Source organism: Streptacidiphilus sp. BW17 (assembly GCF_041262485.1).
In the GTDB taxonomy this organism is placed as follows: domain Bacteria; phylum Actinomycetota; class Actinomycetes; order Streptomycetales; family Streptomycetaceae; genus Streptacidiphilus.
The window spans coordinates 171019-228246 of record NZ_JBGCCR010000001.1; the positions used below are offsets into that span (position 1 = coordinate 171019).

The window sequence follows — 57228 nt, forward strand, 5'->3', positions numbered from 1 at the left end:
ACATGGGGCCTGACTCTAGCCAATCCGACCCGGAACCTGGACCCCCGTCTGTCCCAGATCTGTAATAGCCGCCCGGCTGAGGGAACCGGTGGGAACGTCCGGCGGACGACGCGTGGACGAGCAGGGGACGTACTGCAGAAGTGCCGTGGACGAGCGGCCCTTACGAGTCCGCACGGTGCATCGGAGGTCTGGACCAATCCTTGGCTCCGCCGTAGGGTTCCGTGCGTGCCGATACTCGAACTCCTCCGCGAGGACCGGCTGCTGGCCGTCCTGCGCGGTTCCGATGCCGACGTGCTGGTGTCCTGCGCGTCCGTGCTCGCCGACTCCGGCGTACGAGTGGTGGAACTCACTCTCTCCAGCCCGGCCGGACTCGACGCGTTGCGTCGGTGCACCGCCGAGCTCGCGGGCGACGTGCTGCTCGGTGCGGGCACCGTCCTCGACGCCGGGCAGGCCCGCGCGGCCGTCGACGCGGGTGCACGCTACCTGGTCACCCCCGGCGTCGCGGAGGGAGTGCTGGCGGTCGGGCAGGCGCTGGGCGTACCGGTGCTGTGCGGGGCGCTGACCCCGACCGAGGTGATGACGGCGGTGCGGTTGGGCGCGGCCGCGGTCAAGGTCTTCCCGATCAGCGCCATGGGCGGGCCGCGCTACCTGCGCGATCTGCGCGCGCCGTTCCCCGGGACCGAGTTCATCGCCATCGGCGGCGTGGGACTGACCGACGTACCGCAGTACCTGGACGCGGGCGCGCTGGCGGTCGGCGTCGGTTCGCCGTTGCTCGGGACAGCGGCCGAGGACACCGGCTGGGAGGCCCAGGACGGCCTGGCCCGCCGCGCCCGCGACTACCTCACGGCCGCACGACCCCGCGCGGCGCGGCGATGAGCGGCGCGGCGATGAGCGGCGCGGCGATGAGCGACGCGGCAATGAGCGGCGCGGCAACCCCGGTCCCCGGACCGCGCCTGGTGACGGTCGGCGAGGCGATGGCCGCGCTCACCACCCCCGGTGTCGGGCCGCTGCGGCAGGCGCGTTCGCTGGACCTGTCGATCGCCGGGGCGGAGTCGAACGTCGCCATCGGCGTCCGGCGGCTGGGCCATACCGCGGCGTGGGTCGGCCGGGTGGGCGCGGACGAGTTCGGTGCGCTGGTGCTGGAGCGGCTGCGCGCGGAGGGCGTCGACGTCACCGGCGCGCGCCGCGATCCGGACGCGCCGACCGGGCTGCTGGTCAAGGAGTTCCGCACGCCCGACGTGACCCGGGTCCAGTACTACCGCACCGGGTCGGCGGGATCGCGGCTGCGTCCCGACGACATCCCGACGGCGCTGGTCGCCGGCGCCGACGTGCTCCACATCACGGGCATCACCCCGCTGCTCTCCGCCGACGCGGCCGACGCCGTCGCGCACGCGGTCGGCCTGGCGGCGGCGGCCGGGACGGCGGTGTCGCTGGACGTCAACCACCGGGTCGCGCTGGGCAGCGCTTCGCTGCTCCGGGAGCTGCTGCTCCCGTTGCTGCCTCAGGTCCGCTACCTGTTCGCGGGCGAGGAGGAGTTGGAGCTGCTGGACGGCGCCGAGAAGTCGGCCGTCGGCGCGGACATCGTGGTCAAGCGCGGCAGCCGAGGTGCCGTCGTCCACCCGGCGGGTGGGGCGGAGCCGCTGTCGCATCCGGCGCTCCCGGTCCGGGCCGTGGACGCGGTCGGCGCGGGAGACGCGTTCGTCGCCGGGTACCTCGCAGCGGTCCTGGACGGCGGCGGCCCGGAGGACCGGCTCGCCCTGGCCTGCCGCACCGGCGCGTTCGCGGTCACCGTCCCCAGCGACTGGGCCGGCCTGCCGACCCGCGACGAGCTCCCCCTGCTCGACGCCGCAGCGGGGACCACGCTGCGCTGAGCGGCCCGTTGTCCGGGAGAGCGGTCAACTCATGCCTTCTGCCTGCCGCTTGTCGCCGGCCACGTCGTCACCGGCCTGACGCTGTACGCGACCCTGAACGTCGAGTGGCTGCACGTGGGCCGGCCGTTGGCCGCCGCCACCGCGCTCGCCTGCGGCCTCGCCGCCGGGCCGGGATTCGTCGCGGACGTCACCCGGCAGTACACGGGGGTCGTCCTGGCCACGCGAGGCAGGCTGCCGTGGCGTCTCGTCGGGTTCCTGCGCTGGTCCCACGGCGTCGGTCTGCTGCGGTCGGCAGGCACGGTGTACCAGATCCGCCACGACGAGCTGCTGGACTGGCTCCGCAGCTGAGCGGGGCCGACGGCCGCACCACTCGGCCACGTAAGCGCAGCTCAACGCCGTCAAACCAAGATCGTCAAATGTCACGCGCGTGACATTTGACGATCTTGGTCCATTTCGGGAATCAGGCGTCGCCGCCATGGAGTTACACCTCTACATGACCTTCTCCCGCACCACGCTCGGCAGTTCCGACCTCTCCGTCTTCCCGCTCGCCCTCGGCGGCAACGTCTTCGGCTGGAGCGCCGACCAGGAGCAGTCCTTCGCCGTCCTCGACGCCTACACCGCCGCAGGCGGCAACTTCATCGACACCGCCGACCTCTACTCGGCCTGGGCCCCGGGCAACTCCGGTGGTGAGTCCGAGACCGTGATCGGCGCCTGGCTGGCCGCCCGCGACAACCGCGACGAGATCGTGCTGGCCACCAAGGTCGGCGCGCACCCGGAGTTCAAGGGCCTCAAGGCGGAGAACATCAAGGCCGCCACCGAGCAGTCGCTCAAGCGTCTCGGCATCGAGCGGATCGACCTGCTCTACACGCACTTCGACGACGAGACCACGCCGGTCGAGGAGATCATGACCGCCCTCGACAAGCTGGTCCGGCAGGGCAAGGTCCGCCAGATCGCGGCGTCCAACATCTCGCCCGCGCGTCTGCGCGCCTCGCTGGAGTTCGCCAAGGCCGAGGGCCTGGCCTCCTACGTCGCGCTGCAGCCGCACTACAACCTGGTCTCCCGGGACACCTACGAGGGCGAACTGGCCGCCGTGGCCACCGAGTACGGGCTCTCCGCCGTCCCCTACTTCGCACTGGCCTCCGGCTTCCTGACGGGCAAGTACCGCACCGACGGCCCGGCCGTCGACAGCGTCCGGGCCGGAGGCGCGGCCAAGCACCTGGAGACCGAGCAGGGCCGGAAGGTCCTGGCCGCGCTGGACGCGGTCGCCGCTGCGCACGGCGTCGCACAGGCCACGGTCGCGCTGGCGTGGCTGGCCGCCCAGCCGACGGTCGCCGCGCCGATCGCCTCGGCCCGCACGGTCGAGCAGCTGCCCGCCCTGGTCTCGTTCCCGGAGCTGACGCTGACCGCCGACGAGTTGGCCGCGCTGACCGCAGCGTCGGCCTGACCCGGAGGTCCCGCCCCGTGCAGATCCGCCCGCTGACACCCGAGCTGCTCGCCGAGGAGTTGGCGGAGCGGATCGACGCGCTGGGCGCCTCGGGCACCGCGTCCCGGCAGGACGGCGGCACGCCGTCCTGGCTGCGGGTGGCTGTCGACGGTGCGGACGCCGCGCGTCCCGGAGAGCTGGCGGACGCGCTGGTCGAGCCGCTGCGGCTGCGCGGTCGGCCGGTGCGGCGGATCCGGGCGCGGGACTTCCTGCGTCCGGCCTCGCTGCGCTTCGAGTTCGGCCACCGGGACCCCGACGCCTACCTGGACCGCTGGCTGGACACGGGCGCGCTCTTCCGCGAGGTCTTCGACCCGACCGAGCCGGGCGCCACCGGTGAGGTCCTGCCATCCCTGTGGGATCCGGTCGCCGACCGAGCCACCCGCGCCGCCCGGGTCGCGCTGCCGCCGGGCGGCGTGGTGCTGCTGGACGGGCCGATGCTGCTGGGCCGCTGGTTCCCGCTGGACCTGGCGGTCCATCTGCGGCTCTCCGCCGCCGCGTTGGAGCGGCGGACCGCCCCCGACGAGCACTGGACCCTGCCCGCCCTGGCCCGCTACGACGCGGAGGTCCAGCCGGAACAGGCCGCGGACATGACGGTGCGGGCCGACGATCCTCGTCGACCCGCACTCGTGGTCAGGGCGTGATGTTACTGCTTGGGCAGGCTCATCGCGGGCTGCCGCTGCTCGGCCAGTTCGACCGTGCAGAAGGAGCAACGGGTGGCAGCGGCCGGGATGGAGCTGAGGCACTCGGGGCAGTCCTTCTTCGGCGCCTCGACGTCCTCGGACTTGGGGGTGAACCGTTCCGTCAGCTTGTTCACCGGCAGCACCACGCAGAAGTAAATGACCCCTGCGACGATCACGAAGCTGATGAACGCCGAGACGAAAGCGCCGTACGGGAAGGTGACCGACCCGACCTGGAACGTCGCCTTGCTGTAGTCACCGGACTGCTTGGTGACCATGCCGATGATCGGCGACAGGAAGGCCGTGACGAAGCTCGTCACCACCGCGGTGAACGCTGCACCAATGACGATACCGACGGCCAGATCGACCACATTGCCGCGGAGGAGAAACTTCCGGAAACCCTTCATGGCGCGTCACCGTACCACTCGACCGTGACCGGACAGGGGCGCCCGGACACGGTCGAGTGATCCATACTTGCCATCAATGCGGCATTTGTTCGGTCTGTCAGACCATTTCCGATTCCGCCGCCGCAGCCTGGGCCTGGATGCCGGACACCTTGCGGAGCGGCACCTCCTTGATGATCAGCGTCAGCAGGAACGCGACCACCGCGATGATCGAGGCCAGCAGGAACACCAGGTGCATCGAGTCCGCGAAGCCCATCTTGAACGGCGCGGCCAGCGCGTCGGGCAGCTTCTGGATGAACGAGGAGTCACTCAGCACCGAGGACGAGCTGGCACCGTCCAGCGCGTGCGGGTTCTGCGCCATCGCGTGCTGGAAGGCCGGGGTGGCCTTGGCCGCCGTGAAGGCCGAGCTGATCCTGCCGCCGACCGTGCTGAACAGCACCGAGAGGAAGACCGCGGTGCCGACGGTCGAGCCGAGCTGACGGAAGAAGGTCGACGAGGCCGTCGCCACACCCATGTCCTGCGGCGGGACCGCGTTCTGCACCGCCAGCGTCAGCGTCTGCATCACGCCGCCGAGCCCGACGCCGAAGAGCGCCATGAAGACCATGGTCTCGCCGAGACTGGTGTTCCACTGCACCTCGAAGTGGAAGAGCAGCATCGCGACGATCATGACGCCGGTGCCGACCACCGGGAAGATCTTGTAGTGCCCGGTCCGGGCGATCAGTCGGCCGACGACGATCGAGGTGACCATCATGCCGAGCATCAGCGGCAGCATCAGCAGACCGGACTTGGTCGGGCTGGCGCCCTTCACGATCTGCAGGTACTGCGGGATCATCAGCATCCCGCCGAACATCGCCATGCCGGTGAGCACGGACAGCAGGCTGGTCTGACTGAAGACCTTGTTGGAGAACAGGCGCATCGGGATCAGCGCCGCTTCGCCCATCCGGCGCTCGACGAGGATCCAGGTGAGCGTGCCGACGGCGCCGATGCCGTAGCAGGCCAGCGACTTGGCGGAGAACCAACCCCAGCTCTGCCCCTGCTCGGCGACGAGCAGAAGCGGCACCACGCCGATGGCGATGGTCACCGCGCCCCACCAGTCGATGCGCTGCTCGCGGCGGTTGTGGGGAACGTTGAGCACCTTGGAGACCACGAACAGCGCGACCAGGCCGATCGGCACGTTGACCAGGAAGACCCAGCGCCAGCCGCTGATCCCGAGGATGCTGCCCTGACCGGCGAGGAAGCCGCCGACCAGCGGGCCGAGCACCGTCGAGGTGGCGAAGACCGACAGGATGTAGCCCTGGTAGCGGGCCCGCTCACGCGGGGGCACGATGTCGCCGATGATTGCCAGGGCGAGCGACATCAGACCACCGGCGCCGATGCCCTGGAAGGCGCGGAAGCCGGCCAGCTCGATCATCGAGGTCGAGAAGGTGCAGGCGATCGAACCGACCACGAAGATGCTGATCGCGGCGAGGAAGAACGGCTTGCGTCCGTAGATGTCGGAGAGCTTGCCGTAGAGCGGCGTCGCGATGGTCGAGGTGATCAGGTAGGCGGTGGTGGTCCACGCCTGCTCGCTCAGACCGTGCAGGTCGTCGGCGATGGTCCGGATCGCGGTGCTGACGATGGTCTGGTCGAGCGAGGCCAGGAACATGCCCATCATCAGACCGGACAGGATCGTCAGGATCTGGCGATGGGTCAGGCCGTTCTTGGCGGCGTCGTCGGGTATGGACCGCTCTGGTGCCGCGGCCGTACTGCTGTTGCTCACTGGGCTGCTCCCTGGGCTCCCTGGGCTCCGGCAGAGCTGGTCGCGGGGTGCGCGCTCGCGTGCTGCTGGCCATGGTGCGAGTGATGGTGCTGGGGGTGGTGCTGGGCAAAGTACTCGTCGTGGTGACGGCCGAAGTCGTCGTTCAGGCGGGTGAAGAGGCGCACCAGTTCGTGGCGGTCCTCCCCCGGCCACTCCTGGAGCATCCCGGCCAGCTCGTCGTTGCGCTGGTCCCGGTACCCCTCGAAGGCCGCCAGTCCCTCGGGCGAGACCGACAGCACGACGCCGCGGCGGTCCTCCGGGTCGGGCGTGCGCTCCACCAGGCCGCGGTCCACGAGCGAGCGGATCTGGCGGCTGACGGTGGAGAGGTCCAGATAGGTCTCGGCAGCAAGATCGGTGGCGCGCTTGGGTCCGCAGCGCACCAGCGTGGCGAGCAGCAGGCGGTCGCCGCCCTGCTCGTCGCGCGAGCGGTGCTTCCAGGCGGCGATCAGACGGAAGAACCGTCCGAGCTGCTCACCGAGCTGCGCCGCGGCCTCGTCGGCGGTGGCGGTCTGTGGCGCGGCCATGCCGACCCCCTTCTCCTGCTCTGCTGCTCCGCCGGGGCGGCGGGGCCGTCTTCATAGTTGCTTGTTCCTAGCAACTAAATGTACTCCACATCTGTCTGTTCGGAAACCGAATAAGCCAAAGGATCAACGACTGCCACCACGGCGCGTTGTGTCCCTCAGTGCCCAACCGTCGCACCGGTGTGTTGCACGTCTGTGTCATGTCTTGTGTCATCTCTGACATCTACGACCGGGGCGTCCCCGGTCCCCTCTACCGTGGGCCCGCACGAACCTGATGACTCCCTCACACCCCTCTGGAGGGTTCTCCATGGTTCCACCCGTGCGCCGCCTGCTGGCGGTAGTCGTCGGCGGCCTCACCCTGGCCGTTCCGAGCGCAGGCATCGGCGCGGGCACCGCCGCGTCGGCGGCCGGCCCGGCCGCGTATCCCCTGCTCCGGCCGACGGTCGCCGAGTACACGCAGATGACCACCGGCACCACCCCGCCGACGCAGGCCCAGTGCTCCTCGGCCGGGCGCCGCTGCTTCGACCCGGCGTCCGTCCACGCCGCGTACAACACCGGCCCGCTCACCGCGGCCGGCTACGACGGGCACGGGATGACCATCGCCATCGTCGACTCCTACGGCAGCGACACCATCGCCCACGACCTGCACGTCTACGACCAGGCCTTCGGCGTCGCGCCGATGTGCGGCGAGGAGACCATCGCCTGCGCCTCCGGGATGCCGAGCTTCGGTGAGCTCCATCTCCAGGGCGCGCCCGCGACCGTCGCCCCGCCGCCGCAGAGCAACGGCACCGGCCAGGAGGACAAGGCCGGTTGGGACCTGGAGGTCTCCCTCGACGTCGAGACCGCCCACGCCATGGCCCCCGGCGCGAACATCCTGCTGGTGACCACGCCGAACTCGGAGACGCTCGGCGTCCAGGGCATGCCGCAGATGATGGCGGCCGAGGACTACGTGGTGCAGCACCACCTGGCCAACGTGATCTCGCAGTCCTTCGCCTCCGCGGAGGGCGCGTTCAGCAGCACGGCCGCGCTGCAGAACCTGCGCTACGCCTTCCAGGACGCAGCCGCGGGCGGCGTCACCGTGCTCGGCTCCTCCGGGGACAACGGGACCTCCGACTCGACCAAGAGCCCGGTGAAGAAGGGCGGCACGCCGATCCCCTACCCGTCGGTGGAGTGGCCCGCCTCCGACCCGCTGGTCACCGGCGTCGGCGGTACCTACCTCTGCACGGACGCGACCGCCACCAGCGGACGCACCGTCGACAGCACCAGCAACCCGGCCGCCTGCCAGACCAACGCCGGTCAGGCGGAGGTCGGTTGGACCGACTCCGGCGGCGGCTACAGCCAGATCTTCAGCCGCCCGGCCTACCAGGACGCCCTCCCGGCAGGCAGCACGGCGATCGGCGCGATGCGCGGCGTCCCCGACATCTCGCTCCAGGCCAGCGCCTCCACCGGCGGGCTGGTCTACGTCTCCCTCCCGCCGGACGGCAGCAGCGGCCTGAGCTGTGGCTCCACGCCGTGCAGCACCGGCTGGTACGACATCGGCGGCACCTCGCTCTCCTGCCCGCAGTGGGCGGGCCTGGTCGCCATCGCGGACCAGATCAACGGCGGCGGGCTGGGCCCGATCAACCCAGCGCTCTACAAGGTCGCCGCGAACCCGACGCAGTACGCGGCCGACTTCAACGACATCACCGTCGGCAACAACACCACCAGCTCCACCGTCCCGGGCTACCCGGCGTCGACCGGCTGGGACCCGGTCACCGGCCTCGGCACCCCGAACGCGGCCCTGCTGCTGCCCGACCTGGTGGCTGCCGCCCACTGACGGAGGCTCACTTCTCCGTCGAGTCCCTCTCCCCGTTCCTTCCACCCCCCGCGCGCCCCCGGCCTCCCCTCGGCCGGGGGCGCGCACCATGCCCGGACGCGGCACGCGCCGAGACTGTCAGGTGCCCGCCGTCAGACGGACGCCTGCCGTTCCTCACCCGCGTAGAGCGCTGTCAGCCGCGGCAGGCGGCGGCGCATCTCACCGAGATCGTCGAAGTCGAAGTTCCATGCCTGGTCCAGCTCCGGGTAGCGCACGCTGAACGAACCCGGCGGCAACTCCTCACCCGTCGCGGCGAGATACGCCCGCCAGGCGATGCCCAGCGCCTCCTCGCCGGCCAGATCCTCCCGGCGGCGCGCAGCGGCCTGCACCGCAGGGAGCCGCGCCAGCGTGTCCGGCTCCGCGACGACCCGCTCGAACATCTCCCGCCCCTGCAGGATCAGCCACCCACGGAAGTAGTCGAACCCGTCGTCGGAACACCCACCATTGATCAGATACGCCGCCGCCCACAGCGGGCTCCGGTACGACTCCGCCATCAGCGACCACAACTCCCGCTGCGCCGCTACTATCTCCCCCACGCCGCGATCGGCCAACAACCGCGTCGCCGCCCCCGTGACCTCCTCCACTCCCGCGCCGGCCACCCACGCCCGCGCCTCCTCGATGAGCTGCCACCACGCTTCCCGCGACTCCATATCCGGAGCATGGCACGCACCACTGACAACTCCGGGCGCGGCGGCGGAAGCAGGGGCGCGGTCAACTTCCGCAGGCGCACTCGGCGGCGGCGGGCGGCTGCGTCGTCTGGCTGGTGCAGCAGCCGGCGGCGATCGGGAGCGGGGTCTTGCCCAGGTTGTCCGCGTCGGCCTTGACGACGTAGACCTCCCACGGTTCCCGGCCGGGGCCGTGCACCCAGACCTTGTCCTGGAGGGCGTAGCAGCACGAGGTGTCGTTCTCCTCGAAGGTGGCGAGGCCGGCGTCCTTGAGGCGGGTGGTGGCCGCGGTGACGTCGGCGGTGGTGGCGACCTCGACGCCCAGGTGGTCGAGGCGGGTCTGCTGGCCCGGCTCTCCCTCGATCAGGACGAGCTTGAGCGGCGGTTCGGCGATGGCGAAGTTCGCGTAGCCGGGGCGGCGCTTGGCGGGCTCGGTGCCGAACAGCTGGGAGTAGAACGCCACCGACGCGTCGAGGTCGGCGACGTTGAGGGCGAGCTGGACGCGGGACATGGCGGACCTCCACGGTCGTGAGCAGTCTGGGATCAGCTTGTTTCGACAGCCGTCGATACAGCCGAGCTTGCCTCGCTGGATCGATGGATGTCAACATAGACACATGTCGAATTCAGAGCTGACGGTCGTCGACCCGGACCAGGACGCGGGCGTCTGCTGCTCGCCGATGGTCCGCGAGCCGCTGGACGAGGTGGCCGCCGTCGACCTGGCCCACATGTTCAAGGCCCTGTCGGACCCGATCCGGCTGCGGCTGCTGTCGCTGATCGCGTCCTTCGCGGGCGGCGAGGCCTGCGTCTGCGAACTGACCGGACCGTTCGACGTCTCCCAGCCCACCATCTCCCACCACCTGAAGGTGCTGCGCGAAGCCGGTCTGGTCGGCAGCGAGCGGCGCGGGACCTGGGTCTACTACTGGGTGCTGCCTGCTGCCCTGGCCAAACTCTCCAGCCTGCTCCAGGCTCCTGCGGACACTCCGCCGACCGCGGACGGCAGCGCGAGATGACAGCTCCCGCCTCTCTCGCCCGTCGGGCTGCCGCCGAAGCCGTCGGGACCGGCGTGCTCGTCGCCGTCGTGATCGGTTCGGGCATCCAGGCCACCGAGCTGACCCCGGACGTCGGCCTGCAACTGCTGGCGAACTGCCTGGCGACCGTCTTCGGCCTCGCCGTGCTGATCGCGTTGATCGGCCCGGTCTCCGGGGCGCACTTCAACCCCGCTGTCACGCTTGCCGCTTGGTGGCACGGCCGTCGCGACGGGTCCGGCCCCGACCTGCGTGAGGTCGGCGTCTACGCACTCGCGCAGACCGCCGGAGCGATCGGCGGTGCCGTGCTCGCCAACGCGATGTTCGCCGAGCCGCTCGTGGCGTGGTCGACGCACCACCGTTCGGCGGGGCACCTCTGGCTCGCCGAGGGAGTGGCGACCGCCGGGTTGGTCTGGCTGATCTTCGGCCTCGGCCGCACCGGTCGCGACCGCTTCGCGCCGCTCGCGGTGGCGGCGTGGATCGGCGCTGCCTACTGGTTCACCTCCTCCACCAGCTTCGCCAACCCGGCCGTGACCGTCGGGCGGATGTTCAGCAACACCTTCGCCGGGATCGCGCCCGCGTCCGCCCCGGCCTTCGTCGCAGCCCAACTCGTCGGCGCCGCCGTCGGCCTGGCCCTGGTGGGCGTGGTGTTCGGCCGCCGCGAGCCCGCCGCTCCCGGCCCCGCAGCGACGCCCGCAGCGCCTGGGGACGAGCGCGAACTCGCCCACTCCCAGCGATAACCCACTCCCACCGCTAGTCCCCGCTAGCCCCCGCTCCCGGAATCGAGACGTCCCGTGCGCCAGCAACGCCCGACCGTGCTCTTCGTCTGCGTACACAACGCAGGCCGGTCGCAGATGGCCGCCGCCTTCCTCGCGCACCTCGCCGGTGACCGGGCGGAGGTGCTGTCGGCCGGTTCCGCGCCCGCCGACGCGGTCAATCCCGCCGTGGTCGAGGCCATGGCCGAGGTGGGCATCGACCTCTCCGCCAGGCGGCCGAAGGTTCTCACCACCGAGGCCGTGCAGGCCTCCGACGTCGTGATCACCATGGGCTGCGGGGACGCCTGCCCGGTCTTCCCAGGCAAGCGCTACCTGGACTGGAAGCTCGACGATCCGGCGGGCCGGGGCGTGGCCGCCGTCCGCCCCATCCGGGACGAGATCGAGCGGCGCATCCGCGGCCTGCTCACCGAGCTCGGCGTCGCGGGGTAGCACGCCGCGCAGCCTCCGAAAACTGCTGGAGGCCCCTCCCGTTCGATTCGGGAGGGGCCTCACGGCTGGTGCGCTCGGCAGGATTCGAACCTGCAACCTTTTGATCCGTAGTCAAATGCTCTATCCGTTGAGCTACGAGCGCGTGGCGCTACGGGTAGAACATTACACGACCACCGGTGGGGCCGACCGATTGCCTCGATCTACCTCCTCGGTCGCCGTTCGACCGACGACGGTGCCGCGGGTGCTCCGCTCAGGTCCAGGACTCCGGCCAGTTCGGACAGTCGGGCGAGTTGCTCCGCCTCGCTCCGGAGCCCGTTGGTCGGTTCCGGGGTCGAGCCGTCCCAGAAGTCGTGGGGCTCCCAGTCGGTCCGGTCCTTGAGCTTCTCCACGCTGCCGCCCGGGCCCTGTTGGGTGACCGCACCGTGGTGCGGGTGCTGCTCGGGGTGCTCCCCGGCCCGCAGCGGCTCGGCGGTCGCCATGGTCGCCGTCACCAGCGCCTGGGCGGCGTGGCGCCAGGTGAAGCTCTTCAGCGTCTCGTAGAGCCGGTCGGCGTCACCGCGCGCGGCCGGAAGCCTTCGGTGCAGCGTGGCGATGGCCGCGGCCCACGCCTGTGCCCGCTGGTCCCCGCCGCCGTCGACCTCGTGGCCACTCTCGGCGTCGATGTTGAAGGGCGCGTCGACCGTCATGCTGTCGCTGTAGTCGGTCACCTGCTTCAGGAACTGCGCCGCACCGCTCTCCCCGTTGACGAGGACCGGGATGCTGCGTCCCGCCGCCTCGGTGGCGACCAGCCCGAAGCCCTCGTGCAGCGAGGGCATGATCAGCGCGTGCGTGCGCTCCCGGTCGTTCTCCAGATCCGCGGGGTTCTTGCTGAAGGGAAGCATGGTGACGCCGCCCTCGCCTTCCGCGCTGATGATGGACATCCACTTGGCGTGCTCGGCCGCGTTCTTCTCCGGGTCCGGTCCGCCGCGGATCGTCAGGCGGACGTCAAGACCGTGGCCGCCCTGGGCGCGCGGGCGGCGCAGGATCCCGATGGCCTGGACAGCGGCCTCGACCCCCTTGATCTCGTCCGTGGCGCGTCCGGGGAGCAGCAGCTTCAGCTTCCTCGGCAGGTGCAGAAGGTACTTGGCCTTGTTGAGCATCGACGGCTCGACCGGAGTCCCGATCTCGGTTCCCGGCACGAAGCCGTGCAGCGCGGGGACCCGCAGGATCTGCTCCGACAGCCGCTCGGCCTCCCTCGCGAGCAGCGGACCGACGCCGGCCACCAGGTCGGCCTTGTGCATCAACTTGCGTTCCGTGGTGGCCTTCTTGGCGCCCTTCTCCGGCTGACGCTTGATCTTGTCCAGCCGCGCCGGGCTGGTGTGCAGGAAGTGCACCACCCGCGCGCCCGGGTACCAGGAGTCACGGATCTTCTGCGCGGCGGGACCGGAGAAGCGGGAGTGGCCGATGACCATGTCGAACGCGTCATCCGCCGCAGGCAGGCCGTGCTCGGCCGGAGCGCCCTCGGCCAGGACGTCGAGCCGGTCGCGGCCCTCCTTCACGCCGGGGACCAGGGCGTTGACGATCCTCGCGCCGCCGTGCTGGCGGGTCGTCTTCGCGTGGTCGTAGTCCTCGTGGTCGTCGACCGTGAGCAGCGTGACGTCGTGGTCGTGGTTGAGCCCCTTGACCAGCTCCATGTTGAAGACCGGAACCCCCCCGAGCCCCAGACCGCTCTCGTCGCAGACGACCAGCACCCTGCGGCGGTGCTGGGCGGCTGCGTCCTGCTGGTCGCCGTTCCCCCGCATGCGCTGCACGGTGGCCGGCTGCGCGGCGCTGCGCTGAACCGCCGGGTCGGGACCCTCGTGCGCATGGCCGCCCTCGGCGCAGCGCTGCACGGGCGCGGGGGCGTCAGCCAGACGCTCGTTGGCGCTCGCCGCCCGTTCGAAAGGGTCCCCCGGGTCCGAAACGCGCACGCCGTCGCCGCGGTCGGTGCCCGCGACGGGTCCCTTGCGCTGCTGCGAGACGTGGGTCAGCTCGTGGAACAGAGTCCGGTCGTCGACCGTGCCCGTCCCGGAAACGATCGCGTTGCCCACGGTGTACGCACGCGCACCCACGCTCGCCGCGGACCGCTGGGCCACCGCGTCGGTGTGCAGGCGTACGGCGGAGAAGTCCTCCCGGAACACCGACTCGGCCTGCTGCCGCTTCACCGGATCCAGCGGGGCCCCGCTCCTGGACGTCACTTCCTGGATCGCCGCCCCGGCGTCCGCTTGGGAGTCCGCTTCGGAGGGACGTCCCGAGCGCTGCAGCATCTGGACCACGGCGGCGTTGCCGACCGTCCCTTGCAGCGATCCCACCCATGTCGACGGTGCGGCGGACGACGGCTGTGGCGCTCGTCCCGACGACCGAGCTGGCCGCTGCCTGTCGGTTCGCTTGTCCTCGTACGTGCTCATCGCGATCCTCAGTCCGGGGCGCTGTACCAACAAGGGGACATATCACGGTAGTTGCAATGCTTCCAGCCGCACAAGAATCGGCGGCTACGGGCTGTGCCGCCGGAAGAGACGAAGGGGCCGCCCGTAGTTGACGGAGCGTCGACCACTGTCCACGGAGCGTCGGCGACCGCCGGGCGTGCCACGTGGGCCCGACCGGGACGTGGGTGGGTGGGCCCTTGCCTTCGCGCTGCGGGGACATCGACTCCGCGCCTGAGACCTGCGACACATCCCCGCTACCGGGCTCTCAACCCACGGATGCAATCACCCCATGACGCCAGAAGCCCCGCACTGTTCAGTGCGGGGCTTCTGATCTTGTGCGCTCGGCAGGATTCGAACCTGCAACCTTTTGATCCGTAGTCAAATGCTCTATCCGTTGAGCTACGAGCGCCTGTTCTGTTGTCTTGCTCGGTCTCTCAGGGCTTTCTCTCGTCCGCCCCTCGCGGCCTCACGGGAAGAACATTACACGACCTCCAGCCGGAGACGAAATCGACTATTCGCACCGCCGTCACCCAGCCCCACCTGCGACTGACGCACCGAGGCCCGGCCGCCGCGCGACGCCGCACAGGACGCGACGGCGAGGAGCCCGCGCGCAGAGCGTCCAGGCAGCTGGGCCCCGCGACACCCCCGAGCGCACAAGAGGCGACGCAAACATTCACACACCGCCACAAACAGCGAAGGCCCCGACCTGTGTGACAGGTCGGGGCCTTGCTCAGGGAGCGGAGGCTGAGGGATTTGAACCCTCGATGGGCTTTAAGGCCCAAACCGCATTAGCAGTGCGGCGCCATAGACCGGACTAGGCGAAGCCTCCTCAGGCGCTCGTGCTCACCGACTGGCGATCACGACCGTCTGCATGGATGATGCCACAACCCTGGGGGTCGCGGCTAACCCTCGACAACGTTACTAGGCAGGTCGCCGCGATCGCAAAAACAATGCGATAGTGCTAGCTGGCCGAATCCCGGCGTCGGACCCGTCCGGTGCCCGCTCGTCCGGGATCCAGCCAGCAAGGCAGCACGGATGCGAGCTAGGAGGACCTCCCGTCGTGAGCAGCAGGCCGACCCGAGGCACTGCTCGCCTCGCCGCGATACTCGACGCCCTCCCCGACGCCTTGTTGCTGGTGAACAGCAACGGCACCGTTGTCGACGCCAACGACGCAGCGGTGCAGAGCATGCAGGCCCCTGGGACGTCGCTGGTCGGACGGGGCGTGCTGGACCTACTCCCGGATTTCGACCCGAGTCGGATCCCCGGATCGATGCGCCCGCGCGGCAACAGCCGCGGCGACGGGTCGGACGGGGACGACGACGCACCCGTGCGGATGACCGCGCGGCGCACGGACGGGTCGGCGTTCCCGGTCGAGGTGCAGGCCGCGGAGTTCGAGGACGACGGACGGACCTACGCGTCCGGTGGCGGCAACGGCCTCGGCGGCGGCCTCGGGAGCAGCAGCCTCGGCGGGGGCGGCGGCTACTACGGCGCGACTGTGACCATCGCCTCGCCGAGCGAACGCGAACTGCTGCTGATCGTGGTGCGCGACCTCCAGCCCCGGCTCGAGGTCGAGGCCGAGCTGCGCCGTCAGCACAAGCAGACCGAGATGATCCTGCGCGCCGCGGCCGAGGGCGTCGTCGGCGTCGACACCGACGGCCGGGTGGTGCTGGTCAACCCGGCCGCCGCGCACATCCTCGGCCACCGGGCCGGTGAGCTGGGCGGCCAGGAGCTGCTGCCGCTGGTGATGCACTCCCGCGCGGACGGCTCGCCGCTGCCGCCCGAGGAGTCACCGCTGACGGACACGCTGAGCTCGGGCCGCCGTCACCGGGTCCGCTCGGCGACGCTGTGGCGCAAGGACGGAAAGCCGGTGACGGTCGAGCTGTCCACCGCACCGGTGCGGGACGGGGAGCAGTTCGTCGGCGCGGTGATGACGTTCACCGACCGGACCGCGTACCTGGCCCTCGAAGCCCGCCACGACCACCTGACCGCCGTGATGGAGCAGGAGCTGCGCAGCCCGCTGGACCGGCTGAACGAGACGCTGGAGCAACTCGCCCGCGACCCCGCAGGCCAGCTGTGGCCGGAGGCGAACTGGGTGCTGCGCCGCCTCGCCGACGAGTGCCGCCGCACCTCGCAACTGCTCGACGGGGTGCTGGAGTACCAGCGCTTCGACGCCGCGCTGGATGCAGGCCAGGAGCAGCTGCAGCGCGAACCGGTCGCGCTGGAGAAGGTGCTCAACGAGGCGATCGCCGAGGCCACGACCATCCTGGGCGAGGGCCGGGTCGAGTTCTCCGTGCACCCCTCGCCGGTCGAGGTCGAGGTGGACGAGAAGCGGCTGGCAGGGGCGGTCGCGCACCTGATCGCGGACGTGGCCCTCCCGACGGAGTCGGCGTCGACGGCGTCGAACGGCGAGGACGGCGACGGCGGCTCCGGTCACCGGGGCGGCAACGGTGGCCGGAACAGCGGCGGACGCGGCGCCGGCGCGCGGGGCAGCAACGGACGCGGCAGCGACCTGTTCGGCATGGCAGTCGGCATGGCGTCCGGGCTCTCCGGACGGCGTCACCGGGGCAACGGCCCTGAGACGGCCGTGGTGATAGCGGCAGCGCAGCGCGGCGAGGTGGCCCGGATCGAGATCCGCGGCCCCGGCGTCGGCGGCGGGGCGGCCCACCTGCCCATCGCACGCGGCGTGGTGGAGCACCACGGCGGCGTGCTGCAGTCGTACGAACTCCCCGGGCGCGAGGGGCTGACCTACGTGGTCGAGCTGCCGCTCGACCCGGAGAACGTGGCCGTGACCCGCCCCCTGCCCGCGCCCGGCGAGAACGCGACGGCGATCCTGCCGGACCTGCCGCCGGAGCTCGCCGCCATCGGCGAGGGCCGCGAGGGCCGCGAGGGACACGAGGACGGCACCGGCGAACGCCGTGAGGGCCGGACGGGGCGCGCCGCGGCCAAGGCCGGGAAGGCCGCCCAGGCCGGGAACACCCGGAACGCCGCGACCGCCGCCGAGCCGGCCGACGGGACCTCGGACGGGGCCGGACTGCCCGCGTTGCCCCCCGGGCTGTCCTCCCAGGACGAGGGCGGCGCCGCGACGGAACGGGAGGCGGCCGCAGCCGCAGCCGGATCGGCGGAGGCCCCGGCCACGGACACGCCGTCCCAGGGCACCGACCGGTCGCGCCGACGCAACCGCCTGCCCGCACCCGAGGTGGTCCGCCCGCCGCGCTCCGCCGCCCAGGCACAGGCCGAGGCCGAAGCGGAAGCAGCAGCCGCTGCAGCCGAAGCGCAGGCACAGGCGCACGCGCAGGGCCAGGCCGCCGACGGCGCGCAGGGCTCCGGCTCGGGCGAGTTCCCGGGCCTGATCGGCGGGCCCGTCTACCCAGGGCTGGAGCACGCCCTGCCCCCGGCCGGGAGCATCGTGCAGCCCGAACCGCGCCGCGCGCCCAACGGCGGCAACGGCCGGCGTCGGCGTCTGGCCCTCGGCCCGGCGACGGGTGACGCCGCGCCTCCCGCCGCCTCGGCGGCGCTGGAGCCGGTGCAGCAGATGGGCCTACCGGAGATGTCGCCGGACAGCGACCTCCCCCACGCCGACTCAACCCTGCCAGAGCCGTTCGGCGGACGCTTCGGCGGCCAGGCGCAGCAGCAGGGCAACGGCCTCAACTCCCTGAACGGCCAAGGCCACGACCCGAACCAGGCCCCCAACCAGGGGCAGCAGCAGGGCCGGCACCCGAACCAGAACCCGTCCCAGGCCTCGGCACAGGCTCCAGCACAGCGCCGTCGCGCGCACGCCGCGCACCAGGCGCAGGCGCAGGCGCAGGGCCAGGGGCAGGCGCAGGGGCAACTGCAGGGCGGCCAGGACGCGCCCCAGGACCAGCCGGGCCAGCAGCGCGGCCCGCTCGCCCTCGGGCCGGGCGTGCCGTCGCAGGCCCGTCAGCGCGGCAACGGCCTGCACGGCGGCGCCCCGATCCCGCTGCCGCCCGGCGGCGGAGGCACGCTCGGCGGCAACACCGGCGTGATGAGCCTGTCCCAGTCGCCGCTCCAGTCGGTGCAGACGCCGCCCAAGGGAACACAGCTGACGGGTGGTCACCAGGATCCGCTGGGCGGACCGCAGTCCCACCTCCCGCAGCAGCAGGGACACCAGCAACAACCGCCGCTGAACGACAACGGCCCGACCGCCGAGAGCGGCCCTGAGTTCATCGCCGGCGCCGACTACCCGACCATGGTCACCCCCGCCTCCGACGGCCATCCGCGACGGCTGCTGGTCTGGCCGGAACCGGATCCGTCGACCCGTCAGGCGCTCCAGGACCGCGGCTACCGACCCGTCATCGTCCGCTCCCGCGAGGAGGTCGACGCGCAGGTCACCGGCTACCCGGCGGCGCTCTTCGTCGACCCGCTGACCGGGCCGATCACCCGGACCGCGTTGCAGTCGCTGCGCACCGCCGCCGGGGACGCCAACGTGCCGGTGCTGGTCACCGCCGGCCTCGGCCAGGCCACCCCGGAGGCCGCGTACGGCGCGGACCCTGCCGTCCTGCTGCGCGCCCTCGCGCCGCGCGACAGCGAACGCCACGCGCCCCGCGTCCTGCTGGTCGAACAGGACCCGCACATCACCGCCGCCTTCACGGCGACGCTGGAACGGCGCGGCATGCACGTCGAGCACGCGGCGTCGGAGAACGACGCGGTCTCGCGCGCTGGCAGCGTGCAGCCCAACCTCGTGGTGATGGACCTGATGCTGATCCGCCGTCGCCGGATGGGCATCGTCGACTGGCTGCGCAGCAACAACCGGCTCCACCGCACGCCCCTCGTCGTCTACACCTCTGTGGACGGCGCGGAACAGCGCGCGGGCCTGCGCTCGGGCGAGACCGTCCTCTTCCTCGCCGAACGCTCCACCTCCCCGGAGGTCCAGGCCCGCATCGTCGACCTGCTGGGCAAGATCGGCTCCCTCGGCGAGGCCTGACGGAGTGTCATATCAAACGAACCGGGACTGATGCGCAGCGCATCAGTCCCGGTTCGAGGTCGCTCAGGCCGGGCCCGTCAGCCCTGGTAGGCGGGGAGCCCGGCGTGGGTGGTGACCCGGACCGGTCCGCCGCGGCCGTGGTCGAGCATGACGTCGGTGCCGGTCGGGGTGCGGAAGGCGATGTCGGCGCCGTTGGCCGAGAAGGTCGGCTCGGTGTAGTTGGTCGTGGCGTGCGGCGTGAGGTCCTGGACCACGGGCTTCGAACCGGAGAAGGTCCCCTCGAAGATGTGGTCGTGGCCCCCGACGGAGCGGACGAAGACGACCTCGTCGCCGTTGGGGGAGAGCGCGGCCTCGGAGCCCTGGAAGACCTCGCTGCCCTGCTGGCGGATGTAGTCGTCGCGGATGTAGACGTCACCGGTGTGGGTGTTGTCGTACACGATCGAGCCGTAGGTGCCACCCGAGTTCGGCCAGTTGTTCTCGGTCATGGGCAGACCGGACTCCCCGGCGTACGGGTTCAGCGACAGCAGGGCGGGCGAGCCACCGTGCGCGGTGGCGGCGACGGTCTCCAGGCGCGTGGTGCCGGTCTTCGAGGAGACGAAGATCAGGTTGTCCTTGCCGGGGATCCCGTCCGCCGAATCTGCCTTCGCGACCTGCCAGGTGGGGTGGGACCAGATCTGCCCACCGGGGTTCTTGGCCACGACGACGCGGCCGCTGCCGTTCGGGTTCGCGACGTCCAGGTTGCCGAAGCTGTCGACGAACGCGGCCTTGGTGCCGCTCGGGTTCCAGGCGAGGTCGCGGACGTCGGTGCCGAAGTCGACCCACTTGCCGTCGATCATGACCCACGGCGAGCCGTCGCTGATGGTCAGCCCGTTGGCTGCGCTCAGACCGTTGCTCGCGGCGCTGATGGCGAACGTCGGGGCCGCGGTGGACATACCGCGCGAGGCCGCGTCGGCGACGGTGGGCGCAAACGCGCCGGCCACGGCGGCTGCGGCGATGACGACGGCGGCGGCGGTGCGGCGATGACGAACGGTCATGGCGGTGTCTCCCCTGGTACGGCGGTGGTCGCGAGCCGGAAACCGCAGTTGCCGCTCCGTGCGATGTGAGAATCGTGTCAACGGAAGGTCGTGGAACTGTGAGGCTGATGTCACCGCCTCGCAACAGCCCGCGATCACGTACCTGCCCAAGGTCGCACAACTGGACCACGAGCGGGCTGTGGTGACGTCACTCCGACAAGACCCCGCGGGGATCAGGCAGACCGCCAAAGCCTGACGAGGCCGAAGGCCCGGACTACACCGGCAGTTCGGGCCTTCGGCGTTAGTGGCCAGTGGGCCGCGTCAGGGGGCGTAGTAACGCCCTCGGCGACAGCCTGGCGACCTACCTTAGACGCGGAGTCCCAGGAGCAACCGACCTGGAGCGCCGCGCACGCGAGGCACTGTTCTAGCACCCGCACCGCCGGAAGGACCCACCGACGTGGTCCAGCAGACCGCCGACCAGCCCACCGCCCTCAAGCCTGCAACCGAGTCGATGACCCTGCTGGTCGCCGCCGTCATCGTCCACGACCTTGAGAGTCAGCGGGTCGTCCTGATCCAACGCGGCCCCAAGGCAAAGTTCGCGCAAGGCATGTGGGACCTTCCCGTCGGTAAGAGCGAGCCTGGGGAACCCATCACCGAGACGGCCGTGCGCGAGCTCAAGGAGGAAACCGGCCTGGTGGTTGCCGTGGATGATCTCCGACTGGCCCACGTCATTCACGGGGCTCGCGGGGTCGAAGCACCCAACGGTTTCCTGACCTTCGTCTTTGCTGCTCACCGCTGGTCCGGCAACCTCACCAACGGCGAGCCGGAGAAGCACACGCAGGTCGCGTGGGTGGCTACGAACGAGATCCCGGAAGCCTTCGTGCCCACTACCGGCAGTGCGCTGACCCGGTACCTTCACGACGGACCGCAGGTCTCGGTGGACTCCTGGGGGTCCCAATGAACGAGCGGTCCGGTTCGGCGGCCACCTGAACCACCGGTGACCGCCGGAACACTCCAGCAGCTCAGCAGTAGCGAGCAGGCTCAGCCCTGCCCGCCCTTGCCTGGCTTGGTGTCGTCCCAGGTGACGTCCAACTCGCCCGCCGCGTACTCGGCGCGGATGACCTTCTTGTCGAACTTCCCCACGCTCGTCTTCGGGACCGACTCGATCACGGACCAGCGCTCCGGGAGTTGCCAGGAGGCGACGCGCTCGGCGAGGAAGGCGCGGAGGTCGGCGAAGCCGATGGTGGTGTCCGGGCGGAGGACGACGGTGGCGAGGGGGCGTTCGCCCCACTTCTCGTCCGGGACGGCGACGACGGCGGCCTCCAGGACGTCGGGGTGGGCCATCAGATGGTTCTCAAGCTCGACGCTGGAGATCCACTCGCCGCCGGACTTGATGACGTCCTTGGCGCGGTCGGTCAAGGTCAGGAAGCCGTCGGGGCTGATGGTGCCGACGTCGCCGGTGCGGAGCCAGCCGTCCTCGCTGAACTTGTCCGAGGAGAGCTGCTCGTCGCCGTAGTAGGACCCGGCGATCCACGGACCGCGGACCTCCAACTCGCCCGTGCTGACGCCGTCGTGCGGGGCGGGGCGGCCGTCGGGGCCGATGATCCGGGGCTCGACGGAGGCCGGGAAGCGGCCCTGGGTGAGGCGGTAGGGCCACTCCTCCTCGGCGGTCAGCCCGCCCGGCGGCAGGGCGAAGGAGCCCAGCGGCGAGGTCTCGGTCATGCCCCAGGCGTGGACCAGGGTGATCCGATGGCGCTCCTCGAACGCCTTCATCAGGGACGGCGGGCAGGCGGAGCCGCCGATCACGACGCGGCTCAGCGACGAGGTGTCATAGGGGTTCGCGTCCAGCTCGCCCAGCAGGCCGGTCCAGATGGTCGGCACGGCGGCGCTGACCGTCGGCCGCTCCGCCTGGATCATCTGCGCCAGCGGCTTGGGCTGCAGGAACCGGTCCGGCATCAGCAGCGAGGTGCCGACCATGAACGCGGCGTGCGGCAGGCCCCAGGCGTTGACGTGGAACATCGGGACGACGGTCAGCGCCTTGTCGGCGGAGGTGAGCGCGAAGTCCTCGGCGGAGATGACCTGGAGGCAGTGCAGGTAGATCGACCGGTGGCTGTAGACGACGCCCTTGGGGTCGCCCGTGGTGCCGGAGGTGTAGCACATCGCGGCGGCGGTGCGTTCGTCCAGGTCGGTCGGGAAGGGGTAGCTGGTCGGCCGGTCGGCGATCAGCTCCTCGTAGGTGTGGATCGCGATGCCGCGTGCGGCGAAGCCGTCCAGCAGCGCCATGCTCCCGGCGTCCGCCGGTCCCACGACCACGACATGACGCAGCGTCGGCTGGAGCTGCGGCAGCAGCGGTGCCAGCATCGGCAGCAGGGTGCTGTTGACAAGGATCGCGTGGTCGCCGGCGTGGTTGATGATGAAGGAGAGCTGGGCGGCGGGCAGGCGCAGGTTGAGCGTGTGCAGGACCGCGCCCATCGACGGCACCGCCAGGTAGATCTCCTGGTGCTCGGTGTTGTTCCACATCAGGGTGGCGACGCGCTGGTCACCGGTGACGCCCAACTCGTCGCGGAGCGCGTGGGCAAGCTGCGCGGCACGGGCCCCGACCTCGGCGAAGGTCCGGCTCTCGGTGCTCTCACCGTTCCAGGTGGCCACGGTCGATCCGCCGTGGAAGGTCGAACCGTGGGCCAGGATCCGGCCTACGGTGAGCGGAACGTCCTGCATCGTGCTGAGCACCTGGGTCCTCCTTGACCTGACCTGGCCTGAGCCGGTCGGAGCCGACTCCCCCTCCTCCCACCATGGTGGTCCGGGCGGCCTCGGCCGCGCGTCCTACTGGCGAGTAGGGGCGTACCGGGAGATTCTCGTCCCCACCAGGGCCCCAGGCAATGGCCGGGGCGCCGACCATCAGCCCGGATACGGGTGCGGCCGCACAATGCCCCCGCTGCGCTCAGCGGTCATCCGTCCGCAGGTCCGCAGTCAGCCGTCCACAGATCCGCAGGTCCGCAATCCGCAGTCACCAGTGAGCAGTGACCAGTGACCAGTGACCAGTCAGCCGACGACGGCGACGGGCCCGTCGACCGCGTTGCGGTCGATCAGCAGGCCCTGACCGCCGTGGTCCTCGACGTGGTTGGCGAGGTACTGGTGCAACCTCCGGTGCCCGGACCACTGGCTCGCGCCGAGCGCGTGGTAGCCGTCCGTCGAGTTGCGGCGGTCCCAGCGCGCGTACCAGATCACGTCCGGCAGGCCGTTCTGCTGGGCGGTACTGGTCAGCGCCGCCTCCCGGTAGGCGGAGAGGGACGCCAGGTCCGCCACGCCGGAGTTGGCGGAGCTGTAGAAGCCTGCCAGGTAGCCGCCGGAGTGCACCGCGCGGGACCACGCCGTGGTGTAGCGGAGCACGGCCAGGCTGCACCTGCCCCGGTCGCGCACGTACGCCTCCATGTCCAGGTAGATCGGGCTCGACGCGCCCAGTCCGAGTGCGCGAGCCGCCCTGACCGCGTCCGCACCCTCGCTCTGGCCCTGGTTGAAACCGGACCAGTAGCCGATCCGCTCGCCCCGGCCGTGCGGGCTGGCGACGCACGGGGCCTGCGCGCCGACGTAGAGGGGGAGCAGCCGCCAGCCCATGGCGGTGGCCTGCTGCACATACGCGCGGTTGAGCCGGGGCTGCGCGCAGCCGCGGTTGATGCCGCCGATGTAGATGCCGAGCGCGCCGTAGGGCGAGGATCTCCGCCAGGCGCGGAGCAGCGAGAGAGCCGGTGCCGAGCAGGTGTCGAAGGCCTGCCCGTGGAAGACCTGTGGTCCTCTGTACACGGGCTCGGCGGCCTGGGTCGGGGATGCCAGCGCCGGTACGGAGAGCAGCGCGAGCATCGTGCAGAGAAGAGAGCGCAGAGCGGTTCGCGGTTTGGTCACATCCGATCGTGAGCTGATTGTCCGTTATCTGACGATATGCCACGCCCGAGTAAGGACATTACCGTCTGGAGACTCCTTACCCCATGCTGGACCGTCAGCCCTCCGCACTTCCCGACGCGTCCGCCTCCGCCGCCTCCGCTGCCTTGATCAGCTTGCGCTGGGCCACCCAGGTCTTCGCGGGCCGGAAGCCGACCCGCTCGTAGACGGAGGGCGCGCCGGTGGGCGAGTCGGCGTCGACGCCGAGCGAGGCGGTGTCGAAGCCGTCCGCCTGCGCGATCCGCAGCACGTGCGTGAGCAGCGCCGACGCGATGCCGCGCTTGCGGCCCGCGCGTGCCGTGCCGACCAGGGCGACGTAGAGGTTGCGCTTGCCGGTGACCTGCCGCTGCTTCTCGAACTCCTCGCCGAGCACGATCCCCAGCGGCGCTCCGCCGGCCTCGTCGTAGGCGACGAGGCTGTACTGCGCACGGAACGCGGAACCCTCGACGAAGCGGGCCCAGCTCTCCGGGTCCATGGGCGTGTAGTCGAAGTGGTCGCGGAAGGAGTCGTTGCGCACCCGCAGCGCGTCCGCCGACCGCTGCGACGTGAACTGCCTGACCACGACGCCGCGGGGCGCGGGCGTCGGGGGCAAGCCGGCCACCGCCTCGGCCAGGTCGGCGACCTTCATGTCGTGGAACCACCGGATCTGCTCGTAGCCGAGCCGGTGGAACAGCTCCATGGTCGGCTCCGCGTCGACCGGGCAGCCCGAGTTCAGCGCCAACGCGCACCCCGGGAAGCGCTCCTCGTGCAGCGGCAGCGCCGCACGCTCCGCCCAGCGCAGCAACTCCGTACCGATGCCCCGGCCTCGGTACTCCGGGTCGACCCCGCCCCGCTGCCGGGACTCGTGCGCCGGGTTGGTCGCACTCCTGGCGATCAGCACAGCGAAGCCGACCATGCGGTCGCCGTCCCAGACGCTCATGCTGCCGCGCGGGTAGTCCTGGTTGGGGCTGTCGAAGTCCTCGAGCAGGTCCTGCTCCGAGAAGTTGTCGTCGGTCTGCTGGTCCGCCTCGATCGCGTCGATCAGCCGCACCCAGGCAGTCACGTCGGCGGTCCCGATCGGACGCCAGACGTAGTCGCTCGGGGCCTCGCCTGCACGGTCGGCTGCTCGGTCAGCGCTCATGGTTCGGATTGTCGACCTCGGCTGTGGACACAGCAAAGGATTTACCGGTCCGCCGTCAGCACCAGCCCCGAGGTCGGCACCCCGGTCCCGGCCGTGACCAGCACCTTCTCCGCGCCCGCGACCTGGTTGACCGAGCTGCCGCGCACCTGCCGGACCCCCTCGGCGATGCCGTTCATCCCGTGGAGGTACGCCTCGCCCAGTTGTCCGCCATGGGTGTTGACCGGCAGCCGCCCGCCCAGCTCCAGCGCGCCTCCGGCGGCGAAATCGGCGGCCTCGCCCCTGCCGCAGAAGCCGAACTCCTCCAACTGCATCAGCACGAACGGCGTGAAGTGGTCGTAGAGCACGGCGGTGTCGACCTCGTCGGGCCGCAGGCCGCTGGTGCGCCACAACTGCCGGGCCACCACGCCCATTTCGGGCAGGCCGGTGAGATCGTCGCGGTAGAAGCTGGTCATCGCCTCCTGCGCCCGGCCCGCGCCCTGGGCCGCCGCCGCGACGACGGCGGGCGGATGCGGCAGGTCCCGGGCGCGCTCCACCGAGGTGACCACGATCGCCTGGCCGCCGTCCGTCTCCTGGCAGCAGTCCAGCAGGCGCAGCGGCTCGACGATCCAGCGCGAGGCGGCGTGGTCTTCGAGGGTGATCGGCCGCTGGTAGAAGTACGCGGCCGGGTTGGTCGCCGCGTGCCGCCGGTCCGCGACGGCGACCGGACCGAAGGCGTCCGGCGTCAGGCCGTACGTGTGCAGGTAGCGGGCGGCGTGCAGGGCGACCCAGGAGGCCGGGGTGAGCAGCCCGTAGGGCATCGTCCAGCCCATCGCCACGCCCTCGGCCGACGGCTGCCGTGCCTGCAGCCCGGACCCGAACCGGTGCCCGGAGCGTTCGTTGAACGCCCGGTAGCAGACCACGACCTCGGCCACCCCGGTCGCCACCGCCATCGCCGCCTGCTGCACGGTCGCGCAGGCGGCACCGCCGCCGTAGTGGATCCGGCTGAAGAACGACAGCTCTCCGATCCCGGCCGCCTGGGCGACGGTGATCTCGGGGTTGGTGTCCATGGTGAAGCTGACCATCCCGTCGACGTCGGCGGGAGTCAGCCCGGCGTCGTCGAGGGCGGCGTGGACGGCCTCGACCGCAAGCTTCAACTCGCTGCGGCCGGATGCCTTGGAGAACTCGGTCGCCCCGATCCCGACGATCGCGGCCCGCCCGCCGAGGCTGTCGGCCCGGTGCAGACTCATGCGCCCTCCTCCTGGTCCCGTTGTCCGTGGCCCTCTCCCGACGACTGCTCTCCGAGCACCAGCCGGACCGTCCCGCTGACATGCACGCCGAGGCGGTTGCGCCCGCGTACCACGAGCACAAGGTGCCGTCCGTCTCCGCCTCGCTCGGTCACCTCGCCGCTGAACCGCAGGTCGTCGCCGGGATAGGCAGGAACCCCGAGCCGGATCGCGATCGCCTCGATCCGCGCGTCGGGCCCGGCCCAGTCGGTGACGTACCGGCCGACCAGGCCGTTGGTGGTCAGGATGTTCATGAAGATGTCCGGAGCACCCTTGGCCCGCGCCAACTCGGCGTCGTGGTGCACGTCCTGGTAGTCCCGCGAGGCAATTGCACCGGCGACGACCAGCGTCCGCGTGACTGGAACGCGTAGCGGCGGCAGTTGGTCGGGACCGGACGGGTGGAAGACGGGCAACTCCAACTCGTCGTCGAAGCGCTGGAATCCGAGCCGCACGGGCATCCCGATCGACACCTGCTCCGGCGGGACGTCCACCATGTTGCTCACGATCCGTACGCCCTCGGCGAGTTCGACCAACGCGACCGCGTAGGGCTTGCCGAACGCGGCGGGCAGGGGGTGGTGGACGGTGACCTTGGAGTAGACGACGCCTTCGCCGGACGCGGCCTCGGCCCGCCAACGGTCGCTGCCGCAGGCGTTGCAGCCCGCCAGCCAGGGAAAACGTGCCGTGCCGCAGTCGTCGCACCGCTGGAACCGCAGCTCGCCGGCGGCCACGCCGTCCCAGAACCCGGCGTTGTCGCGGTTGACCACGGGCCGGGGGCGCACCGGCTTCGCCTTCGCGCCCTCCGGCTCGCCTTGCTCAGGCCCGCTCGCCCTGTCGACCGGCATGAACTTCAGGATCCGGAACCGGTGCGAGCCCAGCGGCGTCGCGTCCCCGGGCTTCTCGCCGGCCGCCTCGTCGTAGGCGCGCAGGTCCATCCTGGTGGTGACGAAGTGGCCCGTGCCCAGCGCGGTCCGCTTCTCGTCCGAGACGGACTCGATCACCGCGTCGAAGAGCACCCGCTCCCCGATCCGCAGCGGACGCCGGTACTCCTGCTCGCAGTCGGTCGCGACGACGGAGGTGCAGCCGGCCGCCTCCAACGCGGCCATGAGCGCGTCGAAGTGCTCGCTGCGACCGCCGTTGGGCGACCGTGGTCCGCCCAGCCCTGGCAGCGTCCACGCCTGCAGCATCGCGGGCGGCGCCACGGCGTCGGCGCCGGCGTAGGCGGGGTTGGCATCACCCATCGCCTCGCACCAGTGGCGGATCATCGGCGCGTTGACGGGGTCGGGTGCGACACCGCCGCTCACCGAGGGAAGGCCGGTCCAGTTCTGGAAGTCCACGGATCTGACACTGCGTCAGATCCGTTGCGGCTGTCAAGACAACGAGGCAGGGCCCCGGGTCGGCGCGATCCCCGGGGCCCTGCGCTGCCGTGCTGCGCCTTGTCGGCGCTCATGAGTGACGCATCATCAGAAACGGTTCAGAAGATGATGCGGACGTTCGTGTTCGACTGGTCGGCGAAGACCGCTCCGCTGTTGTCCTTCACCCCCAGCGTGTTGTTCGCGTTCGACGCACCCGAACCTGTGGCCGTCTGCTGAGTCCAGTTCGAGTTCCCGTCGACCCAGCCGGAGAGGTTGCCGGTGCCGTTGTCGTTCACGATGCTGCTGTTCGACCCACCACCCGCAAAGGCCCCGTTGGAGTCGGCGGACGCCACCCCGGCCCCGATGACCAGCGCGGCGGCGGCGAGCGGAACAGCGACGAGAGCGGTGCGGATACGGGACATGCGGTCCTCCTGAGTGCTGCTGACTACTGCGGACTTCCGAGTGCGGACTGCGACGTCGCACCATCAGAATTCCTCAATGAATCGACAAAGAACCAGACCTCCCGGGCCATTTCGCCCTTTGGTGTGGACCGGGGAAGTCGATGCATGAAGCACGCCCGGGCGGGCCACCTGCCCCGTTCCCGGCCGCCGAATCCTCCGGGCTCCGCAGGCGTCCCGACGCCCGTCGTAGGCCCGGCCGGAATGTGACACCAGGCCGTGGGAGGGACAATCTGTAGGTCGCATGTCCCCCTCTGCACGAGTCCGGAGGAACCACGATGACGACAGGCGCCAGTCCCCGTGCCGGCACCGAAGCCGCCGCCGAAGAGGCCGACTTCGCCGCCCTGGGCCTCGCTCCGCAGCTCCTGCGGGCGCTTTCCGCTCTGGGCTACGAGGAGCCCACCCCGATCCAGCGCGAGGCCGTTCCTCCCCTGCTGGCGGGCAGCGACCTGCTGGGCCAGGCCGCCACCGGCACCGGGAAGACCGCCGCCTTCGCCCTGCCGGTGCTGCAGCGCCTCTCCCGGCGGGAGGGCAAGCGGTCCGGGCCGGCCGCGCTGGTGCTCGTGCCCACCAGGGAGCTGGCCATCCAGGTGTCCGAGGCCGTGCACCGCTACGGCAGCGAACTGGGCGCCCGCGTCCTGCCCGTCTACGGCGGCCAGCCCATCGGTCGGCAGCTGCGCGCCCTGGAGCAGGGGGTCGACGTGGTCGTGGCGACCCCGGGCCGGGCCCTCGATCACATCTCCCGTGGGACCCTGCGTCTCCACGACGTCGAGACGGTCGTGCTCGACGAGGCCGACGAGATGCTCGACATGGGCTTCGCCGAGGACATCACCGCCATCCTGGAGAGCGCGCCCGAGGAGCGCCAGACCGTGCTGTTCTCCGCGACCATGCCCTCCCGGATCGACTCCATGGCGCGGCGTCATCTCCGTGATCCGGTAAGGGTGCAGATCGAGCGGGAGGCCCCGGCCCCTGGCGAGGCCCCGAGCGTCAGGGAGACCGCTTATGTGGTGGCCCGGCCGCAGAAGCCCGCCGCGCTCGGCAGGATTCTGGACGTGGAGGCTCCGGAAGCGGCCATCGTCTTCTGCCGGACCCGTGAGCAGGTCGACCAGCTCGCCGAGAGCCTCAACGGGCGCGGCTACCGGGCCGAGGCGCTGCACGGCGGCCTGAGCCAGGAGCAGCGGGACCGGGTGATGGCGCGGCTGCGCGGCGGGACCGCGGACCTGCTGGTCGCCACCGACGTCGCCGCGCGGGGCATCGACGTCGAGCACCTCACCCATGTGATCAACTACGACGTGCCCTCCGCCACGGAGTCCTACGTGCACCGGATCGGCCGGGTCGGCCGCGCGGGCCGCGAGGGCGTGGCCGTCACGCTGGCGGAACCGCGCGAGCACCGGATGCTCAAGTCGATCGAGCGGGCGACCGGGCGCAGGATCCCGGTGGAGAAGGTGCCCTCGGTCGCTGATCTGCGGGCCAGGCGCCTGGAGCTGACCCGGGCCGCGCTCTACGAGAGCGTCCTCGAGGACGAGGACCTGGACCGGTTCCGGGTGGTGGTGGAGAGCCTGGCGGACGAGTTCGACATCATGGATGTCGCGCTGGCCGCGGTGAAGCTGGCCCATGAGTCGGGTGGCGCCGCCTTCGACGAGGAGGAGATCCCCGAGGTGGCGCCGACGGAACGGGGCCGTGAGCGCACCCCGCGCGGGCGCAAGGGCGGCGGCCGGCCCTCCCAGGGGATGACCCGCCTGTTCGTCGGCGTCGGCCGCAGCGCGGGTATCCGACCGCAGGACCTGGTGGGAGCCATCGCCGGGGAGTCACGGCTGAGCGGACGGGAGATCGGCTCGATCGAGATCGCCGACCGCTTCTCCCTGGTCGAGGTGCCCGAGAACGCGGCCGAGTCCGTGATCCGCGCCCTGCGCGGCGCGACCATCAAGGGCCGCAAGGCGAACGTCCGCCGCGAGCGGGAACAGCGCCGCTGACCACCCCCCGCGCCGCACGAGGACATGACACAGCCCCCGACCGTTGTTGCTGGTCAGGGGCTGTTCCACGGCGGAGCCTGTGGGATTTGAACCCACGGTGACATCACTGCCACGACGGTTTTCAAGACCGTTCCCTTAGGCCGCTCGGGCAAGACTCCTGGTGTGGGCGATCTCCTCGTCCACGCCAGGGATCTTCTCACGACTTCGGGGCCGTGTGGCGATGATTACTGGTTGTCGCCGACGCGCTTGCCCAGGGTGACCGTGGTCGTGTGGGACTGGCCGTTGCGGGTGTAGACGACGTTGACCTTGTCGCCCGGGTGGTGGGCCCAGATCTCGCTCACGAGGGTCGGGCCGGAGTCGATCAGGACGCCGTCGAGCTGGGTGATCACGTCGCCCGGCTTCAGGCCGGCCTGGTCGGCCGGGCCTCCGGGGGTGACGGCCGGGGTGCCCTGGACCGGGGTGGAGGAGATCTTCGCGCCGTTGCCCTGGTAGCTGTCGTCGCGGAGGACGCCGAGGATCGGGTAGACCGGGATGCCCGTCTGGATCAGCTGGGAGGCGACCCACTTGGCCTGGTTGATCGGGATCGCGAAGCCCAGGCCGATGCTGCCGGACTGGCCGCCGCTCGTGCTCGAGCTGGTGGACTGGATCGCCGAGTCGATGCCGATGACCTGGCCTTCGGCGTTCATCAGCGGCCCGCCCGAGTTGCCCGGGTTGATCGACGCGTCCGTCTGCAGCGCGTTCATGTAGGACGTCTGCGAGGTGGACTGGTCGCCGGAGGCGACCGGGCGGTTCTTGGCGCTGACGATGCCCGAGGTGACCGTGCCGGAGAGCCCGAACGGCGCGCCGATGGCGATGGTGGTGTCGCCGACCTGGACCGCCTCGGAGTCACCGAGCGGGAGCGGGACCAGCTTTTCCTTGGGAACCGAGTCGAGCTTGATCACCGCGACGTCGTAACCCTGGGCGCGCCCCACGACGGACGCGTTGTAGCTCGACCCGTCGGCGAACTTCACCGTGAGCTTGCCGCCGCCGATCGAAGGGGCGACGACGTGGTTGTTGGTGAGGATGTGGCCCTGGGTGTCGAAGACGAAGCCGGTGCCCGTGCCGGACTCGGAGGAGCCGCTGGCCTCGATGGTGACCACGCTCGGCAGCGCCTTGGCCGCGATCGCGGCGATGGAGCCCGCCGGTCGACTGAGGCCGTTCGGGTTGCTGGCGGCGGTCACCGTGGTGCTGGAACCGGCGGTGTTGCGGCCCTCCAACCAGGAGCCGATACCGCCGCCGACCGCGCCCGCGACGATCGCCGTGGCGGCGAGCAGCGCGATGAACACGCCACGACGGCTCCCCGCCGACCTGGGCTTCTCGACGATCTGGCCCGCCCCGAAGGGACCGACCGGGGCGTCCGGGAGCGGCGGCATGGGCGCGGTCTGCCAGATCGGCGGCTGCTGCGGAGGCTGCGGCGGCCCGGAGGGAGCCTCGACCATCGGAGCAGGGGCAGAGACCGGCGCCGGTGCAACAGGAGGAGCGGGCGCCGGAGCGGGCGGCTCGACGAAGGGCGGGATCGGCGCGGCCGGTGCCGCAGGCTCGGCCGGAGCCGTCGGCGGCTGGTCCGCGACCGGCAGGCGCGCCGGGGGTGCGGGGAAGCCGGCGAGGTCGGGGTCGGCCGGGGGCGCGACCGGGGTACTCGCGGGCGCCTGCTCCGCCGGACGATCCGCCGGAGTCGCATCGGGGGCGGGGCGTTCCGACCCGTCGGGCCCACCCTCGTGCTCGGTGCTCACGAATCGACCTCCTTGATACCGGACCAACGGGCCCTAGCATTCCGCAGACGCTGTCGGGGCATCGTAAGTCCCAGCCGTGCGCGTGGCACCCCGGCCGCACTCCGGCCACCGCCGTGTTCCCGGGCTGTTCCCGCCCTGTTCCGCCCCGATCCGCCGTGATCCACCCGGATCCGCCCGGATCCAGCAGGGCCCAAAACCGGCTGCGGAGAGGCCCGACCAGCGTCCCCACCGGACGCCCAGCCCCTGGACAGGCCTTGGACGGTCACCGTACAAGCCGTACCATGCCTCGAAAACACGTACCAGCGCGCGGCGACGCGTGCTGAACCTGCACCATATTCATACGTATTCATATGCGCGGGAGCTTGGACCTCACTCCAGGCTGAGAGGGCAGCAGGCCGCAGGACGCGGCAGGGCAGCCGACCGCCTGAACCTGACCGGGTAATGCCGGCGTAGGGAGCTCTGCAGACGGCCATGTCCGCAACCCTTCAGCACGACCCCGACCACCTGGGCGCGGCGTCCGCACACGCGGCCGAGGCTCCGCTCGTCCTCGACACCGCGCCGCCGCGCACCCTCGGCTTCCGCGAGCAGGGCGCGCTCTGGGCCAACCTCGGCGTCAGCCTGATCGGCTTCTCCAGCGCCGCGACGGTGATGGTCAACTCCAGCAACAAGAACCTGGCGCTGGCCGCCTCGTTCACGGCGATCGTGGTCGGCACGGTCATCGGCACGCTGATGCTCGCGCTGGCGGCGATCATCGGCACGCGGACCGGCGCGCCCGCCATGGCCGTGCTGCGCGGGCTCTTCGGCACGAAGCTCTCCTACGTGCCGACGGTGCTCAACATCATCCAGTGCGTCGGCTGGGGCGTCTACGAGCTGACCGTGATCACCCAGGGCGCGCAGGCGCTCTACGGCGGCATTCCGCGCTGGGTCTACGTGCTGGCGGCCGGGGCGCTGACGACGGCGATGACGATCCGACCGCTGGGCTCGATCGCAGTGCTGCGCCGCTACGTCGCGATCGCGGTCGGCGTGTCGATGCTCTTCTTCACCATCCAGCTGGTCCGCCACGGCGTGCACAACCCCGGTGGGAGCAACTGGAACGGCTTCCTCTCCGCGACCGACTACGTGATCGCGGTCTCGATCTCCTTCGTGCCGCTGGCCGCCGACTACACCCGGCACTCGCGGACCGTGAAGGGCTCGTTCTGGGGCACCTTCACCGGCTACACCGTCGCGCAGATCTGGTGCTACATCGTCGGCGCGATCGCGCTGACCCAGGTCGGCGGCGACCCGAACAAGATCTTCTCCACCTTCACCGGGCTGACCGCCGGGTGGATCTTCTTCCTGGTGCTGGTGCTGCGCGAGGCCGACCAGTCCTTCGCGAACGTCTACTCGACCGCGATGTCGCTGCACAACCTCTTCCCGAGGGTGGACCGGCGCTGGCTGGCCGGCGGGATCGGCGTGCTGGTCACGGCGGTCGCGCTCAAGGTCACCACGCTCGGCGCGAACTACCAGACCTTCCTCGGTCTGATCGGCGCGGTCTTCGTGCCGCTGCTGGCGGTGCTGGCGGTCGACTTCTTCCTCGGCCGCGGCCGGGACGGCTGGGACATGTCCGAGCAGGCGCCGACGCGCTGGCTGGTGCTACTGCCGTGGGCGATCGGCTTCCTGCTGTACGAGCTGATCTCGCCGGCCGCGTTCCCCTGGTCGTGGTGGACCAACTTCTGGGCGGACGCGCAGGCGGACACCCACATCCATCCGACGTTCTGGACCTCGGCGTCGCTCTTCTCCTTCCTCGCGGCGGGCGCGGTGACCCTGGCGCTGACCCCGGTGCTGCGGAAGCGGGCCGACGCGACGGGCCCCGCCGACGCGGAGCCGGGCCAGGCGGAGGACGGCCCGGCGGAGGACGCCGCGCAGGAGGCGTGACCCGGGAGGTGTGACGCGGGAGGCCTGACCGGGGAGGCCTGCCGCAAAAGGCGTCACGCGGGAGGCGTGACGCGGAGCCATGACATGGGAGGCGTGACACGGTTGGGGACGGCGACCGCGTTCACCTGCGGTACACGCACGCCGCCTATCGTGGGGACGTGCACCCCCAGCCAGGCCCGACCGTGTCCGTCCCCAACCGGTCCACCACCCGCGTCATCGCCCACCGCGGCGCTTCCGGCACCTACGCCGAGCACACGCTCGCCGCGTACAAGCTGGCGATCGAGCAGGGCGCGGACGGACTGGAGTGCGACGTCCGGCTGACCGCCGACGGTCACCTCGTCTGCGTCCACGACCGCACGGTCAACCGGACCTCGAACGGACGTGGCGTCGTCTCCACGCTCGAACTCGCTCAGCTCTCCGAACTCGACTTCGGCGGCTGGAAGGCGGGCGACATCGAGGAGACCGACTGGACCTCGGCCGACCACACGTCGGTGCTCACCTTGGAGCGCCTGCTCGAACTCCACGCCGACGCCGGCCGTCACATCGAGCTGGCGATCGAGACCAAGCACCCCACCCGCTACGCCGGGCTGGTCGAGAAGCGGCTGATGGAGCTGCTGGGCCGGTTCGGCCTCGTCCCCTCCAAGGGCGAAGGCCCCTCCCCGGTACGGGTGATGAGCTTCTCGCAGCTCTCACTGCGGCGGATCCGCCAGATGGCGCCGGAACTGCCGACGGTCTTCCTGATGGAGCGGGTGCTGCCGTGGCTCCGCGACGGTTCGCTGCCGCACGGCGCGCGGATCGCCGGTCCCGGTATCGACGTGATCCGCGCCAACCCCGGCTACGTGGCGGCCCTGCACCGTGCCGGACAGCGGGTCCATGTCTGGACGGTGGACGAGCCGGAGGACGTCGAGCTCTGCCTGCGGCTGGGCGTCGAGGCGATCATCACCAACCATCCGCGGCGGGTGTTGGACCAACTCGGGAGATAGGACCCATACCGGCCGATGGATGCACAGGATGCTCCGGAATGGCTGGAAATTCCTCTGGGTCGTGGCTGGAAAGCCATTCCGAACCCGTACTCGAATGCGTAGCGTCACTATTCGGTGACGCGCTGTGAAATGCGCTGCGCGCGCCCTCTTCGAGCCCCCGGAAAGCCCGCCAAGGTGCGCAGTTTTCCGTTTTCGACTTGTCCTTACCGGGCATTCACACCCTGGCGCAAGACGAAGGAGGAGGTCCGGGGGTGGCCGTGGTGGTGGCGCATGAGGTGCCGACTTCTTCGTCGACCATGGCAGTGCCACATGGTCCGGAGAGCGTACGGACGGCACGTCGTAGGTTGCGCGAGGATCTCGGTGAGCACCTGGTGCCCGAGGGCGTGATAGACGACGCGGTACTGATCCTCTCGGAGTTGCTCAGCAACGCGTGCAGGCACGCGAGACCGCTGGAGCGGGAACGCGGGCTCGCGGCGGGGCTCATGGGGACGCTGGCGGAGGAGCAGGAAGAGGTCCTGGTCGGCTGGGAACTGCACAGCGACGGGCTGCTGACCGTCGAGGTGACGGACGGCGGCGGACCCACCCGCCCGCGGCGGTCGGCCCCGTCCCTGACCGCACGTGGTGGACGCGGCCTGGGGATTGTCGGCCAACTCGCCTCGGAGTGGGGCGTCCGCGACGCGCCCGGCGAGGTGACGGTGTGGGCGGTGTTGCGCGTCCGCGCACGCCACGCACGCAGGGACGCGGAGGCGGAGACCGCGGCGGCCGCGAGCTGAATCAATCTTGGCACACGGAGAAGTTGCACCATCAGGGGCGCGGGGAACTGCGCGAGAAACCACGGATGAGCGGATGGCCCTGAACGTTCGGGGCTCCACCTGCGTGGGTCGCGCAGTTCCTCGCGCCCCTGAGGTGATTGCAACTACCTGCGGCAGCGAACATCCAGGCAGTCGCGCCCACGCGGCGAAGCCGCAGGGTGCCGCAGCGGCAGACGGACAACGGGCCCACCGTCAGACCCGTACGCTCTCCCGGAGGGAATCAGTTCCGTTCCGTTCCACCGGGAGTACGCACCATGGCCAAGAAGAAGGCCCCGCTCACCAGCACCCCCGTCACCGACGGGCCCGTGCCCGTTGTCGGCGCGCGCGAGGCGTGCCCCTGTGGGTCGGGGCGGCGGTACAAGGCGTGCCACGGGCGTGCCGCCGCGCATGCCGTCGCGGAGCTGGTGCAGCGGCCGTTCGAGGGGCTGCCCGGGGAGGGCGACTGGGTCGCCCTGCGCGAGCTGGTCCCGGCCGCGACCGCGCCGCTGACGGTGACCGCCGAGACGCTGGCGACGGCCGAGGGTGACGTTCCGTCAGTGACGCTGGTGACCGTGCTCCCGATGGCCTGGCCGGCCATGCGTCGGCAGGACGGCAGCATCATGCTCGGGCTCCAGACCCAGACCTCCTCCGGCGATCTGAGCCGGGACCTCGCGGACGCGCTGGTGCAGGCGCTCGCCGCCGAGCCGGGCAGCCCCGTGCCGCCGCGGCGTCCCGCGCCGGAGGGGCCGCGTCTGCAGCAACTGCTGGACCTGGAAGCGCCGTTCGAGCCGACCGTGCACACCGGCTTCGAGTACTGGCTGGAGGACGCCTCGGCCGCGACCGGTGAGGTCGCCGCCTCGCTGGAGCAGGCCAACGCCGCCGTCATCCCGACCGAGAAGCTGGAGTCAGTGCCGCAGGCGTACTGGTGCGCCGCGCCGGACCGGAACCACCTGCGCTGGGTGATGCCGCACGAGGAGGAGGCGCTGCTGGACGCGCTGGCCCGCCTGGCCGCCTCGGGCGAGGCCTCGCTGGGCGAGGGGACCAAGCTGGTCGGCTCGTTCCGGGCGCACGGTCTGGTCGTGCCGGTCTGGGACCTGCCGCAGTCGATGACCCCCGCGGACTGCGAGAAGCCCGCCGCCGCGTTCGCCGAGCGGCTGGCCGCCACGCTGGAGCGCGGGGGCGCGCTCAGCGCGGAGGAGCGGAAGGCGCGCGCCGGTCTGGTGAACCGCCAGGTCACCCTCAGCTGAATTCCCGTCACCTATCGCTACCCGGTATCGGGACCGGGGCGGACTGACCGTCAGTCCGCCCCGGAATAGCGTGATCTGCGTCACATACCTTGGTCGAAACCCGGAAATTCCGGGGAAAGACTTCGCTCCAGGGAATTTGCTTGCGGCCCGGAATTTGTTACGGTTTAAACAGCCCGGTCGCTGGTGCATCCCCCGTCGCCAGCGGCCGGGCCTTTGCCTGCTACCGGCAGGGTTGGCAACACCACCCGCCTGGGAGCTTTCACGGCGCCAGGGTCGCGCCGTCCGGCGCGGCGACGCTCGCCGCGACCAGGGCCTCCACCAGATCACTCACCGACGGCAGCCATGGCTGCTCCCGCGTCGAGAGCGGACGCCGGACCCAGCGCATCGCGCCCGCGCCGGTCCGCGAGGGCGGCAGTACGACATAGCCGCCGGGACCGTGGTAGCGCAGGCTGGTCGGCACCCACTCCTGGGCCACCAGCAGTTCGCCCAGCTCCGGGAACGAGTAGGGCGCGACGAGCAGCACGTAGCGGGTCGGCGTGGCGATCACCGGACCGATCGGCACGCGCAGCGCGTCGAAGTAGTCGAGCACCCGCGCACCCGCCTCCGCGGGCAGGCTCAGCGCGCAGACCTGGCCGCCCGTCGCCACCAGCACCGGCGCCTCGGGACGGCGGGACCACCACCAGCGGATCATCCGGTCGTCCGTCGTGGCCGCGAGCAGCTTCGGCTCGTGGGGATGGGCGCCGGGAACCTGGCAGTCCGGCCGAGGGCAGCGACAGCCGCCCCCCGGGGCCGCGCCGACGCCCGGCAGCACCGGCCACCCCCAACCCCTGGCCGCCGTTCTTGCCGCGCCGAGAAACCGGCCCCTGGTCCGCAGCCGCCCGGCCCTGCGCCCAGCCCTGTATACGGCCCTACCGACGGCTCTGCCGACGGCCTTACCGACGAGTGTTGACACCCCGCGCATGAGCACTCGTTCCTTTCCGTGACGGTCAAGGATCGGTAGGTGACCTCGCGCAACGAGAAGCGCACCACGCCCACCGCGCCTGCGGTACCTGGCTGGAGGTGGCGCCAGGGTGGCGCATGCTCGCCCGGCCGGATCGACCGACCGCAACACTGCCGCCCCGTAACGGTTCTGTACCCACCGAAGGCACGCACGAGCACGTTCTCTGTCGAGACTGACGCATCGTCCGGATTGACGCACGACGAGCGAGGATGGTTCCTCCGTTCGGGGTATTCACCCTGTCTGGTACGGAGGGGTCTGCTAGGGGGCAACCGACCGTACGATCCCCGGATGGACCCGGATTTCGCGTCGGCCCACGAGGCTGACACCTCATCAATTCCGCACCCCGACGGGGCTTCGGAGCAGAAGCCCGGCGAGAATCCCGGAGCGGGGCCCGACCCACGGCCCGCCGCTCCGGAGTTCGCCCTGGTGATCCGCGCGCACAACGACGCGTCGCGGATCGCCTTGACTGTACTCGCGGCGCGCCGACTACCGCAGGTCCGCGCCGTGCTGGTGCTGGAGTCGGGGTCGACGGACTCCACCCGGCGGGTCGCCCTGGACAGCGGTGCGACGCTGCTCGCGGACGAGGCCGATCTGGCCGGATACACGCCCCTGCCACTGCTGTGCATCCGCCCCAGCCGGGAGGGCGGCGCGACGCACGCACTCGACGAGGTGCTGCCGCTGGTGGGTCCGGTCGCCTCGGGCGCGGCGGACATGGCCCTCGGCTGGTGCCCGGCCGAGGGCCGGGGCCGGGCCGCCGAACGGCTGGAACGTCGCGGCCTGGCCCGCGCGGGCCTCGCACTGCCCCGTGCATCCGGTGCGTCCGGGGCGTCCGGCAGGCCCGGCGTGCTGACCGGCGAGTACTGCCTGACCAGCGCGGCTTTCGCCGCCAGCTGGCCACCGGCGTCCGGGGCGGGGGAGCTGGTCGGCAGGGCGGCGGACCTGCTCCGGGCCGGGCTGCGGGTGGCGCCGGTCCAGCTCGAACCGCCGCGCCTGATGCGTCCGCTGGGGCTGCGCGAGCGCCGGGAAGTGGCCCGTGCGCTGCGGGGACGACGTTCCGTTACCGGCGGGGGCGCATAAATCGATAGTTGAAACGATCAATCGCACCGATGTTTTTCGGCCAAATATTCGGGCAAAGACACCAACCACGTGGCAGCGGACAGTTCTGGACATCACCCGATCGGTGTGTGTAGAAGAGACTCATTAATTGCCGTATGGCATGACATGGGGGTGCATAGTGATTCAATTCAGACAAAACTTTAAGAATCCAGCATCACTCTTTGTAGTTATCGCAGGTGCGGGCCATGGCTGAGCATCACACCACCCTGGGGCTTCCCGCGCCCACGAGCCCTGCTGAAACGATCAGCGGAGAACCGATCGCTGCCCTCCGCGAGCGCTCCGCCGACGACCCCCTGGCTGATTTGACCACCCTGTACGACCTGACCGACCGGCTCAGCGGCGCAGCCGACCTGGAGGCGGCCCTCACCGGCCTGCTGGCCGACGGCGCCGCGCTGATCGGCGCCCGGCGCGGCATGCTGCTGCTGACCCAGCCGAGCACCACCCTCGGCCTCGGCCTGGACCGCGCCGCCCTGGGCGCGCTGGAGACCGTCCCGGCCGCGCAGATCCTGCGCGCCGCCGGCGGCGAACCGACCGGAGACCGGTTCCGGGAGGTCGCCCACCAGCTCGGCATCGGCGCGTCCTACGCCCAGCCGCTGGCCGACCTGGGCTCGGTCGTCTGGTTCTACGACACCCCCGCACAGCCGACCGAACGCGAGCAGCGCCTCGCCGGGCTCTACTGCGCGTCCGCCGCCCGGCTGCTGGCCAAGGAACTCGACCGCGACCGGCTGCGCCGCACCGCCGACGCGCTCCGTCGCGGCCTGCTCCCCGGCACGTTGCCGCGCGTCGGCGGCATGCGGCTCGCCGCGCGCTGCGTCACCGCCGGGCTGGAGAGCGCGGGCGGCTGCGACTGGTACGACGCGATCTCGCTCCCGGAAGGCGCCCTCGCACTGAGCGTCGGCAGCGTCACCGGCGGCGGCGCGGACTCCGCAGCCGCGATGGGCCGCCTGCGGGCGGCGCTGCGCGCGTACGCGGTGCTGGAGGGCGAGGACCCGGTCGCCGTGCTCGGCGATCTGGAGCTGCTGCTCAAGAGCACGGAACCCGCCCGGACGGCGACGGCGCTGTACGCATTCGTCGAGCCCTCGGCCCGCCGGCTCTCCCTGGCCGGGGCGGGCCAGTGCCCGCCGCTGCTGGTGACCTCGTTCGGGGCCTCGTTCGTGGAGACCTCGCTGAGCGCGCCGCTGGGCATGCTGAGCTGCTGGGAAGCGCCGGGCGTGGAGCTGCGGGCCGACCGCGGCGACGTGCTCCTCCTCTACACCGACGGGCTGGCCCGCCGCTGCGGCGAGGAGTCCCTCCACGCCGGCCAGACCCGCCTGCGCGCGGCCGCGGCGGAGGCGCCGCGGGATGTCCGCCAGGACCCGGAACGTTTCTGCGCGTACCTGCTCGACGCGTGCGTCGGCGCGGCGGAGCCGCTGCCGGGTGCGGATGACCTGGTGCTCCTGGCCGCACGCTTCGACTGAGGGACAGTTGCACCATCAGGGGCGCGAGGAACTGCGCGAACAACCCATGATGAGCGGATGGCCCTGCTCGTTCGGCCTGCTACCTGGGTGGGATGGGGGTCCCCCCGCCGAAGGCAGGGGGATTGTCGCGCCCACGCGGCGGAGCCGCACATGAGCAGTTCCCCGCGCCCCCAGATAGTGCAACGTCTCCGCCTGCCCAAAGCCCTGTCCTCCGACTCGGCCGCGGCCGTACTCTTGTACGGACTGCAAGCCGCTGACACCCCTGACAGCGGCCTTGCGTTCCCCGTACCACGAGGAGGCGACACAGCGTGACCGAGGACGATCTCGCTCCCGAGACCGACGAGCTGACCGAGGCGGCGGAGTCCGCCGAGGACAAGCCGATCAAGCAGCGGAAGAACGGTCTCTACCCCGCCATCTCCGACGAGCTGACCGCCGTCATGAAGAGCGGCTGGGCCGACACCGAGCTGCGGGACCTCGTCCCGGCCGAGCAGTCCGCGTACGCGGCCAAGCGACGGGCCGCGCTGTCCGCGCGTTTCCCCGGGGACCGGATCGTCGTGCCGGCCGGAAACCTGAAGACCCGGTCCAACGACACCGAGTACAGCTTCCGCGCCGCCACGGAGTACGTGCACCTCACCGGTGACCAGACCGAGGACGCCGTCCTGGTGCTGGAGCCGCGCGGTGAGGGCGACGAGGGCCACGACGCGTACCTCTACCTGCTCCCCCGCTCGGACCGGGAGAACGGCGAGTTCTGGCTGAGCGGCCAGGGCGAGCTGTGGGTCGGCCGTCGGCACAGCCTGACCGAGGCCGAGGCGCTGCTCGGGCTGCCGGCCAAGGACGTGCGCAAGGCGGCGGAGGAGCTGGCCGGGCAGGCCGACGAGCGTCCGGCGACGACCCGCGTGCTGCGCGGGCACGACGCGGCGATCGAGACCGCGCTGGCCCCGCACACCACCAAGCACGGTGACGACGAGCTGCGCGTCTTCCTCAGCGAGCTGCGCCTGGTCAAGGACGAGTGGGAGATCGGCCAGCTGCAGGCCGCCTGCGACGCGACCACCAAGGGCTTCACCGACGTGGTGCGCGAGCTGGCGCAGGCGGTGGCCACCTCGGAGCGCTGGATCGAGGGCACCTTCTTCCGTCGCGCCCGGGTCGAGGGCAACGACATCGGCTACGGCTCGATCTGCGCCGCAGGCCCGCACGCGACAACGCTGCACTGGGTCCGCAACGATGGCGAGGTCCGCCCGGGCGAGCTGCTGCTGCTGGACGCGGGCGTGGAGACGTCGACCCTCTACACCGCCGACGTCACCCGCACCCTGCCGATCAGCGGCACCTTCAACGAGCTGCAGCGGAAGATCTACCAGGCCGTCCTGGACGCCCAGGAGGCAGGAATCGCGGCCGTCAAGCCGGGCGCCCGCTACCGCGACTTCCACGAGGCGGCGCAGCAGGTCCTGGCCGAGCGGCTGGTCGAGTGGGGCCTGCTGGAGGGCCCGGTGGAGCGCGTGCTGGAGCTGGGGCTGCAGCGTCGCTGGACCCTGCACGGCACCGGCCACATGCTCGGCCTGGACGTGCACGACTGCGCCCACGCCCGCGTCGACTCCTACGTCGACTGCGTGCTGGAGCCGGGCATCGTGCTGACCGTCGAGCCGGGTCTGTACTTCCAGGCCGACGACGAGCTGGTCCCGGAGGAGTACCGCGGCATCGGCGTCCGGATCGAGGACGACATCCTGGTGACGGCCGACGGCAACCGCAACCTCTCCGCGGCCCTGCCGCGCACGGTCGAGGACGTCGAGAGCTGGATGGCGAGCCTCAAGGGCTGACACCGAAACGGGTGAGGGGGTCACGGAGCGGCGGCCTGCCGCTCCGTGACCCCGTGTCAGTTCACTTCGTGTCAGTTCACTTCGCCGCGGCCTCGCCGCGGTCCGCGTTGGCCAGGACGGCCTGACGGAACCAGACGGCAGCGCCCGGCGCGACCTTCTCGTAGTACTCGGTGAACCGCGGGTCCGAGATGTACATCTCGGCCATGCAGCGGTGGAACCCGAACGAGACGTCGTGGAAACGCCGGGTGATGTGCCGGCGGTGGTCCTCCGCGATCGCCATCGCCTGTTCGCTGTCCGGCGCGGCACCGGCCCCGATCGCCTCGGCGATGCGCGCGTTGAGCGCGTCGCCTTCGGCCTTGATCTCGACCCAGTCCTCCTTGGAGTACCGCGCCGCGCGCTGCTGGGACTGCTTCCATGCGTCGGTGTCGCCCCAGCGCGCCTCCGCCTCCTCCTGGTGGTCGACGTAGTCCTCACCGAAGACCTCGAACTTCTCCTCGGGGGTCAGTTGAATCCCCATCTTCCTCGCCTCCAGTGCGTGTTCCACGGACGCGACCATCTCCTGGAGCCGTTCGATCCGCCCCAGCAGCAGACTGCGCTGGCGGCGCAGGTGCTCGCTCGGGCTGACGCCCTGGTCGTCCAGGATGGTCGCGATGTCGTCGAGGGAGAAGCCGAGCTCCCGGTAGAAGAGGATCTGCTGCAGCCGGTCCAGGTCCGCGTCGTCGTAGCGGCGGTAGCCGGACGGGGTGCGACCGCTGGGCTGGAGCAGCTTGATCTCGTCGTAGTGGTGCAGGGTCCGCACGGTCACCTTGGCGAACCGTGAGACCTGACCGACCGAGTAGCTCATGGGGCTCTTTCCTCTCCCTCGTGCTCCCAGCCTGCGGCCTCACGTGACGTGAGGGTCAAGCGGGAATCGTGCCGGGGGGGGGGGAGGCCTGTTGTCAGGACGCCTGCGCGAACGGGCGGTCCCGGTAGGTGAGGGTCTTGTCGAAACGGACCACCGCGCCGCGTCTCGGGTGGTTGCGGAACTGCACGTCGTCGGAGAGCGCCCGGATCAGCAGCAGGCCGCGTCCGCTCTCGGACGAGTCGGGCACCGGCGCGAAGGCGACCGCCGCGCTCCCGACAGCCGAAGGGCGGGGACGCGAAGCGCGTGCCCGCCCGTGGCTCTGACCCAGGCCCTGGCTCTGGCTCTGGCCGTGACTCTGGCTGTGGCCGAGCGCATGGCGTCCCATACGGGCGGCGAAGCCGGGACCGGAGTCGGTCACCTCGATCCGCAGGCGGTTGCCCTCGATCGTCGCCGTCACCTGGAAGCCGTCGTCCTCACCGGCGGCCGCGCCGGGACACGCGTGCTCGACCGCGTTGGCGCACGCCTCGGTCAGCGCGACGCCGACCTCGTAGGAGATGTCCGGGTCCACGCCGGCGGTGGCCATGGTGCCGAGGAGGATGCGGCGGGCCAGCGGAACGCTGGCGGGTTCGCGCCTGAGGTGGAGAGACCACCAGATGTCCACGGCAGGCTCCTTCTGGCTCCGGCACCACATACCAGTAGGTATTGCCGACCCGCTGAAGAATGAACCGCTTCGGGCGGATCTTGTCGCTCTCTTGGCGGAGTGTCGGGGGCGAGGGCGTGGTCCGGGTCTCGTCCGGGCGGCCGCGCACCGCCAGGCGCACGCCGGAGCGCATGGGGGTCGCACGTTCGGTCCCGTTTCAGCCCTGGGTTTCCCTGGGCCCTCCCGACAAGGGAAGACTCCGGCCATTTCCGCCCCCGTGGGCCTGCTCCGTACACCCCTCTGAGAGACTGTCCCGCGTCATGACCGCCTTCCGCGCCCCGCGCGCCGCCAGCCTGGACCTTCGCCTGCTGCGGGCTCTGCCCTTCGCGACGGTCTGCGTCCTGGTGTCCGCGCTCGGGCACGCGCTGGGCGGCGGCGGCTCGGTGCCGCTGCCGACACTGCTGGTCGGACTCGTGCTGGTGCTGCTGGCAAGCACCGCCCTGGCCGGACGCGAACGCGGCCTGCCGGCGATCGCCTCGGCGCTCGCCGTCGGCGAGCTCGGGCTGCACGCCCTCTTCCACCTCTGCGCCGGTGCCTCCGGCATGGCGGGGATGAGCGGGATGACGGGCATGGCCGGGATGCCCGGGATGAGCGGGGCAGGCGGCGGAACGCCGTCCGCGCTGCTGCAGCTCGCGGCACGGCTGCTCTGCGGGCCCGGCCCCGACGGCACCCTGGCGCTGCCTCCGGGCACGACGGCCAGCCAGATCGTCAGCCAGGCCGGCTTCGACCCGCATCTCTATCTCGCCTCGCTCCCGACCGCTCCGGCCGCCCACGGTGTGGGCGCCGTCTGCGCGATGCTCGGGCTCACCCCGCTGATGGTGCTCGGCCACCTGCTGGCCGCGCTGGTCGCAGGCTGGTGGCTGCGGGGCGGCGAGGCCGCGGTCTGGCGGCTGCTGGGCCTGGCCCTCGCGCCGCTGGGCCAGTTGCTCCGGCTGGCCCTGGCGCTGCTCGCCGGGCTCACCACGATCGGCGTCCACCCCGCACGGCGCTGGGCCGTGGACGACTGGCGGCTTCCCGCACACGCGCTGCTGCGCCACCAACTGGTCCGGCGCGGTCCCCCGCGCGCTCTCCTGGCCTGACCGTCCGTCCGCCATACCCGTCCCGCTTCCCCGACCTGCCTGTCCGGTCGGTGTACGCACGATGGGTCGGCGGGGTGGTTGGTCGGGCCCTGTGATTCCTGCCGAGTCCCGCCGGTGCGGCGACTCCGTTCCGCCCGCCGTGGACAACCGGTCCACCGGCGGCCACAGGTCTTCAGGATCTCCAGGAGAGAACCACCCATGCGCATGAGCGCCTTCTCTGCCCGCTCGCTCCGTTCCGTCCGCTCCGTCCGTTCCGCCCGCGTCGCGGTGCCCGCCGCGCTGGCCGCCGCAGGCGTCGTGCTACTGGCCGTGCCCGCGTCCGCGCACGTCACCGTGCAGCCGAACTCCGCCGCCGCCGGTGCGGCGGACCAGGTCTTCGCCTTCCGGGTGCCGAACGAGTCGGACACCGCCTCGACGGTCAAGGTCGACGTCTACTTCCCGACCGACCACCCGATCGCCTCCGCGCTGGTCGAGCAGGTGCCGGGCTGGACCGCTGCGGTCCAGACGGCCAAGCTGGCCACTCCGATCCAGACCGACGACGGCCCGGTCACCAACGCGGTCTCCGAGATCACCTGGACCGGCGGCAAGATCGCCCCCGGCCAGTACCAGGACTTCACCGTCGACTTCGGCCAGCTGCCGACCGACACCAAGCAGCTCAGCTTCAAGACCCTGCAGACCTACTCCGACGGCACGGTCGTCCGCTGGATCGACACCCCCGCCGCGGCCGGTCAGCCCGACCCCGCGCACCCGGCCCCGACGCTCAACCTGACCGCCGCGTCCAGCAGCGCCAGCACATCGGGCTCCAGCAGCAGCACCGGAAGCACCACGCAGACGGCGTCGGCCACGTCCGACAGCGGCTCGGCGACCGACACGGCCGCGCGGGTGCTGGCCGGGGTCGGCCTGGTCGTCGGCCTCGCCGGTGTCGTCTTCGGCTTCCTCGGCTGGCGTCGCGGCGGACGCCGCGGCAGCGCCGCCTGATCCGGCACTGATCGGAGGGGTGGGGCCGCGCCCCGGCCCTGCCCCTCCTCCGCCGCCCGACCGCCCGTCCGTCTGACCGTCCGTCCGCCTTACCGCTGCCGATCCCCGCGATCGGCAGAGAGCGAGTTCACCACCATGGCCTCCCACACCTTCTCCGCGCCCACCCGTCGTTCCGTGCTGCTCGGCTCGGTCGGCGGCGCCGCAGCACTGCTGCTGTCGGCGTGCGGCTCGTCCTCGTCCTCGACCGGCTCGGCAGGCGCCGGGTCCGGGGACCCGCAGATCGACTCCGCGCAGCAGAACGGCCCGTACCAGGGCACCTACATGCCGCGGACCTTCGACAAGCCTGCCGTCACGCTGACCGACACCAGCGGCAAGCCCTTCAACCTGGCCACCGGCACGGCGGGCAAGGCGACGCTGCTCTACTTCGGCTACACGAAGTGCCCCGACGTCTGCCCGACGACGATGGGCGACATCGCCGTGGCCGTCTCCAAGCTGCCCAAGGCGCAGCAGAGCCAGATCGACGTGGTCTTCGTGACGACCGACCCCGACCACGACACCCCGGGCACGATCCGCAGCTGGCTCAACTCCTTCAACCCGAACTTCATCGGCCTGACCGGCGACATCAAGACGGTCATCTCGGCCGCCGCCTCGGTCGGCGTCTACGTCGCCGCTCCGGCCAAAGGCCAGGAGCCCGTCCACGGCGCGCAGACGCTCGGCTTCCTGCCGACCGACAACAAGGCGCACCTCCTCTACACCAGCGGCACCACCTCGGCTGTCTTCGGGCACGACCTGCCGTACCTGATCAAGGGTGTGACGGTGTGACGGGCCGTCACCGGGCGCTGATCGCCCTGGCCGTCGCCGCGCCGCTGCTGGCGGCGGGTTGCTCGTCGCCGGGTACGTCGTCCCAGGCGACGTCATCCCAGGCCACGTCGTCCGCAGCCGCGTCCACCACGGCGGACGCGGGGACCGGGACGCCCAAGCTGAGCGTCTCCGGCGCGTACATACCGCTGCCGTCCGCGCCGGACATGGCGGCCGGCTACTTCGTGCTCACTAACGCGGGTGACAAGGCGGCACGGCTGACCGGCATCACGAGCACGCAGGCGCAGAGTGTGTCGATGCACCAGAGCACCGCCACCACCATGGTCGACCTGCCCTCGGTCACCGTCCCGGCGCACGGCCAGGTGGCTTTCGCCCGGGACGGCAGGCATCTGATGCTCATGGGGCTCGCCGCCCAGCCCAAGGTCGGTCAGCACATCGCGCTGACCCTGCGCTTCGACGACGCCGCTCCGCTCGACGTCGAAGCAACCGTCCAGCCGCTGACGTACCAGCCGGGACAGTGAGGACGTAACGATGAAGCGCACCGTCCGCTCCGCCGCGGCGCTGTTCTGCCTGCTTGCGACACTGCTGCTGGGAAGCGCGGGGGTGGCCTCGGCGCACGCCGCGCTGCTGTCGACCGACCCCTCTCAGGGGACCGTGCTGGCCGTCGCGCCGAGCACGGTGACGCTGCACTTCAGCGAGTCGGTGACGCTGGAGACCGGTGCGGTGCGCGTGTTCGACCCCAACGGCAAGCAGGTCGACACCGGCACGGCCGGGCACGCGGGGAGCGACCCGTCGACCGCGAGCGTGTCGCTGAACCCCGCCCTGGACCAGACCCAGGGCACCTACACCGTGGCGTGGCGGGTGATCTCCGCCGACACCCACCCCGTCGCCGGGGCGTTCACCTTCTCCATCGGCCGGACCACCTCCCCTGCGGCGCTGTCCGGAGTCGAGAGCAACTCGGGGTCCGCCTCGACCGGATTCCTCTACGGCCTCTCGCGTTCGGTCCAGTACGGGACGTTCGCGCTGCTGGCCGGGTCGGTGGCGCTGGTGCTGCTCGGCTGGCCGGGCGGGCTGCGGCTGCGCTCGGTGCAGCGGCTGATGCTCACCGGCTGGGCCGGACTGCTGCTGTCGACCCTGGCCGAGCTGGCGCTACGCGGGACGTACGAGGCCGGGACCGGGCTCGGCAAGGTCTTCGACCTGAGCCTGCTGCGGCAGGTGCTGGGCGAGAAGCTTGGCGTGCTGCTGGCCGTGCGGGTGCTGCTGCTCGCGGGCGCGGGCGTCTTCCTGGCGCTGCTCTCCGGACACACGGGCGCGAGCGACCCGGCGGGTCAGGACGCGGGCGCCGGCGACGGCGTGGAGCGGCGGCGACGGATCTGGCTGGGCATCGTGGGCGCGGTGCTGGCCGTCGCGATCGCGCTGACGTGGCCGCTCGGCGACCACGCCTCGGTCGGCATGCAGGTCCCGCTGGCGATCACGTCGGACACCGTCCACGTCCTGGCGATGGGCCTGTGGCTCGGCGGACTGGCGACCGTCCTGGTCGGCCTGCGTCGGTCCACGGCGGACGGTGGCATCGGCGTCGCGGGCGTGCAGCGGTTCAGCGCGGTGGCACTCGGCGCGGTCACCGGGCTCGCGGTCACCGGCGTCTACCAGGCGTGGCGCGGCCTCGGCTCCTGGTCCGCGTTGACCTCGACCACCTACGGGCGGCTGCTGCTGGTCAAGATCGGCGCGGTCGCGGTGATCCTCGGGGGTGCGTGGATGTCGCGCCGCTGGCTCTCCCTGCTGCGCGCCGACACGGCGGAGCAGCAGGCCGACGCGGCGGAGGCGCTGGTCGCCGTCGGCGCACCGGCCGTCGAGGCGGGGGCCGAGGTCGGGGCGGATGTCGGGGCCGGGACGGAGGCTCAGGTCGGGGCTGAGGGTCAGGCCCGGGCCGGGGCCGGGTCCGGGGTCGGGTCCGGGTCCGAGGTCGGGTCCGGGTCCGGTCCCGGGTCCGAGGTGGACGCGGAGCGGGCCGCGCAGTTGGCGCGGCAGGCAAAGGCGCGGCGGCAGGCCAGCGTGCGCAAGGCGCACCAGGCCGCCCCCGCCCGGGGCATGCTGCTGCGGTCGGTCGCGCTGGAGGCGGTCTTCGCCGTCGTCGTGCTGGGCGTGACCACGGTGCTGACCAACTCCGCGCCGGGCCGTGCCGTCGCCGAGCAGCAAGCCGCGACCGCCGCCGCCAACCGGGGCCCGGTCGACGTGACGCTCCCCTACGACACCGGCGGCAGCACCGCGTCCGCCAAGGGAAAGATCACCGTCGACATCGACCCGGCCCGGACTGGGACCAACACGATGCACGCCTACCTCTACGACTCCACCGGCAAGCCGGTCGACGTCCCCGAGGTCGATGTGACGGTCAGTCTGGCCGCCCGCAGCCTGGGACCGATGCCGGTCAAGGTGGACCACCTCGACATCGGCCACTGGGGCGCGGCGGGCCTGGAGCTCCCGCTGCCCGGCACCTGGACCCTGGCGGTCACCATCCGCTCGGACGCCATCGACGAGACCACCGTGACCACCCCGGTCACGGTCGGTTGAGCCACCGGAATCCGAACCACGCACACACGCACGCGTACGAGAAGCAAGTTGAGCACAGGTTGAGCACAGAGCGATGACCGACGAGGACAACAACCACCCCCGCCCCACCCCCCGGACCGTCTCCCGGCGTCGCCTGCTCGGCGCGGCGGGAGTCGGCGGCGCGGCCGGGATCGCGCTCGGAGTCGGCGGCTACGCGCTGGCCGACGCCGGAGGCGACCCGGCTGCCACGACCGGCGGCAGCGGCGACGGCGCGGCGCTGGCCGGCCTCGGCGCCGACGCCGTGCCGTTCCACGGCACGCACCAGGCGGGCATCGTCGAGCCGATGCAGTCGACGCTGCACGCCACGGCGTTCGACCTCACCTCCGGGACCGGCCGCCCCGGGCTGGTGTCGTTGATGAAGCGCTGGTCCGCCGCAGCCGCCGCGATGGCGGAGGGCCGGACGCCACCAGGCCTGACGGACGATCAGGTCGCCCTGGACGCAGGCCCGAGCTCGCTGACGGTCACCTTCGGCTTCGGCGCCCCGGTCTTCACCAAGGCCGGGCTGACCGCCCAACTCCCCTCCCAGCTCACGCCGTTGCCGCCCTTCCCGGAGGACCAGCTGGACCGCGCGCGCAGCGACGGGGACCTGTGGGTGCAGGTCTGCGCCGACGATCCGCTGGTGGCGTACCACGCGATGCGGACGCTGCAGCGGCTCGCCGTGGGCCAGGCCGCGCCGCGCTGGCAGACGACCGGGTTCAGCCGCGCGCCCGGCGCGACGCGCGAGCCGATGACCGGCCGCAACCTGATGGGCCAGATCGACGGCACCAACAACCCCAAGCCGGGCAGCGCGGGCTTCGACGCGACGGTCTTCGTCCCGGCGAACGCCACGGCTGCCACCGCCGCCGGACAGCCGTCCTGGATGGCAGGCGGCAGCTACGCGGTCTTCCGGCGGATCCGGATGCTGCTCGACACCTGGGACCAGCAGTCGCTGGACGTGCAGCAGCGCACGATCGGGCGGCGCAAGGACAACGGCGCACCGCTCTCCGGCGGGCCGGGCAGCAGCGAGACCACGACCGTCGACCTCGAATCGTTCGACCCCGACGGCTCGCTGGCGATCCCGGGCGACGCGCACATCCGGGTCGCCGCCGCCGCGTCCAACCAGGGCGCGGCCATGCTGCGGCGCGGCTACTCGTACCACGACGGCTACCGCCCGGACGGTGCGCCCGACGCGGGGCTGCTCTTCGTCGCGTTCCAGGCCGACCCGATGACCGGCTTCGTCCCGGTGCAGCGGAAGTTGGCCCGCGGCGACGCGCTGTCGCGGTTCCTGGTGCACGAGTCGAGCGGCCTCTACGCGGTGCCGGGCGGCGCGAGCCCCGACGGCTACGTCGGCCAGGCGCTGCTGGAGTCCTGATCCCCGGGCCCAGCGGAATTCGAGGGGCCCGGCGAATCCTGGGACCCTGGGAAGGGACCTGGGTCGCCTTACCGTGGCCCGCGTCCAGCCCGCAAGACCACGCGTCCCCGGTGGCGCGGAGTCGTTAACGTTACGTCCGTGCAGCGAGCAACCAGGCGTGCACCCTTGGAGGTCACCGTGTCCCCGAACCGATACACCTACCTCGGTCCCGAGGGCACCTTTACCGAGGCGGCGCTGCGGACCCTGCCGGAGGCGGCGACCCGCGAGCTGGTGCCGTCCGTGTCCGTGCCGGCCGCGCTGGACGCAGTGCGCAACGGCGAGGCCTCGGCCGCGCTAGTGCCGATCGAGAACTCCGTCGAGGGCGGCATCCGGCAGACCATGGACGAGCTGGCCCAGGGCGAGCCGTTGATGATCTACCGCGAGGTGCTGCTGCCGATCGCCTTCGCCCTGCTGGTCCGGCCCGGCACCACGCTGGCCGACGTGAAGACGGTCACCGGCCACCCGGCCGCGCAGCCGCAGGTCCGGCACTGGCTCTCGCAGCACCTGCCGAACGCGGACTGGGAGTCGGCGGCGTCCAACGCCGACGGCGCCCGCCTGGTCCAGGAGGGCCGCTACGACGGCGCGTTCGCGGGCGAGTTCGCCGCGCCGCTCTACCACCTGGAGCCGCTGGCCGCCGAGATCCACGACGCGGCCAACGCGACCACCCGCTTCGTGCTGGTCGGCCGGCCGGGCCGTCCGTCCGCGCCGACGGGTGCGGACAAGACCTCGGCGGTGTTCTGGCTGGAGGACGACCACCCGGGCGCGCTGCTGGAGCTGTTGCAGGAGTTCGCGGTGCGCGGCGTCAACCTGATGCGCATCGAGTCCCGCCCGACCGGGGAGGGCCTGGGCAAGTACTGCTTCGCGGTGGACGCCGAGGGGCACATCACCGACCGCCGGGTCTCGGAGGCGCTGATGGGTCTGCACCGGATCTGCCCGCAGGTGCGCTTCCTCGGCTCCTATCCGCGGGCCGACGCGGTTCCGGCGACGGTCCGCCCGGGCACCTCGGACACCGAGTTCACCCGTGCTGCGGACTGGCTCTCCCGCTGCCTGGACGGGCGCGGCGACCGGTAGTCCGGTCGGGCCGTCCGGCAGGTGGTCCGGCCGGTGGTGCACAGGCCCCTGCGGGTTATCCACAGGATGGCGAGTTTTCCACAGGGTGGGGGTCGGTGTGCACGGGCTGCGGGATCGGCTTATTCACGCATTGATCAACAAAACTTGCAGATCGGACAAGACGGACATATAGGGATTCAGCTGCTCTGTTTCCCCAAAGTCCGCTTCCGGGACCCGGAAAATCACGCCTCCTGCCGCAAACCCGAGGTTTGACGAGCTCAGAGGCGTGATTTTCAACAATCCACAGGGACCTCCGCACCCCTGTGGATAACTATCTGCTCCTGGGGATATCCACAGCTGTGGATCCGCGGATCAGACGTCGGGGAAGTCGATCGTGTATCCCTGCTGGAGCAGCCACGGCACGATCTGGTTCAGCGCCGCCACGGTCTCGCTCCGGTCCCCGCCGCCGTCGTGCATGAGAATGATCGACCCCGGCCTCAGTTCCTTCTTCACCGTCGAGACGATCGTGGCGACACCGGGCCGCTGCCAGTCATTGGTGTCGACGCTCCACGCCAAGGGCCGCAATCCGTTGTCCGCGGATATCTGCCGGATCTCCGGAGTGAAATCCCCACCCGGGGCCCGGAACCAGGAGACCACGGTTCCCGGGCCGCCGGCCTGCTCGATCATGTGCTTGGCGTCGACTATTTCACTGGTCTCGTACGCGGTGCCACGGGTGGACATCGCCTCGTTGTGGTGGACCGAGTGGTCGCAGAGCCGGTCCCCGGCGGCGATGACCGCGCGCGTCGCCGAGGGATTGGCGGTGGCGTTCGGGCCTATTTCGCAGAAGGTCGCGTGGACCCCGTACTTCGCCAGCACGGCGAGGATCTTCGGCGTCCACACCCCGCTGGGTCCGTCGTCGAAGGTGAGCGCCACCGTCTTCTCCCCGCCGGAGTGGGAGATGTAGTACTCGAGGCTCTTGTCGGCCGCCTTCGTCCCACCGTTCGGAATGGTGTCACCCGAGGTGGTCTTGGGATCGGGCGAAGCGGAAGATGAGCCGCCGCCGTTCACGTTCTGGTTGGTGCCGCTGCCGCCGCATCCGCTCAGTGCCAGCACCGCCGCCAGGACCGAACCCGCGACCGCCACCACGCTCTTCTTCATACCCGTCCACCTTCCGTTCCCTGCCTGCCGGTTCACTTTCGCAGCCCGGACAGCCGGTTCTTACGGATCTGACAGGGTTGGGAAATCCTCGGGACGAAGATGTGACACAAATGCTCGGCCGAGGCCGCTTTCCCGGCCCGGCCGAAGGCTGAACAAGGCTCGGACAGCGGTTAATGCGCGAGGTCACGGCTCGCGGACCGGTACGCTCGTAGCGTGATTGACCTTCGCCTGCTTCGCGTAGACCCGGACCGTGTGCGCGCCTCCCAGCGCGCCCGAGGAGAGGACGTCGAGCTCGTCGACGCCCTGCTCGCCGCCGACGAGCGGCAGCGATCGTTCAGCTCCCGTTATGACGAGCTGCGCAACGAGCAGCGTCAGCTGGGCAAGCAGGTGGCGCAGGCCAAGGGTGACGAGAAGGCTGCCCTGCTGGAGCGCACCAAGGAGCTCGCCGCCGAGGTCAAGACCGCCAACACGGCGCAGACCGAGGCCGAGGCCGAGGTGCAGCAACTGCTGGGCGGGCTGGCCAACCTGCTCGACCCGGACGCGCCGATCGGCGGCGAGGAGGACTTCGTCACCCTCGAGGAGGTCGGCACCCCGCGCGACTTCGCCGCGGAGGGCTTCGAGCCGCGCGACCACGTCGAGTTGGGCAAGATCCTCGGCGCGATCGACACCGAGCGGGCCGCCAAGGTCTCCGGCTCGCGCTTCTACTACCTGACCGGCGTCGGCGCGCTGCTGGAGCTCGCCCTGGTCAACATGGCGATCGCGCAGGCCACCGAGGCCGGCTTCATCCCGATGATCACGCCCGCGCTGGTCAAGCCGCGCGCGATGGAGGGCACCGGCTTCCTCGGCCAGGCCGCGGAGAACGTCTTCCACCTGGAGAAGGACGACTTCTACCTGGTCGGCACCTCCGAGGTCCCGCTGGCCGCCTACCACATGGACGAGATCCTCGACGCGGACCAGCTGCCGCTGCGCTACGCCGGGTTCTCGCCCTGCTTCCGCCGCGAGGCCGGCACCTACGGCAAGGACACCCGCGGCATCATCCGCGTCCACCAGTTCGACAAGGTGGAGATGTTCTCCTACGTCGCGCCCGAGGACGCGGAGGCGGAGCACAAGCGCCTGCTGCAGTGGGAGCGCGACTTCCTGGACAAGCTCGGCCTCGCCTACCGCGTCATCGACGTGGCCTCGGGCGACCTGGGCGCGTCGGCGATGCGCAAGTACGACATCGAGGCGTGGATCCCCACCCAGGGCAAGTACCGCGAGCTGACCTCGACCTCCAACTGCGGTGAGTTCCAGGCCCGTCGCCTCGGCATCCGGATGCGCGGCGGGGAGGGCAACCGCCCGCTGGCCACGCTGAACGGCACGCTGTGCGCGGTGCCGCGGACCATCGTCGCGCTCCTGGAGACGCACCAGCTGGCCGACGGCTCCGTCGTCGTGCCGGAGGCGCTCCGCCCGTACCTGGGCGGACGCGAGGTGCTGGAGCCGGTCGGCAAGTAGTCCGGTCTGCCCGCAAGCACCATCTGAGAGAAAGTCAGACCACGTGAGCTCCGCCCCGCGGCCGTTCGACCTGATCGCGACCGACCTGGACGGGACGCTGCTGCGCGACGACCACACCGTCTCGGCGCGCACGCAGCGCACCCTGGAGGCCGCGAAGGCCACCGGGGCGCAGCACATCGTGGTCACCGGCCGCTCGGCGACGTGGACCAAGCCGACGCTGGACGCCATCGGCTACACCGGGCTGGCCGTCTGCAGTCAGGGCGGCCAGCTCTACGACGCGGGTGCGCACCGGCTGGTGACGTCCGTGACCCTGGACCGGCAGGTGGCCGGCCTCGCCCTCGCCAAGGCGGAGGCGGAGGTCGGCCCGCTCGCGGTGGCCGTCGTCCAGGACGGCCTCGACGGCGAGGTGCTCTTCTCCCGCGACTACGACATGCCCTCGTCCGGGACCCTGCTGTCCGACCCGGTCGACGACCTCGCCGCCCTGTGGGCCAAGCCGCTGAGCCGGGTGCTGATACAACACCCGGCGCTCAGCGACGACGAGTTGGCGACGGCGGCCCAGGAGGTCGCGGGCGCGCTGGTCACCGTCGTGGTGTCCGGACGGGGCTTTGTCGAGCTGCTGCCGCTCGGCCTCTCCAAGGCGACCGGGCTGGCGCTCGCGTCCGCGCGCCTGGGGACGAAGAAGGACCGCACCGTCGCTTTCGGCGACATGCCCAACGACATACCGATGTTCCGCTGGGTCGGCCACGCGGTGGCGATGGCCAACGCGCATCCCGATCTGAGGGCCGTCGCCGACGAGATCACCCTCGGCAACGAGGAGGACGGCGTCGCGGTCGCCATCGAGCGCATGTTCGAGCTCGATTAGTTGTTACCATAGGTCACGGTTAAGCCGGACATATCTGAGCAGAAAGGCAAGCGGACCATGCGCGGAGTGGAGCTGTACGCAGCCTGCCGCGCCCTGCTGGCCGAGCTCATCGACGCGAACATCAAGCGACCGGAGAGCTGACGTCGCGCGCCTCTGAGCGCCGTTCGACTCCTTTCTCCTGCCCACACTTTCTTTCTTCGCTTGAGAGTGACGCATGTCCCGCTCCGTGCTCGATACGCCCGTTTCGTATGCCTCTGCCCCTTCCGCCTCGCGGCTGACGCGCCTCCTCGCGCACCCCACGACCGCGCTGGTCGGCATCCTGCTGGTCTCCCTCAACATGCGCGCCGCCGTCTCGGCGGTCTCGCCGCTGCTCGGCGACATCAGCGCCGACTACCACCTGTCCTCCACGGCGGGCGGGCTGCTGACCACCATCCCGGTGCTGATGATGGGCGCGATCGCGCCCGTCGCCGCCCGCCTGATCCGCCGCTTCGGCGCGGAGCGGGTCGTCGCCCTGGCGCTGGTGGTGCTCGTCGCCGGCGTGCTGCTGCGGATCGCGCCGGGCGCGTGGGCGCTCTTCGCCGGCAGCATGGTGCTGGGCGCGGCGATCGCCCTGCTCAACGTCACCATGCCGGGCCTGGTCAAGCGCGACTTCCCGGAGCGCGCGGCGGCGATGACCGGTGTCTACACGACGTCGATGATCTTCGGTGCGACGCTGGCCGCGGCGCTGAGCGTGCCCTTCGAGCACGCCTTCGGCGGCTGGCAGGGCTCGATGGCGTCCTGGTCCGTACTGGCCGTCATCGCCTTCGCGGTGTGGCTGCCGCAGTTGTCCGCGTCGAAGACGCGGGGTGCGGGCGCGTCCGCGAAGGCGCAGCCATCCTCGGCGGCGAAGGTCCCCGGGCTGTGGAAGCACCCGCTGGCCTGGCAGTTGGCCGTCTTCATGGGGATCCAGTCGCTGCTCTCCTACACCCTGATCGCCTGGCTCCCGACGGTCCTGACCACACAGGGCATGGACCGCGGCACAGCCGGGATCGTCTTCGCCGCCAGCTCGCTGGTGCAGATCCCCGCCGCGTTCCTGATCCCGTTGGCGGCCGGACGCACCAACAACCAGCGGCTGCTGGTGGTCCTGATGGTCGGCTCGATGTCGACCGGCATCGCCGGTCTGCTGGTCGCGCCGACGGCGGGCGCGTGGGTCTGGGCGACGCTGATCGGCATCGCCCAGGGCGGCGGTTTCGGGCTCGCGATGGCGATGATCGTGCTGCGTAGCGGGAGCGCGCAGGTTGCTGCGCAGCTGTCGGGGATGTCGCAGCTGGTGGGCTACTTCATCGCCGCGAGCGGCCCGGTGGGCTTCGGTGCGCTGCACCAGGCCACGGGCGGGTGGACGCTGCCCCTCGCGGTCCTGCTGGCCTGCTGCGCGGTGGGCGTCACCGCGGGGTTGGGCGCGGGACGGAAACTCGTTCTCTCCGCCTGACCGTTTGCAAAGAGGAAGTTGCACCACCAAGGGGCGCGGGGAACTGCGCGAGACACCACCCTGTGCGGATGGCCCTGACCGTCCGGCCCGCCAGCTGCGTGGGTGGCTTGTCGCGCAGTTCCCCGCGCCCCTAAGGTGCTGCAACTCCCCGTTGGCCCATGCGTTCTACTCTTCCCCGGCGAGCGTCAGCCGGCTGAGCCGGGCCGCCGCGAACGCCGCGCCACCCAGCGTTGCGACAAGGAGCAGCGGGACCGCCGTGGACAGCTGGACCGAGGACGTGATGACGCCCGGGTCCGCGATCTTCTCCGCCACCGAGAGCGCCCACTGGTGGACGCTCAACGTCCGCGCGCCCGGGACGTACTGGCCGACGATCGTCTCCCACAGGAGCGCGTACATCAGACCCCAGACCACCGCGTGGCGGGAGACCACGCCCAGCAGCAGGAAGATCGCGCTGTAGGCCACGCCCGCAATCAGCGCCGCGATCGTGAAGCCCAACGTCAGGCTCTCGTAGGTGCCGAAGAGGATCAGACCCGCGATGTACGTGGGCAGCGCCGCGAACACCACGGAGCAGCCGATGGCGACGACCAGCTTGGAAATGATGATCTTCCACCGCGGCTGCGGCTTCGCCAGCAGGTAGATGATCGAGCCGTCGTCGATCTCCGGGCCGATCGCGCCCGTTCCGGCGAC

49 protein-coding genes, 4 tRNA genes and 1 riboswitch (2 of these 54 cut by a window edge) are annotated in these 57228 nt (G+C 71.3%); of the genes, 29 read left to right on the forward strand and 24 right to left on the reverse strand.

All coding sequences use genetic code 11. The features are described from left to right. A protein-coding gene (locus ABH940_RS00780) for a hypothetical protein (protein WP_370065283.1) crosses the window boundary here: on the reverse strand, nt 1-4 show its 5' end (the start). It extends 194 nt beyond the left edge of the window; the window shows 4 of its 198 coding nt (coding positions 1-4); the start codon lies at nt 2-4; its stop codon lies beyond the left edge, outside the window. A gap of 221 nt (nt 5-225) precedes the next feature. Here ABH940_RS00780 and ABH940_RS00785 point away from each other — a divergent pair, with 221 nt between their 5' ends. From ABH940_RS00785 to ABH940_RS00805, 5 genes are all read left to right on the forward strand, one after another. Then, nucleotides 226-876: a bifunctional 4-hydroxy-2-oxoglutarate aldolase/2-dehydro-3-deoxy-phosphogluconate aldolase gene (locus ABH940_RS00785; protein WP_370065281.1), complete on the forward strand. Its 651-nt coding sequence runs from the start codon at nt 226-228 to the stop codon at nt 874-876. Continuing rightward, on the forward strand, nt 873-1871 hold the full coding sequence (locus tag ABH940_RS00790; protein ID WP_370065279.1) for a sugar kinase: 999 nt from the start codon (nt 873-875) through the stop codon (nt 1869-1871). Before ABH940_RS00785 ends, ABH940_RS00790 begins: the two co-directional genes overlap by 4 nt. A 114-nt stretch (nt 1872-1985) precedes the next feature. Further along, nucleotides 1986-2219: a hypothetical protein gene (locus tag ABH940_RS00795; protein WP_370103918.1), complete on the forward strand. Its 234-nt coding sequence runs from the start codon at nt 1986-1988 to the stop codon at nt 2217-2219. A 127-nt stretch (nt 2220-2346) separates the two neighbouring features. Next, the gene (locus tag ABH940_RS00800) at nt 2347-3315 is read left to right on the forward strand and encodes an aldo/keto reductase (protein ID WP_370065275.1); all 969 of its coding nucleotides are present in this window, start codon (nt 2347-2349) and stop codon (nt 3313-3315) included. A 17-nt stretch (nt 3316-3332) separates the two neighbouring features. Next, nucleotides 3333-3995, forward strand: a complete 663-nt coding sequence (locus ABH940_RS00805; protein ID WP_370065273.1) for a uridine kinase — start codon at nt 3333-3335, stop codon at nt 3993-3995. 2 nt (nt 3996-3997) lie between these two features. Here the strand turns inward: ABH940_RS00805 and mscL are convergent, their stop codons facing one another. The 3 genes from mscL to ABH940_RS00820 form a co-directional block, all read right to left on the reverse strand. Next, nucleotides 3998-4438 carry a large conductance mechanosensitive channel protein MscL gene (gene mscL, locus ABH940_RS00810; RefSeq protein ID WP_370065271.1) on the reverse strand — a complete coding sequence of 147 codons (441 nt, stop codon included), beginning with the start codon at nt 4436-4438 and terminating at the stop codon, nt 3998-4000. A 97-nt stretch (nt 4439-4535) separates the two neighbouring features. Continuing rightward, nucleotides 4536-6089, reverse strand: coding sequence for an MDR family MFS transporter (locus ABH940_RS00815; RefSeq protein WP_370104039.1), 1554 nt, complete (start codon nt 6087-6089; stop codon nt 4536-4538). Nucleotides 6090-6190: 101 nt separating this feature from the next. After that, nucleotides 6191-6757: a MarR family winged helix-turn-helix transcriptional regulator gene (locus ABH940_RS00820; protein WP_370065269.1), complete on the reverse strand. Its 567-nt coding sequence runs from the start codon at nt 6755-6757 to the stop codon at nt 6191-6193. A gap of 304 nt (nt 6758-7061) precedes the next feature. On the opposite strand from ABH940_RS00820, the gene ABH940_RS00825 reads away from it, so the two are divergent. Further along, nucleotides 7062-8570 (forward strand): hypothetical protein, encoded by a 1509-nt coding sequence (locus tag ABH940_RS00825; RefSeq protein WP_370065267.1) that lies wholly within the window; start codon nt 7062-7064, stop codon nt 8568-8570. 131 nt (nt 8571-8701) lie between these two features. Here ABH940_RS00825 and ABH940_RS00830 read toward each other — a convergent pair whose 3' ends face one another. Both ABH940_RS00830 and ABH940_RS00835 read right to left on the reverse strand, forming a co-directional pair. Beyond that, entirely contained in the window at nt 8702-9259 is a 558-nt protein-coding gene (locus ABH940_RS00830) for a DUF4240 domain-containing protein (protein WP_370103920.1), read from the reverse strand. A 61-nt stretch (nt 9260-9320) separates the two neighbouring features. Then, a complete protein-coding gene (locus tag ABH940_RS00835) occupies nt 9321-9785 on the reverse strand; it encodes an ArsI/CadI family heavy metal resistance metalloenzyme (protein ID WP_370065263.1) in 465 nt (154 codons plus the stop codon). 103 nt (nt 9786-9888) lie between these two features. On the opposite strand from ABH940_RS00835, the gene ABH940_RS00840 reads away from it, so the two are divergent. From ABH940_RS00840 to ABH940_RS00850, 3 genes are read left to right on the forward strand one after another with little or no spacing between them, the layout of a single operon-like run. Further along, nucleotides 9889-10284: an ArsR/SmtB family transcription factor gene (locus ABH940_RS00840; protein ID WP_370065261.1), complete on the forward strand. Its 396-nt coding sequence runs from the start codon at nt 9889-9891 to the stop codon at nt 10282-10284. Further along, nucleotides 10281-11039, forward strand: a complete 759-nt coding sequence (locus ABH940_RS00845) for an aquaporin (RefSeq protein WP_370065259.1) — start codon at nt 10281-10283, stop codon at nt 11037-11039. Before ABH940_RS00840 ends, ABH940_RS00845 begins: the two co-directional genes overlap by 4 nt. A gap of 54 nt (nt 11040-11093) precedes the next feature. Next, a complete protein-coding gene (locus tag ABH940_RS00850; RefSeq protein ID WP_370065257.1) occupies nt 11094-11504 on the forward strand; it encodes an arsenate reductase ArsC in 411 nt (136 codons plus the stop codon). 66 nt (nt 11505-11570) lie between these two features. Here ABH940_RS00850 and ABH940_RS00855 read toward each other — a convergent pair. From ABH940_RS00855 to ABH940_RS00870, 4 genes are all read right to left on the reverse strand, one after another. Next, a tRNA-Arg gene (locus ABH940_RS00855) sits at nt 11571-11646 on the reverse strand. 58 nt (nt 11647-11704) lie between these two features. After that, nucleotides 11705-13834, reverse strand: coding sequence for a DUF4157 domain-containing protein (locus ABH940_RS00860; RefSeq protein WP_370103921.1), 2130 nt, complete (start codon nt 13832-13834; stop codon nt 11705-11707). Between the two features lie 450 nt (nt 13835-14284). Further along, nucleotides 14285-14357, reverse strand: a tRNA-Arg gene (locus tag ABH940_RS00865). A 329-nt stretch (nt 14358-14686) separates the two neighbouring features. Then, nucleotides 14687-14777, reverse strand: a tRNA-Ser gene (locus ABH940_RS00870). A 231-nt stretch (nt 14778-15008) separates the two neighbouring features. On the opposite strand from ABH940_RS00870, the gene ABH940_RS00875 reads away from it, so the two are divergent. Continuing rightward, on the forward strand, nt 15009-18890 hold the full coding sequence (locus ABH940_RS00875) for a PAS domain-containing protein (protein ID WP_370103923.1): 3882 nt from the start codon (nt 15009-15011) through the stop codon (nt 18888-18890). Between the two features lie 77 nt (nt 18891-18967). Here ABH940_RS00875 and ABH940_RS00880 read toward each other — a convergent pair whose 3' ends face one another. Further along, nucleotides 18968-19924: a hypothetical protein gene (locus ABH940_RS00880; RefSeq protein ID WP_370103924.1), complete on the reverse strand. Its 957-nt coding sequence runs from the start codon at nt 19922-19924 to the stop codon at nt 18968-18970. Between the two features lie 436 nt (nt 19925-20360). Here ABH940_RS00880 and ABH940_RS00885 point away from each other — a divergent pair, with 436 nt between their 5' ends. Beyond that, nucleotides 20361-20864: an NUDIX domain-containing protein gene (locus tag ABH940_RS00885; RefSeq protein WP_370103926.1), complete on the forward strand. Its 504-nt coding sequence runs from the start codon at nt 20361-20363 to the stop codon at nt 20862-20864. A gap of 80 nt (nt 20865-20944) precedes the next feature. Here the strand turns inward: ABH940_RS00885 and ABH940_RS00890 are convergent, their stop codons facing one another. From ABH940_RS00890 to ABH940_RS00915, 6 genes are all read right to left on the reverse strand, one after another. Next, entirely contained in the window at nt 20945-22633 is a 1689-nt protein-coding gene (locus ABH940_RS00890) for a long-chain fatty acid--CoA ligase (RefSeq protein ID WP_370065247.1), read from the reverse strand. A gap of 312 nt (nt 22634-22945) precedes the next feature. Beyond that, nucleotides 22946-23803: a DUF1906 domain-containing protein gene (locus ABH940_RS00895; protein WP_370065245.1), complete on the reverse strand. Its 858-nt coding sequence runs from the start codon at nt 23801-23803 to the stop codon at nt 22946-22948. 94 nt (nt 23804-23897) lie between these two features. Further along, nucleotides 23898-24959: a GNAT family N-acetyltransferase gene (locus ABH940_RS00900; RefSeq protein WP_370103928.1), complete on the reverse strand. Its 1062-nt coding sequence runs from the start codon at nt 24957-24959 to the stop codon at nt 23898-23900. Nucleotides 24960-25000: 41 nt separating this feature from the next. Continuing rightward, nucleotides 25001-26185, reverse strand: a complete 1185-nt coding sequence (locus ABH940_RS00905; RefSeq protein ID WP_370065241.1) for a lipid-transfer protein — start codon at nt 26183-26185, stop codon at nt 25001-25003. Then, nucleotides 26182-27555: an OB-fold domain-containing protein gene (locus tag ABH940_RS00910; RefSeq protein ID WP_370103930.1), complete on the reverse strand. Its 1374-nt coding sequence runs from the start codon at nt 27553-27555 to the stop codon at nt 26182-26184. Before ABH940_RS00910 ends, ABH940_RS00905 begins: the two co-directional genes overlap by 4 nt. 137 nt (nt 27556-27692) lie before the next feature. After that, complete coding sequence (locus tag ABH940_RS00915; protein ID WP_196195968.1) at nt 27693-27995, reverse strand: hypothetical protein; 303 nt, start codon at nt 27993-27995, stop codon at nt 27693-27695. 314 nt (nt 27996-28309) lie between these two features. On the opposite strand from ABH940_RS00915, the gene ABH940_RS00920 reads away from it, so the two are divergent. After that, nucleotides 28310-30004 carry a DEAD/DEAH box helicase gene (locus ABH940_RS00920; protein WP_370065236.1) on the forward strand — a complete coding sequence of 565 codons (1695 nt, stop codon included), beginning with the start codon at nt 28310-28312 and terminating at the stop codon, nt 30002-30004. 71 nt (nt 30005-30075) lie between these two features. On the opposite strand, the gene ABH940_RS00925 is transcribed toward ABH940_RS00920, so the two are convergent. After that, nucleotides 30076-30162, reverse strand: a tRNA-Ser gene (locus ABH940_RS00925). A gap of 66 nt (nt 30163-30228) precedes the next feature. Continuing rightward, nucleotides 30229-31776, reverse strand: coding sequence for a S1C family serine protease (locus ABH940_RS00930; RefSeq protein WP_370065234.1), 1548 nt, complete (start codon nt 31774-31776; stop codon nt 30229-30231). A gap of 344 nt (nt 31777-32120) precedes the next feature. Beyond that, a riboswitch (TPP riboswitch) is annotated at nt 32121-32249 on the forward strand. Between ABH940_RS00930 and ABH940_RS00935 the strand changes: the two genes are divergently transcribed. From ABH940_RS00935 to ABH940_RS00950, 4 genes are all read left to right on the forward strand, one after another. Continuing rightward, the gene (locus tag ABH940_RS00935; RefSeq protein ID WP_370103932.1) at nt 32248-33690 is read left to right on the forward strand and encodes a cytosine permease; all 1443 of its coding nucleotides are present in this window, start codon (nt 32248-32250) and stop codon (nt 33688-33690) included. It overlaps the preceding riboswitch by 2 nt. Before the next feature lie 158 nt (nt 33691-33848). Then, nucleotides 33849-34673, forward strand: coding sequence for a glycerophosphodiester phosphodiesterase (locus ABH940_RS00940; RefSeq protein ID WP_370103934.1), 825 nt, complete (start codon nt 33849-33851; stop codon nt 34671-34673). Between the two features lie 251 nt (nt 34674-34924). Continuing rightward, nucleotides 34925-35446, forward strand: coding sequence for an ATP-binding protein (locus ABH940_RS00945; RefSeq protein WP_370065228.1), 522 nt, complete (start codon nt 34925-34927; stop codon nt 35444-35446). Nucleotides 35447-35739: 293 nt separating this feature from the next. Continuing rightward, the gene (locus tag ABH940_RS00950; protein ID WP_370065226.1) at nt 35740-36711 is read left to right on the forward strand and encodes a DUF5926 family protein; all 972 of its coding nucleotides are present in this window, start codon (nt 35740-35742) and stop codon (nt 36709-36711) included. A 259-nt stretch (nt 36712-36970) separates the two neighbouring features. Here ABH940_RS00950 and ABH940_RS00955 read toward each other — a convergent pair whose 3' ends face one another. Continuing rightward, the gene (locus tag ABH940_RS00955) at nt 36971-37672 is read right to left on the reverse strand and encodes a bifunctional DNA primase/polymerase (RefSeq protein WP_370103936.1); all 702 of its coding nucleotides are present in this window, start codon (nt 37670-37672) and stop codon (nt 36971-36973) included. A 327-nt stretch (nt 37673-37999) separates the two neighbouring features. On the opposite strand from ABH940_RS00955, the gene ABH940_RS00960 reads away from it, so the two are divergent. The 3 genes from ABH940_RS00960 (at nt 38000) to ABH940_RS00970 (ending at nt 42095) form a co-directional block, all read left to right on the forward strand. Then, nucleotides 38000-38788 (forward strand): hypothetical protein, encoded by a 789-nt coding sequence (locus tag ABH940_RS00960; protein ID WP_370065222.1) that lies wholly within the window; start codon nt 38000-38002, stop codon nt 38786-38788. Between the two features lie 224 nt (nt 38789-39012). After that, a complete protein-coding gene (locus tag ABH940_RS00965; RefSeq protein ID WP_370065220.1) occupies nt 39013-40284 on the forward strand; it encodes a PP2C family protein-serine/threonine phosphatase in 1272 nt (423 codons plus the stop codon). 344 nt (nt 40285-40628) lie between these two features. After that, the gene (locus tag ABH940_RS00970) at nt 40629-42095 is read left to right on the forward strand and encodes an aminopeptidase P family protein (RefSeq protein WP_370065531.1); all 1467 of its coding nucleotides are present in this window, start codon (nt 40629-40631) and stop codon (nt 42093-42095) included. Nucleotides 42096-42171: 76 nt separating this feature from the next. Here ABH940_RS00970 and ABH940_RS00975 read toward each other — a convergent pair whose 3' ends face one another. Continuing rightward, nucleotides 42172-42939 (reverse strand): MerR family transcriptional regulator, encoded by a 768-nt coding sequence (locus tag ABH940_RS00975; RefSeq protein WP_370065218.1) that lies wholly within the window; start codon nt 42937-42939, stop codon nt 42172-42174. Nucleotides 42940-43033: 94 nt separating this feature from the next. Continuing rightward, nucleotides 43034-43600 (reverse strand): ATP-binding protein, encoded by a 567-nt coding sequence (locus ABH940_RS00980; protein ID WP_370103937.1) that lies wholly within the window; start codon nt 43598-43600, stop codon nt 43034-43036. A 299-nt stretch (nt 43601-43899) separates the two neighbouring features. Here ABH940_RS00980 and ABH940_RS00985 point away from each other — a divergent pair, with 299 nt between their 5' ends. The 7 genes from ABH940_RS00985 to pheA all read left to right on the forward strand — a co-directional run bounded on the left by ABH940_RS00985 (nt 43900) and on the right by pheA (nt 51583). Continuing rightward, nucleotides 43900-44718 (forward strand): hypothetical protein, encoded by an 819-nt coding sequence (locus ABH940_RS00985; protein ID WP_370103939.1) that lies wholly within the window; start codon nt 43900-43902, stop codon nt 44716-44718. 204 nt (nt 44719-44922) lie between these two features. Then, entirely contained in the window at nt 44923-45696 is a 774-nt protein-coding gene (locus ABH940_RS00990; protein ID WP_370103941.1) for a YcnI family protein, read from the forward strand. 135 nt (nt 45697-45831) lie between these two features. Beyond that, nucleotides 45832-46518, forward strand: coding sequence for an SCO family protein (locus tag ABH940_RS00995; protein WP_370103943.1), 687 nt, complete (start codon nt 45832-45834; stop codon nt 46516-46518). After that, nucleotides 46515-47036 carry a copper chaperone PCu(A)C gene (locus tag ABH940_RS01000; RefSeq protein WP_370103945.1) on the forward strand — a complete coding sequence of 174 codons (522 nt, stop codon included), beginning with the start codon at nt 46515-46517 and terminating at the stop codon, nt 47034-47036. The genes ABH940_RS00995 and ABH940_RS01000 overlap by 4 nt, the downstream gene beginning before the upstream one ends. A 10-nt stretch (nt 47037-47046) precedes the next feature. Beyond that, nucleotides 47047-49083 (forward strand): copper resistance protein CopC, encoded by a 2037-nt coding sequence (locus tag ABH940_RS01005; RefSeq protein ID WP_370103947.1) that lies wholly within the window; start codon nt 47047-47049, stop codon nt 49081-49083. 73 nt (nt 49084-49156) lie between these two features. Then, on the forward strand, nt 49157-50473 hold the full coding sequence (gene efeB, locus ABH940_RS01010) for an iron uptake transporter deferrochelatase/peroxidase subunit (protein ID WP_370103949.1): 1317 nt from the start codon (nt 49157-49159) through the stop codon (nt 50471-50473). 177 nt (nt 50474-50650) lie between these two features. Next, nucleotides 50651-51583 carry a prephenate dehydratase gene (gene pheA / locus ABH940_RS01015; protein WP_370065202.1) on the forward strand — a complete coding sequence of 311 codons (933 nt, stop codon included), beginning with the start codon at nt 50651-50653 and terminating at the stop codon, nt 51581-51583. A gap of 351 nt (nt 51584-51934) precedes the next feature. Here the strand turns inward: pheA and ABH940_RS01020 are convergent, their stop codons facing one another. Beyond that, nucleotides 51935-52720, reverse strand: a complete 786-nt coding sequence (locus tag ABH940_RS01020; protein WP_370065200.1) for a polysaccharide deacetylase family protein — start codon at nt 52718-52720, stop codon at nt 51935-51937. Nucleotides 52721-52933: 213 nt separating this feature from the next. Here ABH940_RS01020 and serS point away from each other — a divergent pair, with 213 nt between their 5' ends. From serS to ABH940_RS01035, 3 genes are all read left to right on the forward strand, one after another. Further along, nucleotides 52934-54211: a serine--tRNA ligase gene (serS, locus tag ABH940_RS01025; protein ID WP_370065198.1), complete on the forward strand. Its 1278-nt coding sequence runs from the start codon at nt 52934-52936 to the stop codon at nt 54209-54211. Nucleotides 54212-54254: 43 nt separating this feature from the next. Next, entirely contained in the window at nt 54255-55073 is an 819-nt protein-coding gene (locus ABH940_RS01030) for an HAD family hydrolase (protein WP_370065196.1), read from the forward strand. Nucleotides 55074-55287: 214 nt separating this feature from the next. After that, entirely contained in the window at nt 55288-56541 is a 1254-nt protein-coding gene (locus ABH940_RS01035; RefSeq protein WP_370103951.1) for a CynX/NimT family MFS transporter, read from the forward strand. 165 nt (nt 56542-56706) lie between these two features. On the opposite strand, the gene ABH940_RS01040 is transcribed toward ABH940_RS01035, so the two are convergent. After that, nucleotides 56707-57228, reverse strand: the 3' portion of a protein-coding gene (locus tag ABH940_RS01040) for an ABC transporter permease subunit (protein WP_370065529.1). The gene runs 198 nt beyond the window's last position; the window shows 522 of its 720 coding nt (coding positions 199-720); its start codon lies off the right edge, out of view — the gene reads right to left on this strand; the stop codon is at nt 56707-56709.

Coding starts and splice junctions, on each gene's coding strand:
- ABH940_RS01005 (WP_370103947.1), top strand. CDS start 47,047: ATGAAGCGCACCGTCCGCTCCGCCGCGGCGCTGTTCTGCCTGCTTGCG.
- ABH940_RS00900 (WP_370103928.1), bottom strand. CDS start 24,959: ATGAGCGCTGACCGAGCAGCCGACCGTGCAGGCGAGGCCCCGAGCGAC.
- efeB (WP_370103949.1), top strand. CDS start 49,157: ATGACCGACGAGGACAACAACCACCCCCGCCCCACCCCCCGGACCGTC.
- ABH940_RS00845 (WP_370065259.1), top strand. CDS start 10,281: ATGACAGCTCCCGCCTCTCTCGCCCGTCGGGCTGCCGCCGAAGCCGTC.
- ABH940_RS00820 (WP_370065269.1), bottom strand. CDS start 6,757: ATGGCCGCGCCACAGACCGCCACCGCCGACGAGGCCGCGGCGCAGCTC.
- ABH940_RS00960 (WP_370065222.1), top strand. CDS start 38,000: ATGGACCCGGATTTCGCGTCGGCCCACGAGGCTGACACCTCATCAATT.
- ABH940_RS00990 (WP_370103941.1), top strand. CDS start 44,923: ATGAGCGCCTTCTCTGCCCGCTCGCTCCGTTCCGTCCGCTCCGTCCGT.
- ABH940_RS00935 (WP_370103932.1), top strand. CDS start 32,248: ATGTCCGCAACCCTTCAGCACGACCCCGACCACCTGGGCGCGGCGTCC.
- ABH940_RS00950 (WP_370065226.1), top strand. CDS start 35,740: ATGGCCAAGAAGAAGGCCCCGCTCACCAGCACCCCCGTCACCGACGGG.
- mscL (WP_370065271.1), bottom strand. CDS start 4,438: ATGAAGGGTTTCCGGAAGTTTCTCCTCCGCGGCAATGTGGTCGATCTG.
- ABH940_RS00975 (WP_370065218.1), bottom strand. CDS start 42,939: ATGAGCTACTCGGTCGGTCAGGTCTCACGGTTCGCCAAGGTGACCGTG.
- ABH940_RS00965 (WP_370065220.1), top strand. CDS start 39,013: ATGGCTGAGCATCACACCACCCTGGGGCTTCCCGCGCCCACGAGCCCT.
- ABH940_RS01035 (WP_370103951.1), top strand. CDS start 55,288: ATGTCCCGCTCCGTGCTCGATACGCCCGTTTCGTATGCCTCTGCCCCT.
- ABH940_RS01020 (WP_370065200.1), bottom strand. CDS start 52,720: ATGAAGAAGAGCGTGGTGGCGGTCGCGGGTTCGGTCCTGGCGGCGGTG.
- ABH940_RS00995 (WP_370103943.1), top strand. CDS start 45,832: ATGGCCTCCCACACCTTCTCCGCGCCCACCCGTCGTTCCGTGCTGCTC.
- ABH940_RS00985 (WP_370103939.1), top strand. CDS start 43,900: ATGACCGCCTTCCGCGCCCCGCGCGCCGCCAGCCTGGACCTTCGCCTG.
- ABH940_RS00800 (WP_370065275.1), top strand. CDS start 2,347: ATGGAGTTACACCTCTACATGACCTTCTCCCGCACCACGCTCGGCAGT.
- ABH940_RS00955 (WP_370103936.1), bottom strand. CDS start 37,672: ATGCGCGGGGTGTCAACACTCGTCGGTAAGGCCGTCGGCAGAGCCGTC.
- ABH940_RS00920 (WP_370065236.1), top strand. CDS start 28,310: ATGACGACAGGCGCCAGTCCCCGTGCCGGCACCGAAGCCGCCGCCGAA.
- ABH940_RS00790 (WP_370065279.1), top strand. CDS start 873: ATGAGCGGCGCGGCGATGAGCGGCGCGGCGATGAGCGACGCGGCAATG.
- ABH940_RS00915 (WP_196195968.1), bottom strand. CDS start 27,995: ATGTCCCGTATCCGCACCGCTCTCGTCGCTGTTCCGCTCGCCGCCGCC.
- ABH940_RS00905 (WP_370065241.1), bottom strand. CDS start 26,185: ATGAGTCTGCACCGGGCCGACAGCCTCGGCGGGCGGGCCGCGATCGTC.
- ABH940_RS00830 (WP_370103920.1), bottom strand. CDS start 9,259: ATGGAGTCGCGGGAAGCGTGGTGGCAGCTCATCGAGGAGGCGCGGGCG.
- ABH940_RS00825 (WP_370065267.1), top strand. CDS start 7,062: ATGGTTCCACCCGTGCGCCGCCTGCTGGCGGTAGTCGTCGGCGGCCTC.
- ABH940_RS00880 (WP_370103924.1), bottom strand. CDS start 19,924: ATGACCGTTCGTCATCGCCGCACCGCCGCCGCCGTCGTCATCGCCGCA.
- ABH940_RS00840 (WP_370065261.1), top strand. CDS start 9,889: ATGTCGAATTCAGAGCTGACGGTCGTCGACCCGGACCAGGACGCGGGC.
- ABH940_RS00815 (WP_370104039.1), bottom strand. CDS start 6,089: ATGATGGGCATGTTCCTGGCCTCGCTCGACCAGACCATCGTCAGCACC.
- ABH940_RS00835 (WP_370065263.1), bottom strand. CDS start 9,785: ATGTCCCGCGTCCAGCTCGCCCTCAACGTCGCCGACCTCGACGCGTCG.